Genomic DNA, 57,671 nt, shown 5'->3' with positions numbered 1-57,671 from the left:
TACCCTATGATAGCGCAGGAATCATTGACTTATACCAACACTCAGTTCGTTAAGAGTGCAGCAAAACTCAGCCAGTGCCCGACGGATATTGAGCGGGAAGTGGCCTTTGCCGGGCGTTCCAACGCCGGTAAATCCAGTGCGCTGAACCGTTTAACCGGGAATAAAAAACTGGCCCGTACCAGTAAAACCCCCGGCCGTACGCAACTGATTAACTATTTCCAGATCGGTGAGCGCCCGCTGGCGCTGGTCGATTTGCCCGGCTATGGCTTCGCCAAAGTGCCGCTGGCGGTGAAAAACGAGTGGCAGAAAGAGCTCGGTAACTACCTGCAGAAGCGTGATGCGCTGGTGGGGCTGGTGCTGTTGATGGACATCCGCCATCCGCTGAAAGAGTTTGATACCGCCATGATCGACTGGGCGATCAAAGCCAGCATGCCGGTGCATATTCTGTTGACCAAGGCCGATAAACTGAAGCGCGGCCCGGCGCAGAACACCATGCTGCAGGTGAAGAAAGCCATGAAGCCTCACGGTGATCTGGTCACGGTGCAGACGTTCTCATCACTCAGTGGTGACGGTATCGACGTGTTGAAAAAGCGCCTGAATGGCTGGCTGCTGCCGGCGCCTGTTGCCCCGGCTGAAGATGAAACTGGCGCGGATGACGCGCAGGAAACTGACCAGCCGGAATAAGCTGGTCAGACTTTTTCGCTGACGCTGGTACCTTTGTAATGACTCTCCTGCACCAGCTCAAAACGGCGGTGCTGAGGCAGGCGACGACTGGTACGCCGCTCGCGGCTGATGCTCAGGGCATTGGCCTGTGGGCGGAAAGCTTCGGCGCTGACTGAAGGCTGCTGCTGTACGGCCTCTTCCTTTTGCCCCTGTTGTGCAAATGCCTGCTCAGACATCTGCTCAAACTTCCCCATCAATTCCTGATAAGCACGACAGATTTTACCAAAATGCGCCTGCCCCTGTGGATTCAGATCCGGGTGAAACGCCATAGCCAGCCTTTTAAACGCTCTCTTTATTTCTTCTCTGCCGGCACCTGGGGCCAGGCCAAGAAGCTCATAATTGGTAAGAGACATATAAAAAGGGTCGGGTTTAGTGAATGTAACGCTATGTTACCAGCTTCCTACTAATTTCTTACGTCATTTTACGACGAAGGGCATGTTTGTCAGGCACAGATAAGTAATGTGCGGGAATGGCAGAAATTCCCCCGGTAACCATAGGGAATATTTTTGGGAAAATACTTCCTGATTAGTAAATACAAACAAAAATATCCGTGCAGGCCTGCAGCGCACAGCAGATTGACTATATTTAGAGATATTCCTCTGGTGTAACAGGTAACACCACGGGTTTAGCTAACAGCGAGTTTTTTCAGGATCTTCCTTTTCTTCGGTACTTCCCCAATGATCCGAAGTTAACCCGGTCGTTTGCCCCCAATGGCGACCGGGTCTTTTTTTGTCTGCAATCCGGGCAGATTCGGCTTCTGTAGCGCAGTGCAGCAGCCGTTATAACCTGTTGCTTCAGCCTCTGTGACGCATTGCTTTAGCCGTGATCAGGCTGATGGCGAAAAGACTGGTGGCGGCGACCACAATGCTCGGACCCGCCGGTGTATCCCAGTGAAACGATGCCCACAGACCTGCAATGACGGCTGTAATGCCGGTCAGACTGGCCAGAATCACCATCTGCTCGGGAGAGCGTGACACGCTGCGCGCTGCCGCCGGAGGAATGATCAGCAGGGCGCTGACCAGCAGAATGCCCACCACTTTCATTGCCAGTGCGACGATCAGTGCCAGCATCAGAATCAGCAGCAGGTTCAGACGCTTGACCGGATGACCTTCGATTTCTGCCAGTTCCGGACTGACGGTGACCGCCAGCAGGCCGCGCCATTGCCAGATCAGCAGGGCGCCGACAACCAGCACGGCAGCGATAATCCAGATGATGTCCTGCGTGCCGACCGCCAGCAGATCACCAAACAGATAACCCATCAGATCGACCCGCACGTCCTGCGCCAGACTCAGTGTCACCAGGCCAATCGCCAGTGTGCTGTGGGACACGATGCCGAGCAGGGTGTCGGATGACAGCCGCGCACTCTGTTCCAGTGGAATCAGCAGCAGTGCCAGCACCACAGAGCCAACCACCAGAGCCAGGGTCAGGTTGATGTCAGTGAGTACGCCAAAGGTAATGCCCAGCAGCGCACCGTGTGCGAGGGTGTCACCAAAAAAGGCCATGCGCCGCCAGATCACAAAGCTGCCCAGCGGGCCGCCAATCACCGCCAGCAGAACACCGGCCAGCAGCGGCATCAGCCACCAGATATCCATCATTGTTCATCTCCTGTACTGCGGTGATGGTCGTGATCGCAGTGGGCATGATCATGGTGGTGGGTGTAAGGCACGATGGCCGGTTGCGCACGGCCACCGAATAACTGCAGATACGCCGGGTCGACGGAGACATTATCCGGATGGCCTGAGCAGCAGACGTGACCATTCAGGCAGATCACTTCATCGGTCGCTGCCATCACCAGGTGCAGATCGTGGGAGACCATCAGCACGCCGCAGCCAAGCTCGTCGCGCAGTTGCGGAATCAGCTGATACAGCTCCATCTGGCCCTGCACATCGACCCCCTGCACCGGTTCATCGAGAACCAGCAATTGCGGTTTCATCAGCAGTGCACGCACCAGCAGCACCCGCTGCCATTCGCCGCCGGACAGGTCATGGACTGACAGAGGCGCCAGCGCCTTAATGTTCAGACGCTGCAGCCAATGCTCAATATCTTTGCTGGTGGCGTGACGGGCCAGACGAAGAAAGCCTTCGACGGTCAGCGGCATACGCTGATCGAGACTGAGCTTCTGTGGCATATAGCCGATGCGCAGATGTTTGCGGCGGATGACTTTGCCGCTGTCCGGCTGTTCCAGCCCCAGCATGACTTTGATCAGCGTGGATTTACCACAGCCGTTCGGGCCGATCAGGGTAATGATCTGACGTTCACGGATGGCCAGGCTGATATCACTGAGCACGGTTTTGTGCGCACGCTGCAGATTGAGCTGATCGGCTTCTATCAGGGGTGCTGATGCAGCTGTCACAGATCCGGAGTGTGGAGATTGTGGTGACGCGACGGCAGGGTTCACGTCACCAGGAGGTGTTGCGGTCATGATGCCTCTTTCTGGCAGATCGGGCACAGGCCCATCAGTTCAGTCATCTGTTGTTCGACTTTGATGCCCAGTTCTTCTTCCGCCTTGCTGGCCAGCGAGCCCATCAGCCTGCTGTCCAGCTCCTGGGCCCGGCCGCATTCACGGCAGACAAAGAAGCAGCTTGGGTGTGCTTCGCCCGGATGATTGCAGCCGATAAAAGCGTTAAGTGAGCTGATGCGGTGAATCAGCCCAAGATCAAGCAGGAAATCCAGCGCACGGTAAACCGTTGGCGGCGCCGAGTTAAAACCTTCTTCCGCCAGTTTCGGCAGCAGGTCATAGGCACCCACTGGTTTATGGTTGGCCCACACCATTTCGAGTACGCGCTGGCGTACCGGAGTCAGGCGCTGACCGCTTTCCTCACACAGACGTCTGGCCTTGTTGAGGGCACTGTCCACACAGGAATGGTGGTCGTGATGTTTGTATACATTCTGAGTCATCGGAAAACCTGTTGCCGGGCGGATGGCTGTTGCTGTTGCTGTTGCCTTTTTCCTTTTGTACCTGCTGTACAGGGTGTTGCTGAAGGCCCGGCTATTATGGGCGAGAGAACAGGCAGCAGGCAAAGAAACTTTAGGTTATAATATAACAATATTGTAACAATCAGGACGGGATAATTTTATGAAGTCCGTTTTTCGCGCTGCTGCACTGCTGATTCTGCTCTGTGCGGCCGCTGTTTCGCGCGCAGACGTCAAAGTGCTGGCCAGCCTGCATCCGCTGGCTCTGGTCGCCGCATCGGTGACGCCAGCAGAGGATCTGTCCGTGCTGGTGCCGGCCGGTATGACGCCCCATGATTTTTCTCTGAAGCCATCGGATATCCGCAGAATCCGAGAAGCGGGCATTATCTTCTGGGGCGGTGAACAGGCAGAACCTTACCTGGTCGAATTTGCCCGTCGCTGGCCGGATAAGCAGTGGATCGATATCTCGCAGTTTGCTCCTCAGGACGATCATGAAGCCGGGCATCCTGGTCATGACGAGCATGGCAACGGTCACAACGATGACCACGGTGATGAACATGAAAGTGATGAACACCAAGGCAATGAACACCACGACCCGCACTGGTGGCTGGCGCCGGATGTAATGATCCGTGCCCAGGCGGCGCTGGCAGAGGCGCTGAATCAGGATCCGGCGCCGTTCGCTGCCGCTGTAACCGCGCAGCTCGACAGCAGCCGCAGTCAGCTGGCGGCGGTAAAAGAACACGGCTTTTTTGTTTTCCACCGTGCTTATGATCACTGGGTGGAAGCCATGGACCTGAAACAGCTGGGTGCTTTCACCATCTCGCCGGAGCGCAAACCGGGTATGAAAACCCTGCAAGCAATGCGCGAACAACTGCAGAATGGCGACGTGCGCTGCGTGTTCAGTGAACCTGAGTTTTCGCCGGCGATCCTCGATTCGGCAGTGCGCGGGCTGGATATCCGCCGTGGTGAGCTCGATCCTATGGCGGCATCAGTCGCTATCACAAGCGATGGCTACGTGCGTTATCTGCAGCACCTGACCGAGCAATTCCGTCGCTGTCTTGCCGGCTGAGGGGTAACGGCAGAGCAGAGTTCACAATGGCCTGACCGGGGGGCTGGTACGTCCGTGCAGGCCCTCTGGTAACATCCTGTGTTTTACTGTCGTTAATTTGTAAGTTCGGACGTTCACACTTCGGTTACAACTACACTGAAAGTCATACATTGTGTTGTCGCCTCAGTGAGTGTGAATGTTTACTCTGACCCCAGAACAGACCGAAGAAATTACCCACGGGTTTACGGTGCCTTCGCGGCCGCAGGTTCTGCTGGAAATTCAGCGGTTAATCGATGATCCCGAATCCGACCTGTTTCAGCTGGGCAACCTGGTGGCTCAGGATATCGGTCTGTCGTCTGCCATTCTGAAAACCATCAATTCCCCGGTGTTCGGCATGAGCCGCACCATCAGTGATATCAAACAGGCAGTGATGCTGCTCGGCGCCAAAACGGTCAGTACGCTGGCCACGGCCATGATGCTGCGCAACAGCTTTAAAGCCACTGGCTCCATTTCTTTTGAACGCCTGTGGGATAATTCCACCATGGTGGCTGATACCATGGTGTTTATTGGCCGCAATATCAAAGATCAGATCCCACCGGAAAATCTCTATACAGCCGGTCTGTTTCACGACTGCGGCATTGCCGCGATGAGTCAGAAATATTCTGACTATCGGGAAACCCTGCAGCTGGCCAATCTCGATTATTCCTGCACCCCGACGGATTACGAAGATAAGCGTTACAACTGTAATCACACTCAGGTGGGCTATTTCATCGCTACCAGCTGGGCGCTGCCGCCGGACATCTGTCAGGTGGTGCTGTTGCATCACGATGAAGACTACCTGCGCACAAACATCAACGATGAAATTGCCCTGGTGTGGTCGACGCTGAAGATCGCCGACAACATGGTGAATAACATCCGCCGCGGTTATGACCTCACGGACTGGGAGCGCATCAAAGCACTGGCGTTTGAATCGCTGGGCATTACCGAACTGGATTATTTCGATCTGCTGGAAGACCGCTCCGAACAGCTGAACGTTGTTTGATCTCGCCCCCGACGCTGCTGACACTGTGACGGCGCTGGTTGAATTAGCCTTTGAACGCCCTAGAATAGCGCCATCTTTTTATTGTCTGGACACACTGTTATGACACTGGCTGTGGTTACGCTGGCGGCGGGTAAAGGCTCGCGCATGAAATCCGATCTCCCCAAGGTACTGCACAAACTGGCCGGTAAACCCATGCTGGCGCATGTGCTTAACAGTGCTGCCCAACTGGATGATGCCAGACAGCATGTGGTGATTGGTCATGGCGCCGACGCCGTAAAACAGCAGATCACAGAGTTTGATGTCAGCTGGGCGGTGCAGAGTGAACAGAAGGGTACAGGGCATGCGGTGGCTCAGGCTATGCCGGATGTCGATGCCGAAGCGACGGTACTGGTGCTGTACGGCGATGTGCCGCTGATCCGCAGCGAAACCCTGCAGAAATTACTCGATGAAAGCCACGCCGGTAATGCCCTGGCGCTGTTAACGGTAGAGCTGGACGATCCGACCGGCTATGGCCGTATCGTGCGCGATGACGCCGGAAACATTCAGGCCATCGTTGAACACAAAGACGCCAGCGCAGAGCAGCACAGAATCCGCGAAGTAAACACCGGCATTCTGGCGGTGTCCGCTGCCCATCTGAATACCTGGCTGCCAAAACTCTCCGCCAACAACGCCCAGGGCGAATACTACCTGACCGATATCATCGCCATGGCGGTGGAAAATGACGTCGCTGTGCGTGCTATTCATCCACTCGACGAATACGAAGTGCAGGGCGTCAACGACCGCCTGCAACTGGCAGCGCTGGAACGTGTATATCAGCGCCAGCTGGCCGATGAACTGCTCACCGCCGGAGTTTCGCTGGCCGATCCGGCACGCCTGGATATCCGCGGCACCCTGACCGCCGGTGCTGACGTCAGCATCGATATTGGCTGTGTGTTTGAAGGTGATGTGGTGCTGGCAGACGGCGTCAGCATTGGCCCTTACTGCGTGGTGAAAAACAGCCAGCTGGGTCAGGGTTGCGAAGTAGAAGCCTACTCCCATATTGATGGTGCGCAGCTGGCATCCGGCTGCAGCATCGGCCCATACGCCCGTCTGCGTCCGGGGGCCGACCTGAAGCAGTCGGCCAAAGTCGGTAACTTCTGCGAAGTGAAGAAAGCCGTGATCGGTGAAGGTTCAAAAGTGAACCATCTGACGTACATTGGCGATGCCGAAATCGGCAAAGACGTGAATGTCGGCGCCGGTACCATCACCTGCAATTACGACGGCGTGAACAAGTCGAAAACCGAAATCGGCGACGGCGCCTTTATCGGCTCCAACTCCTCGCTGGTGGCCCCGGTGAAAGTCGGTGCCGGAGCAACCATCGGTGCCGGTTCTGTGATCACCCGTGAAGTGGCAGACAACGAGCTGTCTGTGGCGCGCGGCAAACAGCGCAATATCAGTGGCTGGGCACGGCCTGTCAAAAACTGACGGACTGCGGGCTGGTGTGGCAAGCGTCAGCCCGACCTGAGTCATTCCCCACTTTCCGCCCGCACTGGTATGATGGGCGGCATCTGTCTTTGTACTTATCATCTTTCTTCCCCTGAGGAGCCTCATGTCTGCTGTGACCACTCTCCGTATTGCTACCCGTAAAAGCCCGCTCGCTCTGTGGCAGGCAGAACACGTCAAAGCCCGTCTTGAAGCCATGCATCCGGGGCTGGCGGTGGAGCTGGTTACATTCTCAACCCAGGGCGACAAAATCCTCGATACGCCGCTGGCGAAAATCGGCGGCAAAGGCCTGTTCGTAAAAGAACTGGAAACCGCCATGCTCGATGGTCGCGCTGATATCGCTGTGCACTCCATGAAAGACGTACCGATGGAATTTCCTGAAGGTCTGGAGCTGGGTGTGATCTGTGAACGTGAAAACCCGCGCGATGCTTTTGTATCCAACAACTACAAGGCCATCAGTGAGCTGCCGGCCGGTGCGGTTGTGGGGACTTCCAGCCTGCGCCGTGGCTGCCAGATTCAGAACAGCCGCCCGGACCTGGTGATCAAAAGTCTGCGTGGCAATGTGCAGACCCGTCTGAGCAAGCTGGATGCCGGTGAATACGATGCCATCATTCTGGCTTCTGCCGGTCTGCTGCGGATGGAAATGCAGGATCGTCTGACCGCGTTTATTGAACCGGAAGAATCCCTGCCAGCAGGCGGCCAGGGCGCATTGGGCATCGAATGGCGTGTCGGTGACAGCGCTGTGCATGAACTGATTAAACCGCTGCACGATGAACTGACTGCCAGCTGTGTACTGGCTGAGCGCGCGCTGAACCGTCGCCTGCAGGGTGGCTGTCAGGTGCCGATCGCCTGTTACGCCGAGCGCAGCGGTGATGAACTCTGGTTGCGTGGACTGGTGGGCAGTGAAGACGGCACACAGATTCTGCGTACCGAAACCCGTGGCAGCGCCACTGAACCGGATGCACTGGGTATCAGCGCCGCAGAAGACCTGTTAGCACAGGGGGCCGGTGCCATCCTCGAAGCCGTTTACGGTCACGAAGTTAAGTAATGACGACGGTTGTCGTAACCCGTCCGCAGGATCAGGCTGGCGGCATTATTGCCGCCCTTGAGACGCAGGGCGTCAGTGTGCGCCATCACCCGCTGATGCAGATTGTGCCGCTGGCGGATGACGACGAAGCTGCACGCTCCGGCCTGCGGCAGAAAATGCTCGATATTGATCAGTACAAAGCGGTGATTGCCATCAGCTTTAATGCGGCGACTTATGGTCTGCGCTGGCTGGATGATTACTGGCCGCAGCTGCCATTGGGCATCGACTGGTATGCGGTCGGGCCAACGACCGCGGATGTCTTGCAGCAGGCGGAAATAAACGTAAATATGCCTGCACAGCGTTTCGACAGCGAAGGCGTGCTGGCATTGCCCGGTTTGCAGGCGGAACAGATCCGTGGTGAACGGGTTCTTATCTGGCGTGGTGTCGGTGGCCGTGAAACCCTCGCCAGTGTGCTGCGCGAACGCGGTGCGGAAGTGGATTACGCCGAGCTTTATGAACGCCAGCCAGTAAACTGGAGCGACAGCGACTGGCACAACGCACTGGCGGATAAACCCCTGCTGATGCTCAGCAGTGGTCAGGCGCTGGACATCGCCGAATCACAGGTGCCGCAACTGGCACAGAAAGTCAGTGCTGTTATGCTGCCCAGTGAACGGGTTGCAGAGCAGGCACGGGCGCGCGGATACAACCCGGTACTGGTCGCCGCCAGTGCCCGCGACAATGATATGCTGCAGTGCCTGCAGCAATGGGCGCAGACGAAATAAAAACGTGTAAGCATGGTTATCAGATCAGCCGGTCGGTTTAAGGAAGCAGACAGTGACGAAAGATAAAAACGATCAGCAGGATACAGACAAGCTCAACAGCGATACCCCTGAGCAGACTCCGGAGTTAACGCCTGAGCCAACACCGGCAGCAGCGGAGAGTAAACCGTCCGCATCTGAAACAGACAACACGCCAGCGGATGAAACCGTTGATGCGGCAGAATCCGCGCAGCAAAAACCGGCTAAAGAGAAAGCCGCAAAAGACGCTCAGGTAAAAGAAAGCTCTGCTAAGCCAAAAACAACTGAGCCAAAAACAGCTGAACCGAAGACTGCTCGCAAAGGTCCGCATCCGCTGGCCTGGATCAATCTGATTCTGATGCTTGGTCTGCTGGCGCTGGGCGCTTTTGCCGGCTGGCTGGTGTGGCAACAGCAGCAGAGCACATCCGCTGAACTGGCGGTTCTGAAAGACCGCTTATTGCAGGCGCAGCAACAGGCCGGCAACCTGGCCGCTGCCGAAGGCGACCTGCTGTCAGAAACCCAGTCACTGAAAAACCTGACTACAACCCTTAAGCAACAGGTTGAACATAACACCGACCGTCTCGGCAAACTGCCGGGTGCTGAACGTCAGGACTGGCTGCTGGCGGAAGCGGAGTATCTGCTGCGCATGGCTAACCAGCGCCTGCTGCTGGAGAAAGATGTCGAAGGCAGTCTGAGCATGCTGCAGGCAGCGGATAACGTGCTGGTGGAGACCCGTAATCCGCAGCTGAATCCGGTGCGTAAAACCATTACCGAAGAAATTCAGAGTCTGCGTGCTTCGCCTGCGGTGGATGTGACCGGTGCGGTGCTGCGTCTGCAGACACTGCAGGAGGCGTTACCACAACTGCCGTGGCTGCCGGATCGTCTGCTGCCGGATGGCGATAAAGCGGAAACAGTGGCCGCAGCACCGCAACCGCTGGATCAGCCCTGGTATCTGACTCTGTGGCACACAGTGAAAGAATCGCTGAGCACGCTGGTGCGCTTCCGCGAACGCTCAGAGCCGATTGCCGCACCGCTGTCACCGGATCAGCAGTACTACCTGCAACAGAATATGCACCTGATGCTGGAGCAGGCTCAGGTAGCGCTGCTGCGTAAGCAGGATGATCTGTACAAACACAGCCTCAGCCGCGTTGCCGGCTGGCTGGATGAATACCTGCTGATCGATGATCAGCGTACCGTTGCCGCTAAACTGGCGCTGCAGGAGTTACAGGGCTGGCAGGTGAATCCACCGTTACCGGATATCACCGGCTCACTGATGCAGCTGCAGAAACTGGTGGAAAACCAGCGCCGTGGCAGCGTCCTGCCGCGACAGCCTGCGCCTGCCAATGAGGCAGCAGACGGAGGCAATCAATGAGAGTCTGGCTGCTGCTTCTGGTCGTTTTTCTCGCGGTCGGCCTGATTGCCGGTACGCTGATGAATATCGACACTGGCTACGTGCTGGTGAGCTGGCATAACTACACGCTGGAAATGACGCTGTGGGTGTACCTCGGAATGACAATGGGGCTGATGCTGCTGCTGTATGTGCTGCTGCGTATCAGCCTGCTGCTGGTGGGCAGTGACTGGCGCTTTAACGAATGGCGCCGGCAGCGCCGCAGCGTACGTGCTCAGCGTCAGACAACACGTGGTCTGTTAGCGCTGGCTCAGGGACGCTGGCGGCGGGCAGAACGTCTGCTGACCATAGGTGCAGAAGATTCTGAAACCGGTCTGATCAACTATCTGGCTGCTGCCCGTGCCGCATATGAACAGAACAAAATGGACGCTGCCGACGAGTGGCTGAAAGCCGCCAGTCAGAGCACCAAAGGGGCGGATCTCGCGGTTGGCCTGACTCAGGCGGAACTGCTCAACAGCCGCGGTCAGAAAGAACAGGCACTGGCGGTTCTGCTCAATCTGCGCAAGCAATATCCGCGTCACGCTTACCTGCTCAAACTGCTGGTGAAAACCTATCTGGATCTGGAAGACTGGGTAGCGCTGCACGAGATGTTGCCGCTGCTGAAAAAATCCAGCAAGCTCAAGCCGGAGCGTATCCGGGAGCTGGAAGAAAACGTTCAGCTGCAATTGCTCGACCGCGCTGTGCACGGTCATGGCCAGGCACCGGGTGAAGCCGCTGCTGAGCTGAAGCGCCTGTATCACGACTTCCCGCGCCAGGGCCGCTACTCATTTAAAGTGACCAAACGCTATATCGATCTGCTGAAAGAGCAGGGCGAAGAAGGGCTGGCGGAACAGGAGCTGCGCAACGCGCTGAAGTACGTCTGGCATGATGATCTGATCGTGCTGTACGGCAGTCTGCATGGCACGGATACCGGCCGTCAGCTGCTGTTCGCTGAGCAGCAGTTGCAGGAACGTCCGAACGATCCGTATCTGCTGCTGGTGCTGGGGCGCCTGTCCCGTCGTCAGGAGCATCTGGAAAAAGCCCGCGATTACCTGCAGACCGGCCTGCGCTTAAAAGGCCTGCCTGAACTGCATGCTGAAATGGGCAAAGTGCTGATGGCGGAAGATAACGAAAAAGCTGCCTGTGAACATTTCCGTCAGGCTCTGCGCGCGCACTGAATCCAGAGAGATTGCATTGCGCAGTGCAGAAAAAAGCGGCAGAACCCATTAATAAGTTCTGCCGCAAAGGGGGAAGGTCTGCTGCAGTGGGCCCGCAGCGCAATGTATTCACCTGTCTTCAGGTTTGTCTGACGTTTTATTCGAGCTGCAGTGGCTTACCAGCCGCTTTACGCACGGCCTGCCATTCAGCCTCCGTCAGTGCTGCTTCGTCACCGGGTAACTGCAGCAGAATATCGAAGAAGTCCTCACGCAATTCACTCACCAGCACATCATTACGTGGCCGGGTTTTTACCACGTAAACGCTCTGCACATTCTGATGATCGAAAGCGCGCCAGGTCTGCTGGTCTTTCAGGTGCACATAGCTGTGATTTTCCAGCGCGCTGATCAGCTTTTCCGTATCCAGTGAGCCAGAACGCTCCGCTGCGTCCTTAAACTGATAAACGATTGAGTAGGCGGAAGCCGCCGAGCTGGAAGGGTAGGTCTGATAACGGCCGACGAAATCCTCAACAAATTTTTTGCCGCCGGCAAAGTCGTACTGGTAAGGGACTTTCCAGGTCCAGGGAGCGGCACCAATTACGTTTTCAAGAATGCCTGCGCCGGCTGACTTTGCCATCCCCAGGGTCAGATTGGGGACGATGATGGTCATTTTATCTTTCAGATCCATGCTGTGCGCCAGCTTCAGCGCCATGGCCATATCATCGCCGAACTGCACCAGCATCAGCACATCTGCACCGGAATCGCGGGCCTGCTGCAGCGCGCTGCGGAAGTCCGCATCGCGTGGACGTGGATAGGTTGTGGTGACCCCCGGATGAGCGGCGGTGTCCTGAGTTCCGGTAAATTCACGCAGGGATTTTTCCGTCGACCAGCCCCAGCTGTAATCCGCTGTAATATAAAACAGCTTTTTACCCTGCAGGCTGTCATTCAGATAGGCGGCCAGTGCTTTCGCTGCCATATGTGCGTTGTAGGTTTCGCGGAACATATGACGATGACCTTCACTGCCGGTGGTCTCGTTGGCATAGGTCAGGGTGCCGAAATAAATCAGATTATGACGTGCCGCTTCTTTACCGGCCGCAATGGCAACGGCACTGGACGACCCGCCGAACAGCATCGACACGCCCTGTGCCGCTAATTCTTTTACGTTTTCTACAGACTTATCTGGTTTGGAAGCCGAGTTGGCAGTGAGTAATTCCAGCGGCCGTCCGAGAACACCACCGCTGGTATTAATTTCATCCACGGCCATCAGCGCACCGCGGGCCTGAGCCAGCCCCTGCTGTTTATAGCGCCCGGTGGATGGGTAATTGAGACCAAGTTTTACGGATTCGGCGGCCTGTACGGCGGCGGATAAAAAAAAGATGCCCGCCAGCAACAGATGGATCATTTTACCCGGATAGTACTTCTTCCCCGGCATGGTGGTGCCCTCTTGTTATTATTATGCGTTTCGCTTCTTCTCAGATAAGAAATAATAATGAAATTTCGTTATTAGTCTCGCCGACTAAAGTCTGCGGCAAAACGGGCCTTAGTGGTTCGTCAGTACAGGAAGGGTTTTGAATAACTGAAAATAAAGCAGGATTAAGCGCCGGAAAGCCAGTGCTTGAGGGGTTCAAACACTGGCCGGTGGAAGATAAAAGTGAAGAGCAGAAGCGGCAGACTGCAGCTTTGCTCAGTTGTGCTCAGTTGCGACAGAGTTCCGTAATCCGGCTGTTATTCCAAAACCAGAGGTTTGTCGTTAATCGTCCGCACCATCTGCCATTCATCCTGATTCATTTCGGTATTACTGACGTCCAGCAAAATATCGAAAAAATCCTCACGCATATCGCTCAGCATAATGTCATCGCGCTTGCGGCTGCGTACAACATAAACGGTCTGCTGATTCTGATGATCAAAATCGCGCCAGCTCTGTTCGTCTTTGAGTAATTTGTAACGATGATTTTCCAGTGCCGCAATTAAGCCTTCGGTTTCTGTCGAGCCGGAGCGTTTAACCGCATCAGTAAACTGATAAACAATGCTGTACGCCGATGCGGCAGAACTGGAGGGGTGCAGCTGATATTCCTGCACAAAGGCTTCGACAAAATCTTTACCGCGCTGGTAATTAAACTGGTACGGCACTTTCCATGTCCAGGGCGCCGCACCGATAACGCCTTCCATTAATCCGGGGCCAGCGGCCTGGGCCATGCCCAGCGTCAGGTTGGGTACGATGACCGTCATTTTCTTTTTCAGGTCCATGGCATAAATTTCATTCAGTGCCAGCACCATATCCTGCCCTAACTGATTGACCACCAGAACTTCAGCGCCGGATTCCACTGCTTTGCGCAGAGCCGCCTGAAAATCCCGGTGCATGGGATTTGGAAACGGTGTTCGTGCGGCCGGATGTGAAGTAATCCCCTGAGTGCCGGTAAAACTGCGCAACGCGCCTTCCATGGACCAGCCTTCGCTGGAGCCGGCGGTAAGATAAAAGAATTTTTTACCTTTTAAATAGGTGTTCATATATTCCGCCAGTGCACGTGCGGCCATATACGAGCTGTAAGGCTCACGGAACAGATAACGCTGACCTTCGAGGCCAGTAATTTCGTTGTCGTATCCCAGCGTGCCGAAATAAATACGTTTGTGTTGTGCTGCCCGTTCTGCGGCAGCAATGGTCGCCGAACTGGAGGCACCACCGAATAACATCACTGCACCCTGCGCGATCAGCTCATCAACATTGGCTGCCGCCCGCTCTGGTTTGGATGCAGTGTTAGCCCGCAATAATTCCAGTGGCTGGCCATTAACACCGCCCTGGCTGTTAATTTCTTTTACCGCCAACAGCGCGCCACGGATCTGTGCCAGCCCCTGTTCTTTGTAGCGTCCGCTGGACGGATAATTCAGACCAATTTTGATGCTTTGCTGCGGGCTTTCTGCCGCATAAACAGGCACAGGGGTGGTAACAAACAGCATAGAGCTGAGCAGGAAAACCGCTGCAGGAAAACGGCGCAATAATGATTGGCAACGAACAGGATGGGGCGACATAAGGATTCCTTTTCTGGCTGAGTATTGGCGTGAGGCCAGCTCTCTGACGGAGCTGATCCAGACAGGTAAGACAGGACACAAGGTTGTACCTGTGGACAGAAAGAGGAACTTGTATTCAGACGAACAGAAAATATGAAATTTTTCGGCTGGGGCAGGTCTGCTTTGCAGGCTGGCAAGTGCAGAAGACATTGCTTACAAAATGTCTTTGATTTTTTGCTGTGATTTTCACCACGGGTCAGCGGAAATAAAAAAGCCCTGCTATATAGCAGGGCTTTTTGGGCGCGGTAAATCTTACTGCGCAGATACCACAATCGAAAAAGTATCAGGCTTCTTCTTTGTGCAGATGAACATCCATTTGCGGGAATGGAATCTCAATACCTTCCGCATCAAAACGCAGTTTGATGGTTTCGGTCAGTTCCCATTTAACGGTCCAGTAATCTGCAGCGTTGGCCCATGGGCGCACAACAAAATTCACAGAAGAATCGGCCAGTTCTGATACGGCAATTTTCCATTCCGGATCTTTCAGTACCAGTGGGTGCGCGGCGACAATTTCATGCAGCAGAGCTTTGGCTTTCAGCAGGTCGCTGCCATAGCTGATGCCAACAATCATATCCACCCGGCGGGTCGGCTCAGCGGAATAGTTCACCATGGTGTTACCGAATACGTTGCCGTTTGGCACGGTAACCAGTTTGTTGTCCGGGGTTTTCAGGCGGGTGCTGAAAATAGTGATCTGATCAACGGAACCGGCCACACCGCCAACTTCGACATAATCACCCAGTTTGAACGGACGGAATAAAATGAGCATTACACCAGCGGCGAAATGCGACAGTGAATCTTTTAATGCCAGGCCAACGGCCAGACCGGCGGCACCGAGCAGAGCAACCAGTGAGGTGGTATCCACACCCAGTTGCGACAGCGCAAAAACAATCACCAACAGGGTCAGCGTGGTGCCCATTACGGTTTTTACAAAGGCAACCAGAATGGGATCCAGCTTGGCGCGGGTCAGACCTTTGGCGGCGGTGTTGGTAATCATGCCGGCAATCATGCGCCCGATGATAAAGATCAGCAGGGCGAGCGCAATCTGAGTCCCCCACGGCAGAACGTAATCCGTCCAGATCTGTTGTGGGTCAATGTTCCAGTTCATACAGAGATAGCTCCTTAATCAAAATGTTGGCTGCGCGTACTGTGTGCAGAAAATCACGGTCTTGGTGCGTAAGCAAAAACGTCCGAATGCATTTGGTCGATTGTCAGCCCTAAAGGTTCCAGCTGATCCAGCGTACCGTACACCATGTTCGGCGAACCACAGGCGAACATACGAACATGACTCAGATCTGTGAAATCTTCATGAATCACCTGATAGATCCAGCCGGCACGGCCTTCCCAGCCTTCGCTCTGCGTTTCGATAATCGGGTGATAACGCAGATTGCTGTACTGACGTGCCCATTCTATCGGAAGATCGGCCAGATAGAATCCATCTGCTTCACGGTTTGACCAGTAAATATGCAGTTCGCGTTCCGGCTCAACCGCCAGTATGCCTTCCACCAGACTTTTGATCTGGGAAAAACCGGTACCGGCAGCAACCAGCAGTAACGGTTCTTTGTTGGCGTCCAGGAAATCCGGGTGCACCAGACAATCACCGAATGGCAGGGTGATACCAACGGTGGATGCACTCTTCAGAAAGGCGATCACCTGATCTGAGGTTTCGCTGCCGGCGGCTATGTGCAGTTCAATGCGGCGCGCATCATCACCGGTCAGAGTGCCCGGTGCGCTGGCAATCGAGTAAGGCAGTTTCTTTTCGCCATCCTTTGTCTGCACGTTTAACAGCAGGTACTGCCCCGGCCAGAAGTCTGCTTTTTTCCCGGCCGGTGCCAGCAGCTCTACGCGGTAAACATTGCCCGGCAGGGCTTCAACCGCGCTGATCTGGCAGGCCAGAGAGACTTCTGGTTTGTGGTAAGGAGGGTGTACATCGGACATAAAAATCTCGGCATCGGTTTGAGGGTGAGCGACACAGCAAAGAATCTGATTATCCTGATTAAACAGATGCTCGCCCAGTGAATTACGGAAACGGAACTCACCATCTAAGTATTCGCCCCGACAGATTTCACAAACACCGTTATCACAGCCAATGGCGATGGCTACGCCCTGCTGTTCCGCTGCATCAGCGATGGTCTGATCGCTGCGGCAGCGGATAACGGTGCCGGAGGGCTGAAAGGTGACCAGATGAGTATCGGCGCTCAAAGCCCCAGCTCATCCCAGAGTTCGTCGATCCGCGCGGTTACCGCCGGATCTTTCACAATCGGCGTGCCCCATTCACGCTCGGTTTCCCCCGGCCATTTGTTGGTGGCGTCCATCCCCATCTTGGAACCCAGCCCGGATACCGGCGAAGCGAAATCCAGATAATCAATCGGGGTGTTCTCGATCAGCGTGGTATCGCGTGCCGGGTCCATACGCGTGGTAATCGCCCAGATCACGTCTTCCCAGTTACGGGTATTCACGTCGTCGTCGACCACGATAACAAACTTGGTGTACATAAACTGGCGTAAAAACGACCACACACCCATCATTACGCGCTTGGCGTGACCGGCATACTGCTTCTTCATGCTGACTACGGCCATGCGGTAGGAACAGCCTTCCGGCGGTAAATAGAAGTCGACGATTTCCGGAAACTGCTTCTGCAGAATCGGCACAAACACTTCGTTCAGCGCCACGCCCAATACCGCAGGTTCATCCGGTGGACGGCCCGTATAGGTGCTGTGATAAATCGGGTCTTTGCGGTGCGTAATACGCTCCACGGTAAATACCGGGAACTGATCCACTTCGTTGTAATAGCCGGTGTGGTCTCCGTAAGGGCCTTCATCCGCCATCTCACCGGGATGAATCACACCTTCCAGCACGATCTCGGCGGAGGCCGGAACCAGCAGATCATTGCCGATACTTTTTACCAGCTCGGTTTTGCTGTCACGCAGCAGACCGGCGAAGGCGTATTCGCTCAAGGTATCCGGCACCGGTGTAACCGCGCCTAAAATCGTTGCCGGGTCAGCGCCCAGAGCAACCGTTACCGGGAAAGGTTCGCCCGGGTGGGCCTTCTGCCACTCGAGAAAATCCAGTGCGCCACCACGATGGCTCAGCCAGCGCATAATTACTTTGTTTTTGCCGATTACCTGCTGGCGGTAAATTCCCAGATTATGACGGTCTTTGTGTGGCCCTTTGGTAATCACCAATGGCCAGGTAATCAGCGGGGCGGCATCACCGGGCCAGCATTTCATCACCGGGATTTTGCCCAGATCGACATTATCACCTTCGATAACCACTTCCTGACAATGGGCCTTACGGATTTCCTTCGGCCCCATGGTCATAACTTTCTTGAAGATTGGCAGCTTTTCCCAGGCGTCTTTCATGCCTTTGGGTGGCTCAGGTTCCTTCAGGAAGGCCAGCAGTTTACCGACTTCGCGCAGGGCATCAACGGACTCTTCACCCATGCCCAGAGCAACGCGCTCCGGTGTACCGAACAGGTTGGCCAGTACCGGCATATCGTAACCTTTCGGGTTTTCAAACAGCAGGGCCGGGCCTTTGGCTCGCAGCACACGGTCGGCTATTTCCGTCATCTCCAGATGCGGATCGATTTCCTGGGTGATGCGTTTCAGCTCACCCCGTTTTTCCAGGACTTTCAGGAAGTCGCGTAGGTCGGCGTATTTCATCGGCCACTCGGGTCTGAATATTTGTGCGTATGATACCTGAAAACTGAGATGGAGCCTTCAGAACACTGATATTTACAGACCTGAACTTCAGAATTTTAACCATTCTGTGAATATGGTTATGCTGACAATAAAGAGATTTGCCGTATGTATGAAATCCAGCTTACATGTGGTGCAGATAAGGGACAGTGTCGTATGAAAGTAAGTCCCGCAGCGGTTATCTTCTTCTTATGTGTTTTGACCGTCACCGGCTGTGCGACAACCAGCAATTCGCCAGTGACAGAAGATCAGGATGATTCCCTGCAGCAGCTGAAACAGCAGGAAAGCCTCTATCTGGATCTGCTGGCAAAAGCGTCAGACTCAAATGCCGGAATTAACGATATCAGTCGCTTCGTATTTCTGGCCGGTGACCTGCGACAGCAGAATTACGCATCGTTATCTGAAGCTCTGTTTCATGACTATATGAAAGTATTCGTTACCTCGCCGGACAAGGTTGTACAGCTGTGGAAAGCGGATTCTGAAGCGATAGCCACCGCGTGTTATTACCTGCAGGGTTTTTACTGGTTTGAGGATGGATCGGGTATTCATTTGCCTTACGCTCCGGCTGCCAGCTGGCCTGAGTTCGTTCAGCGCTACCGCAACAGCCTGCCAGAAGGGTTCGTTCAACAGTGTGAACCTGTCAGTAATACACCTTCCTGATATACTCCCGGCCTGATTTAACTGGCCGGGAATACCCCATGAACGCAAAATCGACTCTCAATGCCGCCGCCGTTGCCGGTTTCAGTGCGGTGGCACTGGGCGCGTTCGGAGCGCACGGACTGAAAGGTGTGCTGGATGACGCCATAATGACGGTGTACCACACCGCGGTGCTTTATCATCTGGTGCATTCTGCTGTGCTGCTGGCACTGGCTGTATGGCTGAAAGTGATGCCGGGAAACCGCTGGCTGAGCTGGTCTGCTAACCTGATGCTGGTGGGCATGATTCTGTTCTGTGGCAGTCTGTACGCCATGACGCTGACGGGGATTCGCCCGCTGGGCATTATCACTCCGTTCGGTGGCGTCAGCTGGCTGGCCGGCTGGGCATTACTGCTGGTAGCGGCCAGCAAACTGAAAACACAAGATTCTGAATAACAGGGCCGATACGTGGCAGACGAAAAAACAAATGGGCAATTGCCTGACAGCGAAGACGCACAGACTGAACAGCAGACCGATGCGTCCATGACTGACGACCTGACAACAGATGATCAGGCGCCGGAAGAAAGCAGCGACAAACCACAATATCGCCGTGGCATTAAAAGCTTTGTTATCCGCGCCGGGCGCTTAACCAAAGGTCAGCAGGGCGGACTTGAACGTCAGTGGCCGGTGATGGGTTTAACCCTGGAACAGGGGCCAATCAATCCGGTTGACGTCTTCGGACGTGATGGCCATGTGGTACTGGAAATCGGTTACGGCATGGGCACCTCGCTGGTGCAGATGGCCAAAGCTGCACCGGAGAAAGATTTTATTGGTGTCGAAGTGCACCTGCCTGGCGTTGGCTCGCTGCTGAATCTGGCAGAGGAAGCGGGTGTCACCAACCTGCGTACTTATAAAGACGATGCCATCGAAGTGCTGAAGCTGATTCCGGATAACAGCATCGATACCGTACAGCTGTTCTTCCCCGATCCCTGGCACAAGAAAAAGCACCACAAGCGCCGTATCGTGCAGAGCGAATTCGCCCAGACCCTGCGCCGTATTTTAAAACCCGGCGGCATTTTCCATATGGCCACCGACTGGGAAAACTATATGGAGCATATGCTGGAAGTGATGGATGCCGAAGAAGGCTATGAAAACATCGCCGGCAGAGGTAACTGCGTACCACGCCCGGAACATCGTCCGCTGACTAAGTTTGAAAACCGCGGAACGAATAAAGGTCACGGGGTGTGGGATATGATGTTTAAAAAGATAAGCTAACGCGGATCGCTACCTGCGTTGCCTCTGCTTTGTTAAATGCCAGTTCGAAATGCTCATGTATGGCTTATACACTCCGCTTTCTCACTGGCATTTGCCGCGCATAGCCTGCCTCGGCAACGCGATCATGATCCAAATTGCAGGTTTGGTGCGCATGGAGCACCAATTGGTTAGAACACCTGAACGGGCGGCCCGAAGGGCGAGCGAAGCGAGTATCTATGGCTTATACACTCCGCTTTCTCACTGGCATTTGCCGCGCATAGTCTGCCTCGGTAACGCGATTATGATCCAAATTACATGTATGGTGCGCATGGAGCACCAATTGGGTAGCAGGTAGAGTGCGCACTGCGCACCAAATCAATAAAATTCAGCAGAAAGAAACAGCGATTTGTAGGGTGGGCTCTGCCCACCACGCAAGGTGAAGAAGGCATCCATTACACTGCCAACGAGACCGGGCAGAATGAACAGAAGCACAGTTAACAGGTACAGAATTATGCAGAAGAAAGACAAAGAAAAAGTATTCGGCGGCGAGTGGACTGAAGACATGCTGCGCGAATTCCTGAGCGCCAACAGCTACGACGGCAGCGACGCCGATTACATCGCCGCGATCCGTGCTTACCGCCACATGGTGCCGGAAACGTTCGCCGATTACGTCGAACTGTTCAAAAAAGAAGGTCACGACCTGAACGCTAAAAACGCTGATGGCGTTACCCTGCTGCAGACCATTGCTTCGCACAGCAAAGGTGTTGAATACGCAGAAGCACTGAAGAGTGCCGGCGCAGCCTGAGGCGCGTTCTGACTGATGTTGACGGCAGCGGGTGCTCCGCTGCCGCCATTACCTCCCGCCATGCACTGCACCGTCGTGCTCTGTTGAAATCATGCCCAATGGTCACAGTTGTTTAAACTTCCCGACCAGAGTTGACTGCTATAAGCTGACGCCATTGTTGAAAAACTGTCATTGATGGCGGCTAACATAGGCCAATACGCTGGCCTGACGGCATGGGTATCGTCCTGTGCTGCGCACTGCCATCCAGATGACGCCCTGACACCGAAGGATACCCGCAATGATCATCACGCCTAAAATCCGTGGATTTATCTGTACCACCACGCATCCGACCGGCTGCGAAGCCAATGTTAAAGAACAGATTGAGATCACCCAAAAGCAGGGTGAAGTTGCCAACGGCCCGAAAAAGGTTCTGGTGATTGGTTCTTCCAGTGGTTATGGCCTGGCATCCCGCATCACTGCGGCGTTCGGCTCTGGTGCGGCGACCATCGGCGTGTTCTTCGAAAAACCAGCCACTGAAAAGAAAGCCGGTACTGCGGGCTGGCACAACTCAGCTGCTTTTGATCAGCTGGCCCATGAAGCCGGTCTGTACGCGAAAAGCCTGAACGGCGATGCCTTCAGTCACGAAGCCAAAGCCAAAACCATCGAACTGATCAAAGACGATCTCGGTCAGGTGGATATGGTGGTTTACTCGCTGGCCTCTCCGGTCCGTAAACTGCCGGACACTGGCGAAGTGGTGCGTTCCGCACTGAAGCCAATCGGTGAGGTGTATAAAGCCACCGCCGTGGACACCAACAAAGACGTGCTGTTTGAAGCCGAAGTCGAGCCTGCAACCGAGCAGGAAATCGCTGACACTGTTACTGTAATGGGCGGTCAGGACTGGGAACTGTGGATGTCTGCTCTGGCCGAAGCCGGTGTGCTGGCCGAAGGCTGCAAAACCGTTGCTTACTCTTACATCGGTACTGAAATTACCTGGCCTATCTACTGGAACGGTGCATTAGGCGAAGCGAAAAAAGACCTCGACCGTGCTGCACATGCAATTGATGCCCAGATGAAAGCACTCAATGGCAGCGCTAACGTCGCTGTGCTGAAGAGCGTTGTGACCCAGGCCAGTTCAGCCATCCCTGTGATGCCGCTGTACATCGCCATGGCGTTCAAGAAAATGCGCGAGCTGGGTATTCATGAAGGCTGTATCGAACAGATCAACCGTATGTTCCGTGAGCGTCTGTACCGTGAAGACGGTCAGGCTGCAGAAGTGGACGGCGAAAACCGTCTGCGTCTGGATGACTGGGAACTGCGTGAAGACGTACAGGAACACTGTAAAGCTCTGTGGCCAACCCTGACCAACGACAACCTGCGCGAACTGACCGACTATCAGGAATACAAAGATGAATTCCTGAAACTGTTTGGCTTCGGCGTTGCCGGTGTGGATTACGATGCCGATGTGAATCCGGTTGTGCCGTTTGATGTAATCGATATCTGAGGCTTCTGTAACAGAAGGCTCCGGGCAGGGACTGCCCAAACAAAAAAGCCCCGCTCTGAACCGATGTTTCAGGCGGGGCTTCTTTATGTCTGCTTCTTTTTATTCTTTTTACATCTGGTTAAGGGCGGCGGCACTTGTGATCTTATGTCCGGTGTCGTCCGGATATCTTTTGCATACCTGTGCCGTTAAAAAACATCGCTTAAAACACATCGATCGCCGCTGTATGCCCCTGCTGTTGCCGACAGGAGTTAATGCGGGAGTTACTGAATAGCACTAAGTAACTGAATAAATTACGGCTGCTCCAGACCTGAGGCGTGCAGCATAAGAATGACATCGGCGAGCGCTGGTTTTACCACAAACCCCAGGCAGGCCTGATCGCGGCAGGCGCTGTAAATAATGCGCTGTGGTGTGCCACTGGCGGGCAGTTGATCAATGCGCAGGCTGCTGAGGTCGTAGCTGATTCCGGCTTCTGTGCGTGATGCCAGAAAACGTTCCTGCAGATCGCTGCTCAGCTCACTGGTCAGTTCGTCCTGTGGATGCTCGCTGAGCAACAGCAGCGGATAGTTGTGTAAATCGAAACTGGTCGGCAAAGACTCAAGCGTATGGGTAACAGCTGAGCCTGCCAGCCAGCGACCGTCGCTGTTTTTAACCGCCAGCTCGCCGGAATTAAATACCGTGGGCGCGTTAAAGCCGGTGTCGGCTAGCGCCAGCCGAAACTGTGGCGCAAACGCCAGTTGCGCCGGTACAGACACCGCGTTCTTCTCAACGGATGCGCTGGCTGTAGTGGCGGATGGTTCCGTGGTGGATGGTTCCGAACAGGCGGTCAGTACGGTAGCACCCGCGAGCGAAACCAGGGCGGTGCGCAACAGAGACTTCAGCGGCTGCAGCATTGAGGAATTAAACGGCGGGATGACCCGGTAACAAGGGCGGTGGATATTTCCGTTGCGCATAACATACATCCTTATATGCAGAGACTGGTGCAAAAGAACAGCGAGCCTACGTAACCCCGGGGCTGGTGTAAATCCGTTGCGTGCTGTTCAGGGTAAAAAACCTGCACGCGCACAAAGCCGGCAGATAAAATGCGCCGCTGGTGAACCTCCCGGCAGAAAAAGAAGCTTGCCGCAAACGCCACACAAGCGGGTAAACTGAATGTCTGAACAATTGTCAGGTCAACTGGATCAGATTCACTATGCTGGTTGCAGCGATATTGGGACCTGTTCTGCTCATACCGGCCTGCTCCTTTAATCGTTCCATAATTTCACGGTTAATGACTTCCTGCTCTTCCGGCGGTAATGTACGGAATTCCTCTTCGGTTAAATCCATTTCCTGCAGCATGGATTCACGGATTTTTTCTGCATCGCTTTTATTCATATACGCCTGAAATTTTTCCGAAGCAGTTTCCCCCGTGACTGCCTGTTCAGTAGCCACTGGGTTTTGCGACTGCTTATCAGCAGCAGTGTCTGATTGCATCGTCTGTTGGCGGACATCGGTGGCAGCGGCAACCGCCGGCACCTGATTCAGCGCCTGGCGTTCTGTGGTCAACAGAGCAGCGAAGTTACCACCGGGTTCGCCATCGGTACCGGACGTGGTGTTGGTTGTGCGCTTCTCCGTCGCAGGCAGGCGCGCCAGACTGCTTTCATGTGGCAGTGGGGTATTGGCTGGATTAAACATTGGTATTCTCCCTGTTCAGTAGCCCTGAAGAATGGCAATTGTTCAGGTAAACGCAGGAAAAGTGCCAGCTGTGCATAGCGGCCGGAAGGTCAGATATAAGTACCAAATAAGCGGACAATAATGTCCGCCTGTTTTGCCGCTTCGCTCACTGGCGGCATAAAACTGCCGCTCTGACTATTTTCTGTGTTTCAGCCTTGCCAATTCATGCGTCCTATCGCGCGGTATACGCCCAGATGCTTTTCACCCTGTTGCTGCTGCAGGCGCATCTGTTTCAGCTCTTCAATTGCGGCGCGTAAATCAGAGAGTTTATTTTTCTCAGTTTTATTCTGCGCGCCAATTTCGTCACTGAGATTAAACGAACGGGGTTTAACTTCCTCCGGCATTTGGCGCATAACAAATTCAGGCTTGTTATCGCGTTGCTGTAATAGTGCGGTGTTCTGCATCACATTAATGACCCAGTCGCGCAGCTTTGTGCGCTGTGAATTGTCTGGCTGGCTGTTTGTTGAAGGCGATTGGCTTTGCAGGTTCTGCTGCCTGCCTTCCTGGTTATGAGTGACCTGATTCCAGAGCGTCTGGTCTGCGGAGGCTGTTGGCAGCTGCTGTTGCGCACGCAGCCGTGCCAGAACTTCGGCTGTTTCCTCCTCGGTGGCGCGCATAATAGCTGCGTCGGAGGTCGGGTCATCTTCGCGCTTGAGGCTGGCGTGAGTCTCAGCATTGCGGCTGTTTAACAAGGTGTTATCAAACTGGAAAAAGCTGAGCGCCGATTCAATCCGGATGCCTTCAGCGCCGTCATTATTTTCCGTTGGAATAACGGCGCTGAAATCTGTGCCGGTAAAATCTCTGGCGCTGTCATAAAAAGGATCGCTAAGCTGCGGGAATTTTTGCAGATGCACTTCCTGCAGTAACAGCGTATTACCACTTTCGCTGAGCGCGACACCACTGCCTTTAATCACACCCTGAACATCGCCATCGTCATTCAGAATTTCATACTCAGAACCAACCGAGCCGAGGTACAGGGCGCCCAGTCCTGCTTCTGTCGCCGACTGAACGTATGAGCCGTCTTCGTTAAACTGCATCACACCGAGCTGGCTGAAAATGGCATCGTTTTCGTCAATCCAGCCGTTGCCATCGTCATCGTACTGCGCCAGCTCGTCGAAACCGTAGCCGCTTTGCGGGCCGAACATTTCACTGCCGTCGTCAATTTCGCCATTGCCGTTTCTATCAAATACCAGATAACCACTGCCGGCGGCGGTCTGCGCGACCTGGTCATTGTGTCCATCAGCATCAAGATCAAAACTGAAATACTGATTGGTTAACTCCACTGCGCCGCCGTTAAGATTAATCATCAGCGGGTCGATCAGGTTGAGCTGGCCGCGGAAGCTGTTGGTCTGCTCCACCTGCGTGTTGCGGCTGAACTCCAGCGCCATCATAAAATCGATCTGGCGGCCGTCTTCGGTGGTGACCTGACCAAGGGCTTCGAAATTTAATGCTGAGCTTTCTTCCAGTTTGAAAATGCTCTGCACTTCGACTTCAATTCCCAGCCCCATGCTGCTTCCTCTGGGGTTAACGGCGAACACGCTGAGGCGCGTTTGGTCGGTGAGTTCCAGCAGGCGCTCGCTGATCAACTGTGAAGCGTAATTCTGCACAGTACCGTTATTGTCAGTCACCTGACTGCTGTGCGTGACCTGTTGTTGTTCATGAATGCGGCGGCTTAATGACAGCTGAATGCCGGCTTCGGCAGACGATGCCCCGTTGCCACCGGACTGACCGGAGGTCACGCGTACGGACTGACCGGTGAAAAAGGCTGACAACAGAGTATCCTGTTGACGGCCGCTGAGCTGAACCTGAGATTGAGTAATTTTCATGGCATTATCCCTATGGCATGGCATGCTCAGTTACATCGGCGCCAATGCTACATCCATTAAGATGATTGTTTTATTAATGAAAGAGTGTTCATAGATAAAAGATCTATAACATTTCCCGGAGAATGCTGTGTCCAACACAACTCATACATCAGACGTCGCTGACGACCTGCGCACCTACTTCCCGCCCATCGAACCCTACGCTTCCGGCATGCTGGATGTGGGTGATGGCCATCAGATTTATTGGGAACGTGTTGGTACTCCCGGCGCCAAGCCGGCGGTGTTTTTACACGGTGGCCCGGGTGGTGGTTGTAACGAATCGCACCGGCGCGTATTTGATCCGGCAAAATACGATGTGCTGTTGTTCGATCAGCGCGGTTGCGGGCGCTCCACACCTCATGCCTGCTTAGAGGCCAATACCACCTGGCATCTGGTGGATGATATCGAGCGCCTGCGTGAGATGTGCGGCATTGAAAAATGGCTGGTGTTTGGCGGCAGCTGGGGTTCGACGCTGTCACTGGCGTATGCGGAAACCCATCCTGAACGGGTCACCGAACTGGTACTGCGCGGTATTTATACTCTGACCCAGGCGGAGCTTAACTGGTACTACCAGTTCGGTGTGTCGGAAATGCATCCGGAAAAATGGGAACGTTTTATTGCCCCTATTCCGGAGAATGAGCGCTGCCATATGATGGCCGCTTACCATAAGCGTTTAACCGGTGATAACGAAGCTGAGAAGCTGGCCTGCGCCAAAGCCTGGAGCCAGTGGGAAGGCGGCACAGTGACACTGCTGCCGGATGAAGCCATGGTCGATGACTTTGGCGGCGATCAGTTCGCGCTGGCCTTTGCCCGTATCGAAAATCACTTCTTTATGAACGCCGGCTGGATGGACGAAGGTCAGCTGCAGCGTGATGCGCACAAATTAAAAGGGATTCCCGGGGTGATTGTGCATGGCCGTTTTGATATGCCGTGCCCGCTGAAATACGCGTGGAATCTGGCCAAAGCCTGGCCGGATACCGAATTACATATTATTGAAGCCGCCGGACACGCCATGTCTGAGCCTGGCATTCTGGATCAGCTGATCCGGGCAACAGATAAATTTGCGGAGTAACTCATGGCCGATCAGAACGACCCAAAATTACTGAAGCAGGCGCTGCGTGAGTTTCACGCTTTTGTGGCGTCTTTCGACAGCGTGATGCTGGCAACCATCAATGATGAAGGCGATACCCCAGTGCCGGAAGCCAGCTATGCACCTGTGCTGGTACGTGATGGCAAATACTATATTTTCGTCTCTGAACTGGCGTTGCACACACGCAACCTGCTGCGTAATAAAAGCGCCAGCCTGTTGTTTATCGAAGACGAAAGTAACAGCAACAACATCTTTGCCCGCCAGCGCGCCAGCGTACAGATCACGGCTGCTGAGGTGGCGCGGGAAACGGCTGAATGGACAGAAACGCTCAATCAGATGGAAATCAAATTCCCCAAGATGATGCCTTTGCTGCGCACACTCAACGACTTTCACCTGATGGAATTAACAGCCCACAGCGGCAGCTATACCGCAGGCTTTGGTAAAGCGTACGAGCTGAGCGGTGACGGTCTGCAGGATATCCGTCATATCAGCCGGCGCTGACCCGGCTGCAGCCTTTACTTCCCCGGGTTCTGTACAGAGGCGAATGGTCGCAGCGGGTGCCGGTCGTTCCGGCCTTCTGCTAGTATCTGTGCGGCTATAATCTGCGCTGCTGAACAGATGCCGCACAGGTGTACGACCGGTGGTCATACACAGTAACTACCTAGCAAAACAGCCCAGACCGATATTCAGCTAACCCAACCGACACCTGAGCCGGAGGCCGAAGTTTTGACCGAGAACGCGTCAGTGCGTGAGCAGGATGCTACGCCGCAGTTTGCCAAAGCCACGGAACTGCTGAAATATTTTGGCCGTCACGCCCGTACTGAGAACAGTATTTCCACTCTGCTCGGGCTGGTACAGGTGGCAATGACCATTGCCCTGGCCTTTCTGGTTGCCCGTTATCTGAATAGCGCGGTATATCTGGATGACCATATTCTGCCTGCCAGCGATGAATGGCTGGCGCTGGCGGTCGTGCTGGTGGTGCGTGAAATCGCTGCCTGGGTACAGGGACGGATCGGTAACCGCGGCAGTACTAAAATTCGCGCTGCCTTGCGTGAATACGCTCTGCAACGGTGCTTTGGGCTGAATATCCGATTATTCCCGCAGTTTAATCCGGCGGAAGTCAGCAACCTGCTGACCACAGAAATCGACAAGCAACGCGGTTATTTTGCCGATTTTATTCCGCAGAAAAATCTCGCCGTTCTGATGCCGCTGGCGATCATTATTGCCTCGGCTTTTTATAGCTGGCTGGTGCCGCTGATTTTTATTTTTACTGCGCCACTGGTACCGATTTTTATGATTCTGGTGGGCTTTAAAGCCGCCGATGCCAGCCGCGCAAATATTGAACAGCTGAACCGTCTTGGCGACTTACTGGCTGACCGGCTGAAAAACCTGCAGGCGCTGCAGCTGGCAGGCACCACAGAGCAGGAAGGTGACCGCCTGTTTGAGCAGTCGGAAAGCTACCGTGCCTCCACTATGAGCGTGCTGCGTTTATCGTTTTTATCCGGCACTTTGCTGGAGTTTTTCAGCGCCATCAGTGTGGCCATTATTGCTGTCTATCTGGGGCTGTTCTTTCTCGATAAATACAGCTTCGGCAGTTATGCCGAAGGTTATGCATTATTCCATGGTGTTTTCCTGCTGATGCTGGCGCCGGAGTTTTATAAACCGCTGCGTAAAATGGGGGCGCTGTATCACGATCGCTCCGATGCGGTGAGCGTGGCTGAGCATTTAATGAAACTGGATGCCTGCTATCAGCAGCACTTACAACACAACCCACAACAAGCTACTGCTGATATTCCTGGTTTGCAGCAACTGAGTGTGGATAACCTGCAGAGTGGTGACGCGCAGCATGCAGTGCATGCGCCAGTGAGTTTTACGCTGAATGCGGGGGAGCGCCTGTTGCTGAACGGCCCTTCGGGGTCGGGCAAAACCACCTTGCTGGATACCCTGGCTGGCCTGCGTTTGCCCGCTCATGGCGAAATTTGCATCAATGGTACCGCCCAGACTGTGTTTCAGTGCAGCGGCTGGTTTGCCCAGATCGGCTATATGTCGCAGAAGCCGGAACTGCTGTTTGCCAGTATCCGCGATAATCTGACGCTGGGGCAATCATTCACTGACGAGCAACTGTACGCGGCGTTAAAAGAAGCTCAGATAGACGAGCTGGTGAAATCTCTGCCACGTAGTCTGGACTACATGATCAGTGACAGCGGCGGCTATTTATCCGGCGGTCAGGCTCAGCGTATCGCGCTGGCGCGGGTGTTCCTGCACAAGCCGGCATTGTTACTGCTGGATGAACCGACAGCCAACCTGGATGAAGATACGGCAGCGGCTTTTATCGAACGTCTCAACCATTACGCGCAGCAGGGTGGCATGCTGATCATGGCCAGCCATCGTTTGGCTGAGCAGAATTTCTTCGATGGTGAAATCACGCTGAGCCGGCACAGCGCAGAATCCAGTGAGGGGGAGCAATAATATGAATCCTCTTAAACAACATTATTTTAAGCTGTTATCGCAACAGAAAAAAATGGCCCTGCTGGGGATTTTTCTGGCGGTGTTAACAGCCTTTTCCGGTATCGCTCTGCTGGCGGTATCCGGCTGGTTTATCAGTGCGGCGGCGTTGGCCGGAGCGTTAAGTTCGCTGGCAGCACTGGAATTTAATTTCTTTACGCCCGGTGCCATGGTGCGTGGCTTTTCCATATCGCGCACCTTAGGTCGCTATGGCGAACGCATTACCAGCCATGAAGCGACGTTCCGCATTATTTCCCATCTGCGGGCCGATTTATTCCGTTTTATCGCCCGTCGTCCATGGCAGGAAACTCAGCTCAACCGGCATGAATCCTCCAGCCGGTTAATGCAGGATATCCAATATATTGAGTCGATTTATCTGTCGGCGATATTGCCGGCTGCGGTTTCGCTGGCGGTGGTGCTGGGCTACCTGCTGACACTGGCACTGGTGTTGCCTCAGACGCTGGTTTGGGCCATTGTGCCGCTGTTGCTGGCGGCAGTGGTGATGCCGGTGCTGTACAGCCGTCAGGTTCTGCAGACTCAGGATAACGTCCATCAGCTGCGCACAGAGCAGTGGCGTGAATCCAGCTCGCTGTTAAGCAATATGCGCACGCTGGCGCTGCATGGTCGTCTGCAAAGCAGCGGCGAACAGCTGACCGCGATTGCCCGGGCCGGGGACGAACAGGAAAATGCCTCGGTGGATAAACAGCAGGGCATTTTGTTAATCGCTCAGCTGTGTCTGATTGCCATGACACTGCTGGTGTTCTGGCAGGGCTTTGTTGCTTACGGTGCGGGTGAGCTGGCCGGGGCCAACGTGTTTATGCTGCTGCTGTTGTCGCTGGGGGTTGGCGAAGTGCTGATTAATGCCAGCCCGGTGATGGCCTCTTACCGTTTGGGCATGCAGGCGCTGGTGCGTTTACAGGAGATAAATCCACAGGCCGGTGAACAGTCCGCTGAGGCGGATAAGCAGGACAGCTGTCAGTTTATTCAGGCAGAGCAGCCGCAATTGGTTGTGGATAATTTAACTTACCGCTACCCGACTCAGCCGCAGCCGGTGTTCGCTGATTTCAGTTATCGCTTTGGCTCAAAGCAGGAAGGCAATGAACATCAGAGTGGCTGGCACTGGATCTGTGGTGCCAGTGGTCGCGGCAAAAGTACGTTGATTGCTTTGCTGTCGGGTCAGTTGCAGGCCAATTCCGGTGTTATTCAGGTGGGTTTTATTCCGGTGGGTTTTATTCCGGAGAGTGCTGATCAGTCTGCAAATCGCGCTTCGGATAGCATATCGGATAGCACAGCAGGGCAGCCTTTGGCCCTGATGCCACAGCGTATTGATATTATTAAAGCGCCGCTGCGCGATAACCTTTGTCTGAATCACAGTCACAGCGACGCTGCCTTAATGGCGGCGCTGGCGCTGGTGGAACTGGATCAGTGGGCAGAGAATCTGCCTCAGGGGCTGGATACCTGGCTCGGTGATGGCGAATGGCAGCCGTCCGGTGGTGAATGCAAACGGCTGGGGCTGGCGCGCATTATTCTGATGAATCCGCAGATTATTCTGTTGGATGAACCGGCTGCAGGCATGGACGCGGCCCTGGCGCGGCGTATTTTTGCCCGCCTGGCAGAGCACTGGCAGCATAAGCTGGTGGTTGCCAATACTCACGATCGTGGTTTGATTCTGGATGGGCAGCAGGTGCTGGAACTGGACCGGATCTGATTCACTGCAGTTCACTTCATTGCAGTGCATCCAGTGCATTCCAATTCTTAGTCGGACAGTGGGAGCTGATATGAACATTGGTGAAGCAGCGAAACAGGCGGGGGTAACCGCCAAAATGATCCGCCACTATGAAGCCACTGGCCTGCTGCCGGAAGCGGCGCGAACGGATTCCGGCTACCGCCAATATGGCGAGCAGGATATTGCCCGGCTGGGTTTTATCCGCCGTTGCCGGATGCTGGGCTTTTCCATTGATGAAATCCGCAACCTGCTCAACCTGTGGGATGATCCACAGCGCAGTGCGCGCGAAGTAAAAACGTTGGCACAGCAGCATCTGCAGGAAGTGGAAAATAAAATTGCCGAACTCCGGTCGATGCAGCAGACACTGCAATCCATGATCAGCGCCTGCAGCGGCGATGACTGCCCGCAGTGCTCCATCCTTGATCATCTGTCGACGCCGGAGCCAGGTATCTACGGCAAGGATAAGGGCTGTTCAACCTGCTGATACACTGCTTTTCCTTTCCCTTGTTGACCTTCCTCTTTTTGCCCTTCCTCTTTTTGCCCTTCCTCTTGTTGACCTTCCCATGGTGGTAAGCTTTATCCTTAATCCATTAACAAAGAATGGATAAGGAGGTTTGCCATGAGCTCTGACAATACTGTGCATCTGCAAATGCCGGTAACTGATATGCACTGTGCATCCTGTGTTGGCCGGGTCGAAAAAGCGCTTAACAAGGTCGCCGGGGTGCAGCAGGTGAGTGTCAATCTGGCCAGCGAAAAAGCCGATATCACCACAGATTCCGGCATTGAGGCCAGCGTGTTGCAGCAGGCGGTTGTGGACGCCGGTTATGGCGTGCCAACCGAAAAATTCGAACTGCGCGTCACCGGTATGCATTGCGCATCCTGTGTTAACCACACGGAGAAAGCACTGAAAAAACTGCCGGGAGTGGTCAGCGTGAGCGTCAACCTGGCGGCAGAGAAAGCCTTTATCGAAGCGTTGAGCGGCAATGTGGATAACGCTCAGTTAATCGCTGCCGTGGAAGACGCCGGCTATGAGGCGACGCCGTTAAGCGAAGACAAGGAGGATGACAGCGAACGCCGGGGAAAGAACAGCGCCAGCTGAAAAAGGATTTTTGGCTGGCAGTCATACTGACGCTCCCGGTATTTGTCTTGTCTATGGGCTCGCACATGGGTCTGCATAACTGGATTCAGAATACCCTGGGGGAAACCGTTAACGGCCTGATTCAGTTTGTGCTGACATCCGTTGTGCTGATGTTTCCGGGGCGGCGTTTTTTTGCCATCGGTATTCCCGCATTGCTGCGCCGTGCACCGGAAATGAATTCGCTGGTGGCGCTGGGCAGTCTGGCTGCCTGGGGATATTCCACTGTAGTGGTCTTTGCCGGAAATCTGTTACCGGAAAACAGCCGCCATCTGTATTTTGAAGCGGCTGCGGTGATCGTCACACTGATTCTGCTTGGCCGTTATCTTGAAGCCAGAGCCAAAGGGCGCACCGGCGCTGCGGTACAGCATCTGATCGGACTGCAGGTAAAAACCGCCCGGCGTTTAACCTTAGATGGAAGCACAGAGGACATTAATGTCGATCAGTTGCGCCGTGGCGACCGCTTAATCATCCGCCCGGGTGAACGTATTGCGGCAGATGGCATTGTGACCGAAGGCGAATCCTCAGTGGATGAGTCTATGCTGACTGGCGAGCCTGTGCCGGTGGTTAAATCCACTGGTATGGACGTGACCGGCGGCACAGTAAACGGCCATGGCGTATTAACCACAGAAGTCACTCATACCGGAAAAGAAACCCGTCTGGCACAGATTATTCAGATGGTCGAACAGGCGCAGGCGGCCAAGCTGCCGATCCAGTCGGCTGTGGATAAAGTGACCGGAATTTTTGTCCCGGCGGTGATGGCGGCGGCAATACTGACCTTTATTGTCTGGCTGGTATCCGGGCCTGATCAGGGCATCAGCTTCGCGTTAATTAACGCCGTTGCGGTACTGATTATTGCCTGTCCCTGCGCCATGGGGCTGGCAACGCCAACCTCGATCATGGTCGGCACCGGACGCGGTGCGGAGCTGGGTATTTTATTTCATAAAGGTCAGGCACTGCAGACTCTGAACAACAGCAAAGTCATCGCCTTTGATAAAACCGGTACGCTGACGCTGGGTAAACCTGTTGTTACCGATATCCTGCCCCAGGGAAATTATTCACAGGATAATCTGCTGCGCTGGGCCGCAGCGGCTGAACGTCAGTCGGAACACCCGTTGGCGGGCGCCATTGTGCAGGCTGCAGACGATAAAAAACTGCCTCTGTGCAGCGCCTCGGATGTGCAGGTAAAAGCCGGTATCGGCCTGCAGGCAAATGTCGAAGGGCATCAGATAGCCATTGGGGGTGATGCCTTACTGAGCAGTCTGGATATCGATACATCTGCTGTTCAGCAAGTGTCTGATGCACTGGCGGCAGAAGGAAAGACCCGCCTGTTTGTTGTTATCGACCATCAGCTGGCGGCCATTATTGCCGTGGCTGATCCCGTGCGTGACAGCGCCGCACAAGCAATCCGTACCTTGCGCCAGCAGGGCATTAAAACCGCGATGATTACCGGTGATAACCAGCGCACTGCCGATGCGATTGCGCGTCAGCTGGGTATTGATGAGGTTGTTGCTGGCGTATTACCGGACGGCAAGGTGAATGCGCTGCAGGCGTTACGCGAACGCTATGGAGCAGTGGCATTTGTTGGTGATGGTCTGAATGACGCCCCGGCACTGGCTGACGCCGATGTGGGGATTGCCGTTGGTTCAGGTACTGACGTGGCCATAGAAGCCGCTGACGTGGTGTTGATGAATGCCGACCTGAGTTCAGTTCCACGCGCCCAGGCTCTGAGTCATGCCGTATTACGTAATATTCAGCAGAACCTGTTCTGGGCATTTGGCTATAACGTACTTTTGATTCCACTGGCCGCCGGTGTGCTTTATCCCTTCTTTGGCATCCTGCTGTCGCCCATGATCGCTGCTGCTGCTATGGCGATGTCCAGCGTGTTTGTTTTGGGTAATGCATTGCGCCTGCGCCGGGCCTGAACATAAAGCCAATGACTGATGAAAGAGTGACTGATAACAGAATAACTAAAAAAGTTACTGAATCAGCTCATTGGCTTTGACTGAAATGATTTCTATATAAATAACTACGCGGAATTATCATTTGTGTATTGCCGCGTATGGCAATGCTACTTTGGGCCTGATATTCAAAAATTTAATTTTTTCTGAATTTTTTATGGAGTCGAAAATAGCAACATTCTGACACTCCTTGTCAGCGACGTTACTTAATTTGTCAGCGTTAATTATAGATGTCGTATTTACTGAATATTTTTTAACGTCTGCAGAATTAAATCTCACTGATGTCATATTCATTTTGTTAAATTCCCTGCTTACAAATAAAAACAACCTGATACCAGGTTTTACATTTGCTGGGGGATTTATGGCGAGAAAATTATCACTAATTTTAGGTGCGTCCGTGTTGAGCGGCTGCTATGTCGATGGCGGTGACAGAACCTATTTGACTGACCTTGAAAGCGCGACAGAAATTCAGCGTCAGGCTTATATGTCAGGTGCACCCGGATCGATGTCAGCGGCTATGGTAGGGTGTGTGGCCTTACCAGAAGACTTTTCCGGACAGATCTCAGTTTTTGGTGAAGGTACTTACGAAGATGAAGCAACCGGGCAGACTGAATTTTTAGTTGTGCCACCTGAATCGTCAGAAAAGACTGGCAGTATAGAACTGGCTTTACCTATTGGTGGCTACGAATGGACGTGTTATGTCGATATTTCCAGAAACTATACGTCGGATACTGATGGGGTATTTACCTATAGCATTATTCCGGATCGGGATAATCTGATGGTGTTTACCGCATTTGGCAACAGTGAACCTCCATCACCTGGACCAGAAGCCTTCTATTATTTATATAGTCTGGCAAGTCACCAGTTAATCGCGGATGAATCTGACGCCGGCCACTGGGAACTGGTCAGTCAGGGTCTTAATTCAGATAATTATCTGCATTTAGCCACTGAAAACGGATTGTACCTGCTACAGAGCAAACAAAGTGCATCGGGTGAATCGGCAGAATTTTATCGGTTGGATGAAAACGGTGTAACCACGCTGGCGAATGCACCTGTAGTGGATGCCATATTCTTTATCAATAATATGTTTGTCAGCGTTAGTACAGAATACTCGCCTGAGATGCACACGGATATCCGTTACTCAGCCGATCTGACCGTCTGGAGTGATGCCGTCAGTGTGGCTGGCCAGATCCGGAAAATTCACTTTGACACTGCCCGTAATGTTTATGTCGCTTATGGTTATGATGATGAATCCGGTGACGCACTGGGCTATGTTTCCGCCGATCTGTTGAACTGGGAAAGTGAAGAGCTGATTCATCCTGCTATGAACCCGGATGACTACCCCCTGTATTTTTTCGCCAATGATGCTGCTGTGGCATACGCCAGCACGAATAATTTCCCACTGATCTATCGTGCCTCCTCAACTGCATCCTGGCAGGCGGTGAGCGATCTTCCTGAAATTTCAGGTGGTTTTAATGTTATCGCCAGTGCGATGGGAGAGGATGGACAACTCCGGCTGTTAGTCACAGGTCTTGACCTCGGGTCTTCCCCGGCCTTTTTTATTGGCACCAGCGACGATGGGGCTGACTGGACCTGGAATCAGATCCCTCTGCCAGCAGAGGAGATTTATCTGAATAACATGGTGCTCAGCACTGATAAAACCGTTGTCTGGAATTCCGCTAGCGAATCAACCATCATCTGGACGGAAGACAACGGACTGAACTGGAACAGCGTAAATACGGATGTAATTGAAGAGCAGCTGATTCCGTATCCGGACGATATTGATATTGCCGTACAGGGCATGATGTATCGGGATGGGGTTTATTTGTTGAGTATTGGTTCATCAATGTATGGCATGATGAATTTTCTGCAGGGTATGGTGGTTGCCACAACCGATTTTGAATCTTTCAATGTCGTATCTGTTTATCGTCGTGACAGCCTGTATGCGCAGCAGGCAGATGGTGTTTATCTGTTTGTGCAGCAGGACCGTGTGAACGGAAATACCACGGATATTTATCGTTACGTTCCTCAGGTTGTGGAAACAGAAACACCTGCAGAAGATAATTCGGAAAATGAAGAAGAATCTCCTGTCAATCAGGACCCGGTTAATGACCCCGTTAATAATCCAGATGTTGAACCGGCTGAAAAGGTGCTCAATGGTTCTTCTAAGTCCGGCGGCAGTCTGTTCTGGCTGAGTCTGATACTGTTGCCATTGGCTGGGCTGCGTCGTAAGAGCGCATGAACGCTGAAGCGTCAGAACCACAGAATCAGGAATTCCGAAGAGCAGCTAAAGCTGCTCTTTTTATATGCATCAACACTTGTTCATTCGTATCGGCCCAGACCTTTCTTATACTTTGATTTCTGTTTACTGAATCATTCATGTCTGCTTAAAACAGATTGCTGACATGTATTTCTTTATGGGCATATACTGATTGTTGTTATTCTGATGTTAATTGATTTTTATTATACATATTTAAGTTGTACTGATGTTTTGTATGTGACAACAAAAGTAATTGTCTGACGCATCGTTTCACCCATGATTTCTCTATTGTAAGTTATGTCAATAAGTTGCCAGTAAACTTCAATTAAGTCGTTTTAAGTATTTTTACCGCTGGTAAAATCCCCGCGTTTTAATTTTTGCCGCCCATCGAGGCGGTTTATAGCATTGGGGAAATACATGAGTCTGAATTTACTGCTTATGACCAGCCTGGCGACCTTTTCAGGCTATAAATTTTATGACGGGCAGCGAACCGTTATACAGAATCCAGAGGGACAGGCCTCTGTTGTAAGAACAATGGAGTCCGGAGATCAAGCTAATGAACTGATGTTGTCAGGATGTATCGCTCTGCCATCTGGCTTCTCAGGAGAACTCTCGGTCTCTTTCAGTGGAACATCTCACGATTTGTATGAAGATACTGATATTGAATTCATATCAGTTGCCGAAAGTTTCGATAGTGCTGAACTAACAACAGCTTTACCATTGACAGGATATGAGTGGCATTGCTACGAAGATTCCGAAAGACATTATGCTGCAACAAACAGAAGCTCTGTTGAATTTGCGTTTACTCCTGAATCAGATGATCAGTTGATATTCACCAGTCTTGGATTTAAAGATGCTGACTTAGACGATTCTTTTAAGCCATTTAGCTATCTTGAAAATCTACAGAGTCACCAGCTGATAGCACCGGGTATTGATGCAGCGCATTGGGATACTGAGGAGTTGGATACTGCTTTGGGTAGGCAAGGCATCAATACCAATGAAGCGGTCTACTATCTTGTCGACAGCGGCCATGACGGTGAAGGTAATATTATTAAACTTGATGAAAATGGTTTTAATATCATAGGTAATACACCTGTTACAGGTGATTTTTACTATCTCAATGATCGATTTTTTATTCTGACATATGATTCTTATTACTATACCGAGAATCCTGAATCCTGGATTGGCCCTATTCAAAGACCGATCACTAGTAATATCTATGACAGCTTTAAGTATGATGAGTTGCGGAATAAGTATTTAATGCTTGGGCATGGAAATCGGGGATATGAGTCGGAAGATCTGGTTAATTGGCAGGAAATGGAAGATATACCGCAGAATGTATATCCCCGATTTATTGAATATTTTACCCTTGATAATGGAGTATCACTCTCCTGTGGTATTCAGCAAGGTGGCATAATATCCGTCCGAAGTTCAGCAGAAGCAAACTGGAATCCACTCACAGATTTACCAGAATCCATTCTTAACACCGGAGGTAATTATGCCGGAGTCTCTGCATTTCAGGATAAAGATGATTCGGTAGAAGTAATAATATCGGGGAATGACAATAGCGGGAATAATTCATATTGGTACGGAACTACATCTACTGGATCTGATTGGCGTTGGAGTTTGACACCTGTCCAGTTTGACTACTCGTTGAGTTCAATTGAAAAAAATCAAAACTATGTAGTACTTTGGGGAAATTATCCTGGAGCTGACATCGTATATTCAGACGATGATGGAATGAGTTGGCAGTCAAAGAACACAAATGATCTTCTTGCTGATTTTATTGGTAGTGATATCTCTCAGTATGCTTACTTAACTGATGTCGTTTCAGTGGGCGATATGTTCTATCTGAATATCCGGTTGTATGACATCTCAGGCGTTTCTTACCCAGATCTGGTAATTTCGACCAGTGATTTTTCATCATTTTCCTTGATCGCAGCAGAAAAAAATGGGGTTCTTGTCAGTATTCAGGATAAGTATTTGTATTGGTATAAGGAATCGTCACTATATGATTTATTTGAGACCACAAAAGCTTATCAATATTATACGCCACCTCAGACTGATTCATTGGAAGAGCAACCGGCAGAAGATCAGAACCCCGACAGTGATGACAGTCAGCAACCTGATGAGCAGGCTTCCGGCCACTCGTCTCACTCCGGCGGCAGTCTGTTCTGGCTGAGTCTGGTTTTACTGCCACTGGCGGGTGTACGTAAAAAAGCAGCCTGATAATAATGCCACCCTCATCAGGGTGGCTTTATGAATGACTCTGATAAGGCCTGTATAACAGAAAAGCTATAAGCCAGACCAAGGCTAAGTACAGGCTGAAAGCCGTTAGTTAAAGGACAGAGTGATCTGTCCTTTTTATTGCCTGTCGTCTGTTACCTGGACGTGTTCGGGATTGCCGGGGATTCGGGTTTCTTCGGTCGTCATTGGGCTTTTAAATCACCAGGCGGATTCTGATTCCGTATATCAATTCTCAGTGTGTCAGACGGCATTCTGTTCCACGACTTTCTGTGCAGTGCTACTCTCCCGTTAAATGGGTGCGATGTTTATGCAACTACGATTATGTGGGCGGGAAGCAGATAATGAAAAATCTTATTCTGGTCGTGATAGTGATTGCCGTGGTCTGGTGGCTGCAATCATCGCCGTCGGTTGATGATGTGCGGGATACTGGCGGCCAGCTGAGTATTGGTGAATATCGCATTACACCCTTACAGGAGCAGTTTGAAATATCTGCCCGGGTGCTTGGCCGTAAGGATTATACGTTTGGCCGCGAAGCCGATCTGTCGCCAATGGATCTGGCTTTAGGCTGGGGGCCGATGGCAGACCCAGAGGTAATAGCAGCTTTCGACATCAGCCAATCCGGGCGCTGGTATCGCTGGCGGGCACAGCAGTTACCGATTCCGCTGCGCAGCGTGCAAACGCACAGCGCCAATATGCACATGGTTCCGGCCAATCAGTTGATAGCCGATCGTCTGAATGATATCCGTGAGGGCGATTTGATTGAGTTGAGCGGTCAGCTGATCCGCGCTGATGCGCCGGATGGGTGGCGCTGGATCAGTTCACTGACCCGTAACGATACCGGTGATGGCTCCTGTGAGCTGGTGCTGGTCGAGGATGTGCGTGTGGTCAGTGATCAGTAGTGGCTTCTCTCCGCCACCACTGATCAATAAATGCGGGCCCCTGACTCTGGCGGGAAACGAAAAAAGCGCAGCGGAGGAAGCCTCTGCTGCGCTTTCTGTATCAGCCCTGGATAAAGGGTTAATCAGGCGTTAATCAGTTGAAATCCGGGCTGCCCATCACTTCCGCCAGCTGTCCTGGCTGTGGCATGCCGCCAACAAAACCAATGCTGTCGTCTGCTTTCGGATAGTAAATGGACGGTGTGCCCCCGACGTTAAGGGCACTCATCAGATCTTCATTTTTACTGACCTGTTGTCTGGCTTTATCCGTCACTGTGCTGATATCCAGCGGTGTAGGCTTGCCGCTGTTGGTGCTGTTCATATGATCGGCCAGAGCTTTAGCCGGATCTTTCGCGGCCAGGATTGCAGCGGACTCATCCGGACTTTTGGCAGAAATAACGCCCACCAGAACATGGCGGATCTGCACCTGACCGGAGTCTACCCAGGAGCGGGTTGCCTGCCAGAAGCGGTGGCAATAAGGGCACTCAGGGTCATCGAACATATAGACAATATGTTTGGCTTTGTCGCTGCCGTCGGCGACCCAGGCGCTTTCACTTTCCAGCAGTGACCAGGCTTTTTTGTTCTGCGGGCCCATGATCAGCTTTTCCACAGGCTCAGCACTGAGGTTTTCGCCGTCTTTATCGACCATAGTGCCGATGATGGCGTGTTCACCGTCAGCGGTGACATACAGAATTAACGGCCGGCCATTGGCGCTGGCCGCGTAGCCAGTAAGACCGCCGGGGGCAGAGAAGGAGTCGATGACTTTGAGGCCCTGTGCCTGCAGAGCCTGTACCGGCGCCGGTAGTTTATCGTCTGCCATAACACTGACAGATGTGATGGCCGACATGATGGCAACGGAGGCCACCGCCAGCTTTTGCCATTCAGTTTTGACTAACGTTTTCATAAATATCCATAAGGTTGCATGTGTTTGGGTGCCGGTCGCTTTATGGCAAGAGCCTGCCTGTATGGTTCCGTCGTAACGGCGGCTTTGGCCGTTTTTTGTATCCTGGTCAGGAACTTTACCGCCATTCAGAAATACGCATCAGGCGTTTCAATCTTTTGCAGGATACTAAGCCTGCGGATAGTCCGTTCAAATACCGGTTTATAACAGGCTGAGCTGTATAGCGTTATAAGCCCGGAAGGAACGATGAAATTCAGACTGCTGGCGGCGGTTGTCGCAACACTGGCTGCTGGTCAATCTTACGCTGCCCATACCTATTATCAGGATGAGGATGGCCTTGCTACCATCGATCGCGACTGGCGTGCCGGTGCAGATGGAGACGATCAGTTATCTGTCTGTATAGCTTTGCCTGACGTATGGGAAGGCGATCTGCAGGTGAGTGTGGCCGGCAGTGCAGGCGGTGAGTCCTTTTCGGCAGCATTAAGTGATGATGCAGAAAACGCTACAACGTTGAATACTTCGTGGGGCTATGACGGTTTCAGCTGGCAGTGTTTTGCTGACGTCGTGCGCACTTTTGATGACGAAGACAGCGCTGAGATAAGCCTGACCTTCGCACCGGGTAGCGCTGATATGACAGTGCTCACCGCTACGGGTGTCTCTGCGGTTTACGGCATTGATTCGCCCGACAGTATGCAAACGCAGCGCCTGTTAGTGAACGCTGAATACACCGATCACTGGATGCCGGTGGGAGAAGGCTCTGGATGGGATTATGTCAGCAGGGCTTATGAGGCAAACGGTGCTTTGTTCTACGTGAGCCCTGTCAATCCATTGATAAAAATTGATGAAGATGGTGTGCAGGTCTTATCCGGATCTCCGCACGCATCTTCTATCGATTATCTTAATGGTCATTATGTTCTCGCTTTAGATGGCTATTACGCTGACGAGGATGATGAGACCTTTTTCATACAATCCTCCACGGATCTGCAGAACTGGCAGGACAGTGGCCAAATAGAGTTGCTTGATGGACTTTATTACAACGAAGCTCTGAATCAGTACCTGGCCTCCGCTGGCGGTTTCGACGCAAAAGAGTTGTACGTTTCTTCCGATTTACAAAGCTGGACCTATAACGGCGAGAGACCGGAAAATGATCCAACGCCTTATAGCACCTTTTTCTTTTTTAATAACGGTGACACTCTGTATCTGGTCGACGGCGAAGCATACGACACTGAATTCTATTTCCGCTCCGCCGGGGAAAGCAGCTGGACTGAACTTTCACCTTTCCCGGAAGGCACACCTGATGATGGCGATGTGGCCGGTTTCTACGTCCTGGATTATGTTCAGGATGAAGATGGCAGTGTCAGTGTCATCGGCTACTACGGATACGGCGGTGAATATGACTACGATTGGGATGAGGTGATGTACGGCCACACTGACAATGGTACAGACTGGACATGGCATAGTGTTGGTGACTGGACTGATCCGTATGAGGACGTGGGTGATGTGTATTTTGCCGAAGATATGCTCATTATTGCCGACGATTACACGGACGATATTTACTACTCTTTCGATCAGGGCGAAACACTGCAACAGCTGAATATTGATTCTCTCTCCGGTAATCTTATAAACATACCTGAAGGCGTATCCGCGGATATTGAGGGCGTGTGGATTTCAGATGGACGTTTTTATGTGGCGCTGACTTTATCTATACGAGATCCAGAGGCGTATTACAGATATTCGGTCATTGCTAAAATTCTGGTTTCAACCTCTGACTTTTCAGATACAAGAATTGAAATGATGGCTGATCAGGACTTCTATCTGCGGACAACCAGTAATGGCAAACAATATCTTCAGCTGGATGGATTCTGGAGCAACAGTGGCGATATTTTTTACCTTTATGGTACACCTTCCCCTGAAGAAGAAATCACGGATGATATTCCACAGGAGGACGGTAACGATAATAACGATGATTCTCAGAATGGCTCGCCGGCGGACAGCGGTTCTTCCGGTGGTTCATCAGGCGGTGCTCTGTGGATGCTCAGCCTTATTATGTTGCCTCTTGTTCTTTGTCGCCGATCAGAAAAAGCAAACGTCAAAAACGCCGCCTTATTGATTACGCGGTAATAGAAAAGCAGACCATAAGGTCTGCTTTTCTATTTAATCTGATTTCTCTTATATGACATTTACTGACGGATTCATTCTCTGTTCTTACTGCTTTCAATCTTTTGCAGGATATTATTAATGGCGATGCTCCTGTCAAATACCCGGTTTATAAAAACTGCACTCAACAGGTGTAAAAACCGGGAGAGATCATGAAGCTTAAAATAATTTTACTGGCCACTGCGGGGCTGCTGACTGCCTGTCAGCATAAAAATGCTGATATCAGTATTTATCATGATGAAAATGGTGAAGTCACCGTTACCCGTACGATGACCGCGTCGTCAGGAGCTGCCGGTCTGGACTATCAAATAGTGAGCTGTATTGCCTTGCCTGAAGACTGGAGCGGAGAGATAGCTGTCAGTGGAGCGGCAACATCCGAGGGAACGGCATACTCGGTAACCGGAGTGGAAGACAGCGCCCGTACTGAACTGATGAACCGTATCCGTACACTGCCCGGTTTCGACTGGAATTGTTTCTCCGATGAAATGCGCACTTATGATGAAGATGACAGCGGCACAGTGACCTATGTGTTTGCTCCAGACAGAGAAAACATGACAGTTCTGACAACACTGGGTGTAGCTGACGCTGATGGGGATGACGACAACTACCAGAATCAGATCGTCAGTCATCAGCTTCTGGCGACAGAAACGATCGCAGCACATTGGCAATTGCGTACAGAAGGTATGGATCTGTACCTTAGTTCAATGATCGCTGCCGGCGATTCTTATTTTATTTTTGAATCTGACTACAGCCCATACGGTGAAACAATTACCACCACCCGTATAAATAAAGATGGCAGTTCATTAATCGAAACTCTGCCTTATACCGATGGCATTTACTTCCTCAACAATACCTATATCAGCATGGGGTTCGGGTACAGCGAAGGTCAACCGGGCAGTTTTTTACAATATTCAACCGATCTGGAAAACTGGACAGAAGCGGGGTGGTTACCCTCCGTACAACAGCTGATGTATAACCCGGCCACTGCGCTTTATGTTGCAAATGTTGAGACCGCTTCCGGTCCTACCGCGATTTACACCTCTCCGGATCTGGTTACATGGACCTCTCAGGTGAGCGCCCAACCTTATAACAGCCGCTATTACTTTATGGCCAATGGCAATATGGTTGCTTTTGCCAACTCAGGGTCGCACAGGCTGTTTCTTGCTGCACCTGGTGACGACAGCTGGAGTGAAATCTCTTACGGCGAAAACATAACGCTGCGGGACAGCTATCAGACGACTGACGGAAGAGTGCATATGATCAGCAGCGGGACCAGTGACAGCGGGGTCCGCGGCGTATTTTATGGCTACACGGATGACGGTGAAAACTGGATCTGGAAAAATACCGGAGACTGGGATAATCCAAGCGAGCTTTCTCATCTTGCGATCAATGAGCAGGCGATATTGGCCTGGTCGTACAGGAGCCTGCTGCTTTCTCTGGACGGCGGTGAAACCTGGGTGCTGACCGACGCAGATGATATTGCTCCGGCTATTGATACTATCGATATAGCGGATATGGATGTTTCTCTGGGAAGTGTAAAAGCATACGGGGATCAGTTCCTGTTCAGCACAGAAGTCTCAGCTTCTGGTGAAACCGTTGCTGGCCTGGTGCTCGCCACCTCCGATTTCAGTGACTATCAGGTCATGGCTTCACATCAGGGGGCAGAGGTTTTAACGGATATACCGGATGAGCTGTTTTTGTTCTTATCATCATACGAGTCCTCAGATGTCTATGTTTACTGGCAGCCTGACGTCGTGCCGGAGGAACCTGTCCCAGAAGAACCCGGTACAGAAGATCCAACAGAGGAAGCACCAGAGCAAAACCCGGGAGAGAATGACGATGCGGATAACGCCTCAGGTGGCAGTTCTTCCGGCGGTAGCCTGTGGTTACTGAACCTGCTGTTGTTGCCGCTTGTTGTGCGCCGTCTGAAAATAGTCTCCGGCGAATCAAAAGCAGCGGCCTGATTGATTGCATGGCGACAAAAAAGCAGACCTCAGAGTCTGCTTTTTTCTCTGCAGCCAGGTGTGTTCAGGCTGCGCTGAAGGCCTGCAGGTGATTCAGAATATGCAGGCAATGGGCAGCTTCATACTGCGCCATGGACAGATCGCCAAAGGCGAAGAGTGGTCGTGGCTGCTGGCGGAAGGCGAGGAAATTCCGGGCGCTTTGTTGCAGCAGAGCGAAGCCATCTTCGTTGCTTATCTCAGCAGGCAGCTCCGGCGCACCGGGAATGGCTTCATTTAACGGGTGGCGCATCTGACCAGCGGCACCAAACAAATGAAAGGCAACATTACCGGCAGTGGCACGGAACAGTTCCGACTTCATCTGTGGATAACCTGTCATTGAGTAATCAATACTCTGAGCCATGTGGGCAAATACCTGACCCACGGACCATTCACCGGCATTGCTCAGTTGTGCCACGGGCATAGCGCCAATCTTTGCCACAAGTGCCGCAAGATCATGACTGCGGCTTTGTGCAATCTGGCGCACGCTGACAATACCGACACCACCAACAATCCCACCACCAATCCCACTAACAACGGCCAGCTTCGCGGCACCGGTGAGAGAGGTTTTGAGTAAGCGCCGGCGGGTGATCATTACTCCGCATCCTCAAGCTGTTCGGTCAATTCCATCCATTCCATTTCGATGTCTTCCAGTGCGGATTTAACCTTGCCCTGTTGCAACAGCAGGTCGTTCAGTTCGTTTTTGCGGTCGGCATCATAGAGACCGGCATCGGATAACTTTTCTTCGATACCACTCAGCTGTGACTGCAGCTTTTCCATTTCTTTTTCTGCAGCCTGCTGTTTTTTACGCAGGGGAGCCAGACGCTGACGGCGTTCGGCTTCCAGACGTTTCTGTTCTTTACGGTCGATTACCGGCTTGTCTTCTTTTGCGCTTGCGGTGCTGCCGGCAGGTGCAGCGGATTCTGTATCGCGCTGATTAAGATATTGATGGTAATCGTCGAGATCACCGTCAAACTCCTGCACGCGGCTGTTATCAACCAGCCAGTATTCATCCACCGTGGCTTTCAGCAGGTGACGGTCGTGGCTGACCACCAGAATGGCGCCGGGGAAATTCTGCAAGGCGAGGGTCAGCGCTTCGCGCATCTCGATGTCGAGATGGTTGGTCGGTTCGTCGAGAATCAGCAGGTTAGGTTTCATCCAGGCAACGCAGGCCAGTGCCAGACGGGCTTTTTCGCCACCGGAAAATGGCTCGATGACTTCCAGAGCCCGATCGCCATGGAAGCCAAAGCCGCCGAGGAAATTACGGATCTCCTGCTCAGACGCTTTCGGTTTCAGACGCTGCAGAATCAACAGACCAGTGGCTTTTACATCCAGCGATTCCAGCTGGTGCTGAGCATAATAACCAATACGCAGGTGTTCGCCTTCGGAGCGTTCACCGCTGACCATACTGATTTCATTGCACAGGGTTTTCAGCAGAGTGGATTTACCGGCGCCGTTAGGGCCAAGCAGACCAACGCGGTGGCCGGGCACGATACTGAGCTTAACGTCGGGCAGAATGGTTTTATCGTCATAACCTAACGCGGCGTGATCAATGGCCAGCAGCGGCGTGGACATTTTTTCATAACAGGGGAATTCAAAGCGGAACGGCGAATCCACATGGGCCGGAGCGATCAGTTCCATGCGCTGCAGTTCTTTTAAACGGCTCTGGGCCTGCTTGGCTTTACTGGCTTTGGCTTTAAAGCGGGTTACGAATTTTTCGATTTCAGCAACGCGCTCCTGCTGTTTCTCGTAGACGCTCTGCTGTTGTGCCAGCTTTTCTGCACGGATACGTTCATAAGCGCTGTAGTTGCCCGGATACTGCGTCAGGCTCTGGTTGTGCAGATGGACGATATGATCAGCAACGCCGTCGATAAAATCGCGGTCATGGGAAATAAACAGCAGGGTGCCGGGGTAATTTTTCAGATACTGTTCCAGCCACATGGTGGCTTCCAGATCCAGGTGGTTGGTAGGTTCGTCGAGCAGCATCAGATCGGATGGCATCATCAGTGCCTGGGCCAGGTTCAGGCGGATACGCCAGCCACCGGAGAAGCTTTTTACCGGACGTTTCAGTTCATCTTTGCTGAAGCCCAGGCCGTGCAATAACTGCTCGGCTTTCACCGGCACCTGATAGCCCTGATGCTGGTCCATTTTATCCAGCCAGTCAGCCAGCTCATTATCGCTTTGTGCGTTGGCGATACCGGCTTCAATCTGACGGTAGACACTGTCACCGTCCATCGCGTAATCAACAGCGCTGCGCTCACTGGCTTCCACTTCCTGCTTCATGTGCGCAATGCGCCATTTGGACGGAATATACAGGTCACCACCATCGACACCGAGTTCGCCGTTCAGCAGGGCAAACAGGCTGGACTTACCGGCGCCGTTGGGGCCGATCAGTGCCAGCTTCTGGCCATCATGAATGCGCAGGCTGGCGTCTTTCAGCAGCATTTGCGTTCCGCGCTGCATGGAAACCTGATTAAATTCGATCATTGCTTAAATACTGGCTCAGTTACAGAAAGTGGAGATGTCTATGGCCGCGCAGTTTGCCACAGAAAACGGTGATAACCCACTATGGCACCATGCAATCGACCTGTATGGCAGGCCGGGGGTGAAGGAATGTGTGTTGCAGCTGCAGAATGACTTTGGTGTCGATGTGGTGATGCTGCTGGCGGACCAGTGGTTGTCTGCACAGGGTGCCAGCTGGCCTGCTGAGTCTGACCTCATTGATTATCTCAGCTGGCGTGAACAGATGGTGGTGCCGCTCAGGAGCGTGCGCCAGCAACTGACGAAAGATTCGGAGCCTTTGCGCTCACAACTGTTGAAAGCGGAACTGAGCGCTGAGCAGGAAGCCATTCGCCGCCTGTATCTGGTGTTGGCCGAAGAGCGCAGGGATGCATCCTCTGCTGCTGTTGATTCGGTTCTGGAACTGTCTGCGTTGTTTTTCAGCGATAAGCGCATGAGCGGTACTGCTGATATTTCTGCGGCACAAAAAAAAGAGGCCATCAGGCCTCTTTTTCAACGCTTTGCGGCGCTTACATCAGACTGATCAGTCGAACAGGCTGGACGTTGTGCCGGCTGCTGGTTGATCGTCGTCTTTCTTTTCTTCTTTCTCTTCTGTGCTGGCTGGTGCGGCTGGCTCAGAAGCAGGTGTTACCGGAGTTACTTCCTCAGCAACCGGAGTCGGAACCACGGCTGGCTCTGGCGCAGTCACTGGAGCTGCTTCAGGCTGAGTGACGATGGTTTCTTCTTTCACTACTTCCGGTGCAACGACTGGCTCCGCTGGCTTTTCTGCAACTGGCGCAGGTGCTGGCGCTGCAGGTTTTTTCGCCAGTGCTTTTTTAGCGGCTGGTGCTTTCTTCACTGCTGGCGCTTTTTTGGCGGCCGGAGCTTTTTTTGCAGCAGGCGCTTTTTCAGCAACAGCTTTCTTCGCTGCCGGTGCTTTTTTAGCAGCGGGAGTCTTCTTAGCAGGTGCTTTTTTAGCGGCAGGAGCTTTCTTCGCTGCTGGTGCTTTTGCTACCGGCGCCTCAGCTGCTGCTTTTGGCGCGGCGGCTTTTTTCGCTTTGGCTTTCTTTTTCGCGGTTGCTGCTTTGGCTTTTTTCGCCTGTTCTTTTTCGAACGCAGTTACCGCTTTGGCCAGAGCTTCACGGGCTTTCTGTTCTGTGCTCAGTACAGTCAGAGCGGCTTTGGCTTCGGCCAGAGTTTCAGTTGCTGCAGCTGCATCTGCCTTCGCGGCTTCAACACGTGCACGGGCAGTTTCCAGTGCTTTTACTGCAGCGGCGGTTTTCTTCGCTTTTACACGTTCCTGAGATTTCTTACGGGCTTCGTTGGCCTTGGCAAGCTTAACGGCTGCTTTTTCTTTATCAGAGGCTGCTTTGGCTGCTGCTTTCTCTGCTACGGTCAGTTCTTTCAGACGCGCAGCTTCCAGTTTCACCTGCAGCTTGGCAATTTCCTGCTCGAGCATCTGAGTCGCGCTGACAACGGCTTTGGCTGGCGCTTTACGGGCTACTGCTTTTTTGGCAGGTGCCTTTTTCGCTACGGTTTTCTTCGCAACGGTCTTTTTGGCAACTGTTTTTTTAGCTACCGGTTTTTTAGCGGCCGCAGTACGGGTTTTTGCCGGAGCTTTTGCAGCTTTGGCAGTCACCTTGGTCTTGCGGGCTACGGTTTTCTTGGCAGGAGCTTTTTTGCGGGCGGCCATACTCAGATCCTCGTTAGGGTTTGGATTCAGGCATTATACGAATTGAAGTGGCTTCATCCACGGATTTTAGATGAAATTTTCAGAGTGTGTTTATAGTAAATCGTTCTTTTCTGAGTACAAGCTTATCAGGTCAATTATCCCGATATGTCCTTTGGTGATTTTTAATTACTGCGACGAAAGCGACATTCGCCGGGTGATTGCGTGGGGAGGGCTCAGTTGTCTGGCTGGCCGGAGGCTGTATTCTGCAGGCTGGTTATATGGTCGATCTGATCATTCAGCCAGTTGGTGAGCTTGTGCCATTCTCTCATATCCTTAGCGTCACGTTCACGCTGTTCGAAATCCACCAGGCCAAGACCGTGTTCACTGGCGCGGATATAAAACTGTGTATCGCGGAAAGAAGCGATGAATGGAATCTGCAGGCTGGTCAGGAATTTTTCCAGTTTGCCGTAAATCAGTGTGTTTTTACGTACGCGGTTTGCGACTACGGCAATGGGTTTGGGGTTGATACGGAATGCGCGGGACAGCATCACATCGCGGATAAAACCCGTAGCAGCACGAATATCAATAGCGGATGGAACAACGGGAATGATGATGACATCGGATTGCTGAATCAGGTCTGACAGCTCATTGCCGGATAAGCCTGCGGGTGTATCAATGACAACCCTGGAGGTGCCCATGGGAACGCGCAGACTCCAGGTGCGGGTTGTGGCTTTGGGTGCATGGCGCTGGAACGCGGCGACACCGGTAATCTGCGGCAGATGATCGTCACGGGCCTGCAGCCAGTCCATGGACGAGCCCTGCGGATCATAATCAATCAGCGCGGTGATCTTGCCATGGCGGGTATAGTGACTGGCGATGTTGGTCGCCATCGTTGTTTTACCGCAACCACCTTTGGCATTTGCTATCATTATCCGTATCGGTGCTGTTCTGTTAACAACACGTACAGATGTTGATGCTGGTTGTGATGTTTCGGTATCAGTCACTGATATGGTCCTGTAGATCTTTCCCTGTCAGGGCGCTTTTATTAATTATTAACGCCTTTTTAGCATAGGTGATATTTGACCGCCGTGGAACCAATCACAAGGAAGAAATAAAAATGAAGTATCGCCTGGCTCTGAAGCTGTTACCGCTGTTTGTTGTGCTCGCCATCATGGTTGCAACGCCTTATGTAATGAAAGGTGGATTCAGTATGGATTCCGTTCCGGAAATTATACCGGACGTTCTTTCGACAACGCAGACCCGTCAGACCTATTACAAGTGGCAGGATGCCAGCGGTCAGTGGCATATGGGCGATGAAGTTCCGGAAGGTGTGAATGCCGTGCCGGTTGAAATTGATACCGCCGCCAATATTCTCAAATCCGTTGGCCTGCCTGAGCCAGCAGAACAGAGCAAACCTGAGGTTGCAGCAGAAGAACCGGCGCCTATCCCTGGTGTTCCGATGACGGTGAATCCGGCCGATATTCCGAAATTACTGCAGGATACGGATAAGCTGAAAGCTATGATGGAACAACGTAACAAGCAGATCGATCAGGGCTACTGAGCGCTGATTTTTACTCAGCGCAGAAAATAAATCAGACCATTGGTGCCTGCTGCCCGCCATTCTGAAGAGGCAAAAGCCACATCCTCAATCAGGACATTACTGCTGACCCAGGCGTCTCTGGCTTTCGCTTTCCATTCATGGATTGCTTTGCCAGTGCTGACATTCCACAGGGTGATCTGACCGGCGGAATTGCCGGTCAGCAACTGTCCGTCATTGGCGGAGAATTTCGCTGCGCTGAAATGACCACGACTGCCAGGAATTTCGATCAGTAAGGTACCGGACGCTGTATCCCAGATTTTTCCGTTTTCGTTCAGGGCTGAAGTAAACAGCAGACGACCGTCATCTGATAACTGAGCTGTCTTCACCTGATTACCATGTCGGAAGGTTTGCAGCAGTTCGCCATTCTGCAGATTCCACAGACGGGCATTCAGGTCATCACTGCCGGTGGCAGCGAGCATACCGTCATAAGAAACACTGACGTCGTAGACGATACCGTCGTGGGCCAGACGCTGACGTATGCCGCCGTTCTTTATATCGAATAAGGTGGCGGTGAAGTCGCGCATGCCGAGTAAGGCGAGACCGCCATCACTGGTCAGTTCGATGTCTTCGATATCACCGGGAGCATTCCAGAACCAGATGGCTTCGCCACTGTCACGCTGCCACAGAACAATGGTGCGGTTGTCGGTGGTGGCAACAAAGCGGCCATCGGCAGAGAAAGCACCGTGGGTGAGATTGCTGAAGCCTTCGGCGCTGTGATTCCAGTCGTACAGACGTTCAAGGGGAGACATGGTCCACAGGCTGCCGCCATGATGGATGCTGCCAACCAGCAGGCTGTTGCCATCGTTGGAGAAAGTTGCTGAATATACCCCCTGAGTTGCTACCTCATGGGTCTCAGCGGGTTCTTTTCCGCTGCTGCAGGCGATCAGGCCCGTTACGCTGGCAAGGGCCAGTAACAGCAGTCGGCTGAGTCCTGTGGTCATGAATAGAATATTTCCTGCACCTGAAATTCTTAATTAAGTGTAGCTGTAATTATGATTGGCGGGCAGGAATACGTGTAAAGAAACGCCCTGCTCAGAATCGCAGGGCGTTGTGATGGGGATCTTCAGACTGCTTCAGCAGGTTGCTGATGAATGTTGTGCAGTTTGGCGATCAACTGATCTTCCAGTTCAAAGCGCTCTTCCAGCAGCTCACCGATACCGGACAGGTCTTCAGGGAGTTTGGCCAGCATATCGAAGGTGCAGTGCTCGTCGTAGGTGTCGTTGAAATCCACACAGCGGGAAGTCAGTTCATCCAGTTTCGGCACAATGCTGTTGGCCAGTTCAATGCCGTTGTCGTCACCGTATTCACGGGCTTCGGCAATCAGCTGATCGTAGACTTCAAAATGGCCGTGGGAGCAGTAGTCCATCAGGCTTTCGCAGAAACGGCTGAGGGTATCGGCCAGTGGGGATTCGGCGCTCAGGGGTTTGCCGGAACTGAGGTTGCAGTACTGTACGATCAGGGCCTGACGGGAGCCGAGCCAGCAGTCGATCAGTCGGTGTACGCCACCCCAGCGTTCCTGGGCTGTTTTGCAGGTTGTCAGCATAGTGTTCTCCTCCGCCGCCAGTGGGGAGAAACTTCCCTTCTGGCTGATATTCTTTTAGTTGGTTAAGAACACTTTAGCCCGGTCAAAATCGGCGAGGCAAGCAGCTTTTTTGCCTTTTTTTTCTTGAAAATGCCGGGCTTTATGCTTCTGCAGTCCTGTCAGGCGTTGTTTTTACGGCTGCTGCGGAACAGGGCGAAGACCGCCGCCAGGGTGTAAACCGCGAAGGCTACGCGGGTCCACCAGGGCATACTTTTACCCATCATGGTCCAGGATACCTCGGCGCAGTTACCGTCGCCGTGCAGCATAACCTTCAGCAGATCGGCCAGCGGCATGGTGTCGAGCATATAGTCGAAGCTTGGTCCGCAGGCCGGTACGTCTTCCGGTGGCAGGCCCTGCAGCCACAGTTGGTGGTCAGCGGCCCAGATGCCAAATATGCCCCAGGCGATGGTAAACAGCAGTGCGGCTTTCAGTGGCGTGCCGGTTTTGCGGGTAAAGAACGCCAGCAGGAAGCCAACGCCGATCATCAGCGTAATCAGACGCTGCAGCATGCACAGTGGGCATGGATCGAGAAACATCACGTATTCGAAGTAGTAGGCCATGCCCAGCAGTCCGGCACAGGACAGTGCGGCTGCGAGATAACCATGATGCAGGGACAGAGAACCGAAAAAGGACTTCATGGGAGGGTTTCCATTACAGCTGAGTCTGAGGTCTGGGTTAATGCTCCGGAGTCTAACACCGAACGCTATCTGGTCTAAGCTTAATAAGCCTGTGGATCAGACTGTGTCGTTGTCTGTATGTCTGCTCCACGCTGGCCGCAGAATCAGAGTGTTAAGGAGGGGCTATGTTCCGCAGTTTGGTAAAAATTTCAGCCGCAGTAATGGTGCTGTTGCTGGCTCTTACGGTGAAGGCTGAAGACGAGGTTCCGGTGCCGTCCGCGGTGGAGTACGTAAAGATTGAACCCGCAATCGTGGTGAATTACGGCAGCAGCGGGCGGATGAAATATCTGCGTACCGAGGTGGCGCTGAAAGTGAGTGGTGGCGAAGCCGCGTCGGAGGTTAATCATCACAAACCTTACATCCGCAATAAGCTGGTGTTGTTGCTCAGCGCTCAGGATACCGAAACCATGAACAGTTCTGCCGGGCGCGAGTCGCTGCGTAAAGTCGCGCTGGATGAAACCCGGGCGTTGATGGTGCAGCTGGAAGGTATGCCGTATATCGACGATCTGTATTTCAGCAGCTTTGTCGTTCAGAACTGACCGGCGTGATTGACGGTCGTTATTGATGAGACGCGCTCTCTGGCCTGAGTACGATCAGCAGCTCTGACCGGCTATTAAAATCACAGGCATAAAAAACGCAGGCATAGCCTGCGTTTTTTTATTGATGCTGTGTGCTTCAGCGTGCCAGATACTGCTGCAGATATTCGTCAAAGCTGATGTTGTCAGCGTCTTCGATATCTTTCTGTTGCTGCAGGGAGTCGCTGGCCATTTTCTGCCATTCCGCCAGCACTGTGCTGCTGAGGTTTTCTGACAGCGTCTTTCTGTGCTGCTCCGCCAGGTTCAGCGTCATGATGGCAAACTCTTCACCTGTGTCGCGCAGGTGGCGCACGATGCGCGCAGATGGCGTCAGTTCAGGATCGGCCAGTTTCAGTTGCTGCTGATTCAGGGCGTCGGTGTGGAATACGGTGCCGCTGGCTTCGTCCATGGCTTTGGCCAGCGGACGCATCAGTTCAATCAGATCCAGACCCCACTGCTGCAGGGTTTCTTCTTTATCGCCGCGCTCCAGCATCAGCCCCGGACGACGGCCTTCCATAACGGCTTTGTGCAGGTTGCGTTTGTTACGCAGGTATTCTTCATCTTCAATGCCGTCGCTCGGTTCCAGCAAACACCAGGTGAGGAACAGATCCATAAAGTGCATCTGCGGCACGTCGATGCCTTCCGGCAGGAAAGGGTTCACATCGGTACAGCGTACTTCGATGTATTCAACACCGTACTGCGCCAGAGCCTGCAGTGGTTTTTCACCGTTACGGGCAACGCGTTTCGGACGGATGTCACTGTAATATTCGTTTTCAATCTGCAGCAGGTTGGTGTTCAGCTGCATGTACTCGCCTTTGTCATTACGTACGCCGATTTCGTCGTAGGCCGGAATCACCTGATGCATGGCATCGCCCAGGGTCTCGACGTAGGAGCTCACTGAGTTATGGCAGATGCGCAGACCATCCTGAGCATTGTTCTGGTAACCCAAATCACTCATGCGCAGCGAGGTGGCGTAAGGCGCGTACAGCGTGTGGTTGTTGATGCGGTCGAGTTTGTGCTCGCGGCCGGCGAGGAAGGTCTCGCACACTGCCGGGGAGGCGCCGAACAGATACATCAGTAACCAGGAATAGCGGCGGAAATTACGGATCTGCGCAAAATAGCGGGCAGAAATGTAGTTCTGCATCTGGCGCGGATTTTCGCTGTCGATTTCCATGCCATCGGCTTTGGCCAGCACCGGCCAGATGTCATCCGGCATGGAGAAATTATAATGAATGCCGGAAATGGTCTGCATGATGCGGCCATAGCGGTGCCACAGGCCATGACGGTAAACATGCTTCAGGCGGCCAACGTTAGAGCTGCCGTAGTCGGCGATCGGCACACTCATCTCACCGTTAACGATACACGGCATAGACGCCGGCCAGATCAGTTCACCATCCAGCTGCTTGTAGGCAAAGCGGTGGGCAATATTCAGATAGGCCTGGGCTTCGTGGGCGCTGGCAAAAACCGGGGTAATAAATTCCAGCAGGGCTTCCGAGTAGTCGGTGGTGATGGATGGGTGCGTCAGGGTTGAGCCCAGACCTTTCGGGTGTGGCTTCTGACTGATCATCCCTTTTGACGTGCAGCGCAGACCTTCTTTTTCGATACCCCGTTGAATACGGTTCAGCAGCCGGGTGTTGTCAGGCTGAGTGAACAGGGCCAGAGCATTCTGGTAACTGATTTGGGAAAGTGTGGTCAAGGCTGCCTCGGAGCGTGTCTCTTGGTCGCAACCTTCAGGTTGCTGCGAATTATTGGGTTGCGACGAATTATAGGAGGAAATACAGCAGGAACGATACCACCGGAGAATAACGCCTGCAGTACGGAGTGTTCGCCAGACAAGGCAAACAAGGTCGCTGGCAGGCAACTCTGGCAGTGCGGGTGAGCTCAGGCCGCGTCAGTCCTTAATCAGCGCTTTTGTGCACACTGCATCAGCTGTCGTTTTTTCGCAGTAATAAAGTGTATTGGCGTCAAAATCCGCCATCACGCCAGAGTCTTTTACGTACAGCCAGGCCTGTTTTTCGTTGGAAACCGGCACGACATTCGACGCACAGCCAGTCAGCAACGTTACAGAAATTGCCAGAGAAATGACCAGAGATAAGGGAATAACCCGCACAATGAATCCTTACAGATGATGAATGTGCGGGGATACTGGCACCTGATGATTGATATATCAATTGTCAGGTGGCCAGTATCTGCAGGCAGCCGCTAAGAAAAGTAGTTACTTTTTCGCTTTAGCGAATGCAGCTGCCAGTGCGCCAGCCATCGCGCCCTGAGGCTGTGAGCCTTTGTCGCCAAAGCTGGTGCGGGCTTTACCACCACCGCGGTTGTTGCGGTTATTTTTCTCGCCCGGTGTTTTTTCCGCGGCGCGTTCGTTGGCGTCATCGCTCATGCGCATGGACAGGCCGATACGTTTACGCGCCACATCCACTTCCATCACTTTGACTTTAACGATGTCGCCGGCTTTCACCACGTCACGAGGGTCTTTCACGAAAGTGTCAGACAGCGCAGAGATGTGCACTAAGCCATCCTGATGCACGCCGATATCGACGAAGGCACCGAAGGCTGCCACGTTGGTGATTACGCCTTCTAACACCATGTTTGGTTTCAGGTCGCTGATTTCTTCCACACCGTCTTTAAATTCAGCAAATTTAAATTCCGGACGTGGATCGCGGCCAGGCTTCTGCAGTTCGCTGACGATGTCTTTTACCGTGATTTCACCTGTGTGCTCATCGCTGAATTTCGCCGCATTCACAGACTTCAGCAGCGCAGAATCACCGATCAGGCTTGCGACATCGCGGGAGAATTCGTGGGCAATTTTTTCCACTACGGTATAGGACTCCGGGTGCACCGCAGACGCATCCAGCGGGTTGCGGCCGTTCATAATGCGCAGGAAGCCGGCGGCCTGTTCAAAGGTTTTATCACCTAAGCGCGGTACTTTTTTCAGATCGTCGCGGCTGTTGAAGGCACCGTTGGCATCACGGAAGGCGACGATGTTGCTGGCCAGGGTTGGGTTCAGACCGGAAACACGGGTCAGCAGCGGCGCAGAAGCAGTGTTCAGATCAACACCCACGGAGTTCACACAGTCTTCCACCACGGCATCCAGCGTGCGTGCTAACTGGGTCTGGTTCACGTCGTGCTGGTACTGGCCGACACCGATGGATTTCGGTTCGATTTTCACCAGCTCGGCCAGTGGGTCCTGCAGACGGCGGGCGATGGATACCGCACCACGAATCGTCACGTCGAGATCCGGGAATTCTTTTGCTGCCAGTTCAGAGGCGGAATAAACCGATGCACCGGCCTCATTCACCATCACTTTCTGCACGTTTTTCAGCGCCGGCTGGGCTTTGATCATATCGCCGACGAATTTGTCGGTTTCACGGGAGCCGGTACCGTTACCGATGGAGATCAGCTCAACATTGTGTTTGGCGATCAGTGCCATCAGTACGGCGGCGGATTCCGCCAGTTTGTTCTGTGGCGGGGTCGGATAGATGGTGGCGTAGTCGACCACTTTGCCGGTGTTATCCACCACGGCAACCTTCACCCCGGTACGCAGGCCCGGGTCGAGGCCGATGGTGGCTTTACGGCCCGCGGGCGCAGCCAGAAGCAGGTCTTTCAGGTTATCGGCGAACACTTTGATCGCGGATTCTTCTGCCTGTTCACGCACGTCGCCCATCAGCTCGGTTTCCAGGTGCGTCAGCAGTTTGATGCGCCAGGTCCACTTCACCACTTCCGCCAGCCAGCGGTCGGCGGCGCGGCCTTTGTTTTCGATACCCACGTGCTCGGCGATCATCGCCTCACATGGGCTGGCCGCCAGTTTGTCTTCCGGGTCACCGGTCACCAGCGAGAAGCTCAGAATGCCTTCGTTACGGCCGCGCAGAATCGCCAGCGCGCGGTGGCTTGGGACACTTTTCAGCGCTTCATCGTGTTCAAAGTAATCGGCGAACTTCGCCCCCGGGCCTTCCTGACCAGGGACCACGCGCACAGACAGTGTGGCTTCCTGCTTCATAAAGCCGCGCAGTTTGGCCAGCAGGTTGGCGTCTTCAGCGAAGCGCTCCATCAGGATGTACTTGGC

Annotated in this window: 51 protein-coding genes; 28 read left to right on the top strand and 23 right to left on the bottom strand. The window is 53.0% G+C overall.

Translation table 11 applies throughout. The features are described from left to right. The first annotated feature begins 6 nt into the window (after positions 1 to 6). Complete coding sequence (gene yihA, locus B2Z72_RS00480; RefSeq protein ID WP_296985420.1) at positions 7 to 684, top strand: ribosome biogenesis GTP-binding protein YihA/YsxC; 678 nt, start codon at positions 7 to 9, stop codon at positions 682 to 684. A 5-nt stretch (positions 685 to 689) separates the two neighbouring features. On the opposite strand, the gene B2Z72_RS00475 is transcribed toward yihA, so the two are convergent. From B2Z72_RS00475 to B2Z72_RS00460, 4 genes are all read right to left on the bottom strand, one after another. Then, positions 690 to 1,076, bottom strand: a complete 387-nt coding sequence (locus tag B2Z72_RS00475) for a J domain-containing protein (protein ID WP_296985417.1) — start codon at positions 1,074 to 1,076, stop codon at positions 690 to 692. Between the two features lie 441 nt (positions 1,077 to 1,517). Continuing rightward, positions 1,518 to 2,318, bottom strand: coding sequence for a zinc ABC transporter permease subunit ZnuB (gene znuB, locus B2Z72_RS00470; RefSeq protein ID WP_296985415.1), 801 nt, complete (start codon positions 2,316 to 2,318; stop codon positions 1,518 to 1,520). Further along, on the bottom strand, positions 2,315 to 3,076 hold the full coding sequence (znuC, locus tag B2Z72_RS00465; protein ID WP_296985413.1) for a zinc ABC transporter ATP-binding protein ZnuC: 762 nt from the start codon (positions 3,074 to 3,076) through the stop codon (positions 2,315 to 2,317). Before znuC ends, znuB begins: the two co-directional genes overlap by 4 nt. Before the next feature lie 65 nt (positions 3,077 to 3,141). Next, positions 3,142 to 3,621 carry a Fur family transcriptional regulator gene (locus tag B2Z72_RS00460; protein WP_296985412.1) on the bottom strand — a complete coding sequence of 160 codons (480 nt, stop codon included), beginning with the start codon at positions 3,619 to 3,621 and terminating at the stop codon, positions 3,142 to 3,144. A gap of 178 nt (positions 3,622 to 3,799) precedes the next feature. Between B2Z72_RS00460 and B2Z72_RS00455 the strand changes: the two genes are divergently transcribed. From B2Z72_RS00455 to B2Z72_RS00425, 7 genes are all read left to right on the top strand, one after another. Then, positions 3,800 to 4,705, top strand: a complete 906-nt coding sequence (locus B2Z72_RS00455) for a zinc ABC transporter substrate-binding protein (protein WP_296985410.1) — start codon at positions 3,800 to 3,802, stop codon at positions 4,703 to 4,705. A gap of 175 nt (positions 4,706 to 4,880) precedes the next feature. Then, positions 4,881 to 5,726: an HDOD domain-containing protein gene (locus tag B2Z72_RS00450; protein WP_296985408.1), complete on the top strand. Its 846-nt coding sequence runs from the start codon at positions 4,881 to 4,883 to the stop codon at positions 5,724 to 5,726. A 99-nt stretch (positions 5,727 to 5,825) separates the two neighbouring features. Further along, a complete protein-coding gene (gene glmU / locus B2Z72_RS00445) occupies positions 5,826 to 7,190 on the top strand; it encodes a bifunctional UDP-N-acetylglucosamine diphosphorylase/glucosamine-1-phosphate N-acetyltransferase GlmU (RefSeq protein WP_296985406.1) in 1,365 nt (454 codons plus the stop codon). Positions 7,191 to 7,314: 124 nt separating this feature from the next. Then, positions 7,315 to 8,256: a hydroxymethylbilane synthase gene (gene hemC / locus B2Z72_RS00440; RefSeq protein ID WP_296985404.1), complete on the top strand. Its 942-nt coding sequence runs from the start codon at positions 7,315 to 7,317 to the stop codon at positions 8,254 to 8,256. Next, complete coding sequence (locus B2Z72_RS00435; protein ID WP_296985402.1) at positions 8,256 to 9,017, top strand: uroporphyrinogen-III synthase; 762 nt, start codon at positions 8,256 to 8,258, stop codon at positions 9,015 to 9,017. The genes hemC and B2Z72_RS00435 overlap by 1 nt, the downstream gene beginning before the upstream one ends. 52 nt (positions 9,018 to 9,069) lie before the next feature. Further along, positions 9,070 to 10,404: a uroporphyrinogen-III C-methyltransferase gene (locus B2Z72_RS00430; protein ID WP_296985399.1), complete on the top strand. Its 1,335-nt coding sequence runs from the start codon at positions 9,070 to 9,072 to the stop codon at positions 10,402 to 10,404. Further along, positions 10,401 to 11,597, top strand: coding sequence for a heme biosynthesis HemY N-terminal domain-containing protein (locus B2Z72_RS00425; RefSeq protein WP_296985397.1), 1,197 nt, complete (start codon positions 10,401 to 10,403; stop codon positions 11,595 to 11,597). Before B2Z72_RS00430 ends, B2Z72_RS00425 begins: the two co-directional genes overlap by 4 nt. A gap of 136 nt (positions 11,598 to 11,733) precedes the next feature. Here B2Z72_RS00425 and B2Z72_RS00420 read toward each other — a convergent pair whose 3' ends face one another. The 5 genes from B2Z72_RS00420 to ubiD all read right to left on the bottom strand — a co-directional run bounded on the left by B2Z72_RS00420 (position 11,734) and on the right by ubiD (position 18,298). Beyond that, positions 11,734 to 13,005 (bottom strand): ABC transporter substrate-binding protein, encoded by a 1,272-nt coding sequence (locus tag B2Z72_RS00420; RefSeq protein ID WP_296985394.1) that lies wholly within the window; start codon positions 13,003 to 13,005, stop codon positions 11,734 to 11,736. 293 nt (positions 13,006 to 13,298) lie between these two features. Continuing rightward, positions 13,299 to 14,600, bottom strand: a complete 1,302-nt coding sequence (locus B2Z72_RS00415) for an ABC transporter substrate-binding protein (protein WP_296985392.1) — start codon at positions 14,598 to 14,600, stop codon at positions 13,299 to 13,301. 322 nt (positions 14,601 to 14,922) lie between these two features. Continuing rightward, positions 14,923 to 15,744: a mechanosensitive ion channel family protein gene (locus B2Z72_RS00410; RefSeq protein WP_296985389.1), complete on the bottom strand. Its 822-nt coding sequence runs from the start codon at positions 15,742 to 15,744 to the stop codon at positions 14,923 to 14,925. A 53-nt stretch (positions 15,745 to 15,797) separates the two neighbouring features. After that, positions 15,798 to 16,838: a 2Fe-2S iron-sulfur cluster-binding protein gene (locus B2Z72_RS00405; RefSeq protein ID WP_296985387.1), complete on the bottom strand. Its 1,041-nt coding sequence runs from the start codon at positions 16,836 to 16,838 to the stop codon at positions 15,798 to 15,800. Then, complete coding sequence (gene ubiD, locus B2Z72_RS00400; protein ID WP_296985385.1) at positions 16,835 to 18,298, bottom strand: 4-hydroxy-3-polyprenylbenzoate decarboxylase; 1,464 nt, start codon at positions 18,296 to 18,298, stop codon at positions 16,835 to 16,837. Before ubiD ends, B2Z72_RS00405 begins: the two co-directional genes overlap by 4 nt. 192 nt (positions 18,299 to 18,490) lie before the next feature. Here ubiD and B2Z72_RS00395 point away from each other — a divergent pair, with 192 nt between their 5' ends. The 5 genes from B2Z72_RS00395 (at position 18,491) to fabV (ending at position 22,508) form a co-directional block, all read left to right on the top strand. Beyond that, positions 18,491 to 18,994 (top strand): hypothetical protein, encoded by a 504-nt coding sequence (locus B2Z72_RS00395; protein WP_296985383.1) that lies wholly within the window; start codon positions 18,491 to 18,493, stop codon positions 18,992 to 18,994. Between the two features lie 38 nt (positions 18,995 to 19,032). Continuing rightward, on the top strand, positions 19,033 to 19,425 hold the full coding sequence (locus B2Z72_RS00390; protein WP_296985382.1) for a DUF423 domain-containing protein: 393 nt from the start codon (positions 19,033 to 19,035) through the stop codon (positions 19,423 to 19,425). 87 nt (positions 19,426 to 19,512) lie between these two features. Then, entirely contained in the window at positions 19,513 to 20,244 is a 732-nt protein-coding gene (gene trmB / locus B2Z72_RS00385) for a tRNA (guanosine(46)-N7)-methyltransferase TrmB (protein ID WP_296985463.1), read from the top strand. A gap of 490 nt (positions 20,245 to 20,734) precedes the next feature. Beyond that, a complete protein-coding gene (locus B2Z72_RS00380; RefSeq protein ID WP_296985381.1) occupies positions 20,735 to 21,028 on the top strand; it encodes a PA4642 family protein in 294 nt (97 codons plus the stop codon). Positions 21,029 to 21,305: 277 nt separating this feature from the next. Beyond that, complete coding sequence (gene fabV, locus B2Z72_RS00375; RefSeq protein WP_296985380.1) at positions 21,306 to 22,508, top strand: enoyl-ACP reductase FabV; 1,203 nt, start codon at positions 21,306 to 21,308, stop codon at positions 22,506 to 22,508. Positions 22,509 to 22,798: 290 nt separating this feature from the next. Here the strand turns inward: fabV and B2Z72_RS00370 are convergent, their stop codons facing one another. From B2Z72_RS00370 to B2Z72_RS00360, 3 genes are all read right to left on the bottom strand, one after another. Then, positions 22,799 to 23,458, bottom strand: coding sequence for a hypothetical protein (locus B2Z72_RS00370; protein ID WP_296985379.1), 660 nt, complete (start codon positions 23,456 to 23,458; stop codon positions 22,799 to 22,801). A gap of 214 nt (positions 23,459 to 23,672) precedes the next feature. Next, entirely contained in the window at positions 23,673 to 24,179 is a 507-nt protein-coding gene (locus B2Z72_RS00365; RefSeq protein WP_296985376.1) for a hypothetical protein, read from the bottom strand. A 188-nt stretch (positions 24,180 to 24,367) separates the two neighbouring features. Then, positions 24,368 to 26,044 carry a hypothetical protein gene (locus B2Z72_RS00360; protein WP_296985374.1) on the bottom strand — a complete coding sequence of 559 codons (1,677 nt, stop codon included), beginning with the start codon at positions 26,042 to 26,044 and terminating at the stop codon, positions 24,368 to 24,370. A 127-nt stretch (positions 26,045 to 26,171) separates the two neighbouring features. Here B2Z72_RS00360 and pip point away from each other — a divergent pair, with 127 nt between their 5' ends. The 10 genes from pip (at position 26,172) to B2Z72_RS00310 (ending at position 39,903) form a co-directional block, all read left to right on the top strand. Beyond that, positions 26,172 to 27,152: a prolyl aminopeptidase gene (gene pip, locus B2Z72_RS00355; RefSeq protein WP_296985372.1), complete on the top strand. Its 981-nt coding sequence runs from the start codon at positions 26,172 to 26,174 to the stop codon at positions 27,150 to 27,152. 3 nt (positions 27,153 to 27,155) lie between these two features. After that, on the top strand, positions 27,156 to 27,671 hold the full coding sequence (locus B2Z72_RS00350) for a HugZ family protein (RefSeq protein WP_296985369.1): 516 nt from the start codon (positions 27,156 to 27,158) through the stop codon (positions 27,669 to 27,671). A gap of 225 nt (positions 27,672 to 27,896) precedes the next feature. Then, entirely contained in the window at positions 27,897 to 29,639 is a 1,743-nt protein-coding gene (gene cydD / locus B2Z72_RS00345; RefSeq protein ID WP_296985368.1) for a thiol reductant ABC exporter subunit CydD, read from the top strand. Between the two features lies 1 nt (position 29,640). Further along, positions 29,641 to 31,383: an amino acid ABC transporter ATP-binding/permease protein gene (locus B2Z72_RS00340; RefSeq protein ID WP_296985365.1), complete on the top strand. Its 1,743-nt coding sequence runs from the start codon at positions 29,641 to 29,643 to the stop codon at positions 31,381 to 31,383. Between the two features lie 70 nt (positions 31,384 to 31,453). Next, the gene (gene cueR, locus B2Z72_RS00335) at positions 31,454 to 31,885 is read left to right on the top strand and encodes a Cu(I)-responsive transcriptional regulator (RefSeq protein WP_296985363.1); all 432 of its coding nucleotides are present in this window, start codon (positions 31,454 to 31,456) and stop codon (positions 31,883 to 31,885) included. A 135-nt stretch (positions 31,886 to 32,020) separates the two neighbouring features. Continuing rightward, positions 32,021 to 32,500: a heavy-metal-associated domain-containing protein gene (locus tag B2Z72_RS00330; protein WP_296985362.1), complete on the top strand. Its 480-nt coding sequence runs from the start codon at positions 32,021 to 32,023 to the stop codon at positions 32,498 to 32,500. Positions 32,501 to 32,553: 53 nt separating this feature from the next. Then, positions 32,554 to 34,461 (top strand): copper-translocating P-type ATPase, encoded by a 1,908-nt coding sequence (locus B2Z72_RS00325; protein WP_296985361.1) that lies wholly within the window; start codon positions 32,554 to 32,556, stop codon positions 34,459 to 34,461. Positions 34,462 to 34,687: 226 nt separating this feature from the next. Continuing rightward, positions 34,688 to 36,739 (top strand): GlyGly-CTERM sorting domain-containing protein, encoded by a 2,052-nt coding sequence (locus B2Z72_RS00320; protein WP_296985360.1) that lies wholly within the window; start codon positions 34,688 to 34,690, stop codon positions 36,737 to 36,739. Positions 36,740 to 37,174: 435 nt separating this feature from the next. Next, complete coding sequence (locus B2Z72_RS00315) at positions 37,175 to 38,986, top strand: GlyGly-CTERM sorting domain-containing protein (RefSeq protein WP_296985359.1); 1,812 nt, start codon at positions 37,175 to 37,177, stop codon at positions 38,984 to 38,986. A 359-nt stretch (positions 38,987 to 39,345) separates the two neighbouring features. After that, positions 39,346 to 39,903 carry a hypothetical protein gene (locus B2Z72_RS00310; RefSeq protein WP_296985358.1) on the top strand — a complete coding sequence of 186 codons (558 nt, stop codon included), beginning with the start codon at positions 39,346 to 39,348 and terminating at the stop codon, positions 39,901 to 39,903. Positions 39,904 to 40,036: 133 nt separating this feature from the next. Here B2Z72_RS00310 and dsbG read toward each other — a convergent pair whose 3' ends face one another. After that, the gene (dsbG, locus tag B2Z72_RS00305) at positions 40,037 to 40,843 is read right to left on the bottom strand and encodes a thiol:disulfide interchange protein DsbG (RefSeq protein ID WP_296985355.1); all 807 of its coding nucleotides are present in this window, start codon (positions 40,841 to 40,843) and stop codon (positions 40,037 to 40,039) included. A gap of 243 nt (positions 40,844 to 41,086) precedes the next feature. Between dsbG and B2Z72_RS00300 the strand changes: the two genes are divergently transcribed. Both B2Z72_RS00300 and B2Z72_RS00295 read left to right on the top strand, forming a co-directional pair. Continuing rightward, positions 41,087 to 42,961, top strand: coding sequence for a hypothetical protein (locus tag B2Z72_RS00300; RefSeq protein ID WP_296985354.1), 1,875 nt, complete (start codon positions 41,087 to 41,089; stop codon positions 42,959 to 42,961). Positions 42,962 to 43,149: 188 nt separating this feature from the next. After that, a complete protein-coding gene (locus B2Z72_RS00295; protein ID WP_296985353.1) occupies positions 43,150 to 44,961 on the top strand; it encodes a hypothetical protein in 1,812 nt (603 codons plus the stop codon). A 64-nt stretch (positions 44,962 to 45,025) separates the two neighbouring features. On the opposite strand, the gene B2Z72_RS00290 is transcribed toward B2Z72_RS00295, so the two are convergent. Further along, entirely contained in the window at positions 45,026 to 45,592 is a 567-nt protein-coding gene (locus tag B2Z72_RS00290; RefSeq protein WP_296985351.1) for a DUF1569 domain-containing protein, read from the bottom strand. Further along, positions 45,592 to 47,484: an ATP-binding cassette domain-containing protein gene (locus B2Z72_RS00285; RefSeq protein ID WP_296985349.1), complete on the bottom strand. Its 1,893-nt coding sequence runs from the start codon at positions 47,482 to 47,484 to the stop codon at positions 45,592 to 45,594. Before B2Z72_RS00285 ends, B2Z72_RS00290 begins: the two co-directional genes overlap by 1 nt. Before the next feature lie 40 nt (positions 47,485 to 47,524). Here B2Z72_RS00285 and B2Z72_RS00280 point away from each other — a divergent pair, with 40 nt between their 5' ends. Next, on the top strand, positions 47,525 to 48,040 hold the full coding sequence (locus B2Z72_RS00280; protein WP_296985347.1) for a TIGR02444 family protein: 516 nt from the start codon (positions 47,525 to 47,527) through the stop codon (positions 48,038 to 48,040). Here the strand turns inward: B2Z72_RS00280 and B2Z72_RS00275 are convergent, their stop codons facing one another. Continuing rightward, positions 48,041 to 49,189 carry a hypothetical protein gene (locus B2Z72_RS00275; RefSeq protein ID WP_296985345.1) on the bottom strand — a complete coding sequence of 383 codons (1,149 nt, stop codon included), beginning with the start codon at positions 49,187 to 49,189 and terminating at the stop codon, positions 48,041 to 48,043. Positions 49,190 to 49,401: 212 nt separating this feature from the next. Next, positions 49,402 to 50,097: a ParA family protein gene (locus tag B2Z72_RS00270; protein ID WP_296985343.1), complete on the bottom strand. Its 696-nt coding sequence runs from the start codon at positions 50,095 to 50,097 to the stop codon at positions 49,402 to 49,404. 188 nt (positions 50,098 to 50,285) lie between these two features. Here B2Z72_RS00270 and B2Z72_RS00265 point away from each other — a divergent pair, with 188 nt between their 5' ends. After that, on the top strand, positions 50,286 to 50,729 hold the full coding sequence (locus B2Z72_RS00265; RefSeq protein ID WP_296985341.1) for a DUF4124 domain-containing protein: 444 nt from the start codon (positions 50,286 to 50,288) through the stop codon (positions 50,727 to 50,729). 14 nt (positions 50,730 to 50,743) lie between these two features. On the opposite strand, the gene B2Z72_RS00260 is transcribed toward B2Z72_RS00265, so the two are convergent. The 3 genes from B2Z72_RS00260 to B2Z72_RS00250 form a co-directional block, all read right to left on the bottom strand. Continuing rightward, positions 50,744 to 51,709 carry a WD40 repeat domain-containing protein gene (locus B2Z72_RS00260; protein WP_296985339.1) on the bottom strand — a complete coding sequence of 322 codons (966 nt, stop codon included), beginning with the start codon at positions 51,707 to 51,709 and terminating at the stop codon, positions 50,744 to 50,746. 122 nt (positions 51,710 to 51,831) lie between these two features. Then, positions 51,832 to 52,311: a sigma D regulator gene (gene rsd, locus B2Z72_RS00255; RefSeq protein ID WP_296985337.1), complete on the bottom strand. Its 480-nt coding sequence runs from the start codon at positions 52,309 to 52,311 to the stop codon at positions 51,832 to 51,834. A gap of 158 nt (positions 52,312 to 52,469) precedes the next feature. Beyond that, positions 52,470 to 52,988 carry a disulfide bond formation protein B gene (locus tag B2Z72_RS00250; protein WP_296985335.1) on the bottom strand — a complete coding sequence of 173 codons (519 nt, stop codon included), beginning with the start codon at positions 52,986 to 52,988 and terminating at the stop codon, positions 52,470 to 52,472. A gap of 164 nt (positions 52,989 to 53,152) precedes the next feature. Here B2Z72_RS00250 and B2Z72_RS00245 point away from each other — a divergent pair, with 164 nt between their 5' ends. Further along, entirely contained in the window at positions 53,153 to 53,566 is a 414-nt protein-coding gene (locus B2Z72_RS00245; protein WP_296985333.1) for a flagellar basal body-associated FliL family protein, read from the top strand. A gap of 136 nt (positions 53,567 to 53,702) precedes the next feature. On the opposite strand, the gene gshA is transcribed toward B2Z72_RS00245, so the two are convergent. From gshA to B2Z72_RS00230, 3 genes are all read right to left on the bottom strand, one after another. Continuing rightward, positions 53,703 to 55,298 (bottom strand): glutamate--cysteine ligase, encoded by a 1,596-nt coding sequence (gshA, locus tag B2Z72_RS00240; protein WP_296985331.1) that lies wholly within the window; start codon positions 55,296 to 55,298, stop codon positions 53,703 to 53,705. Positions 55,299 to 55,493: 195 nt separating this feature from the next. Continuing rightward, positions 55,494 to 55,712 (bottom strand): hypothetical protein, encoded by a 219-nt coding sequence (locus B2Z72_RS00235; RefSeq protein WP_296985329.1) that lies wholly within the window; start codon positions 55,710 to 55,712, stop codon positions 55,494 to 55,496. A gap of 105 nt (positions 55,713 to 55,817) precedes the next feature. After that, positions 55,818 to 57,671: Tex family protein (locus B2Z72_RS00230; protein WP_297003958.1), on the bottom strand; the 1,854-nt coding region annotated here is incomplete at its 5' end.

The sequence above is a fragment of the Thalassolituus sp. UBA6592 genome, from assembly GCF_002433655.1.
Lineage (GTDB): Bacteria > Pseudomonadota > Gammaproteobacteria > Pseudomonadales > Oceanobacteraceae > Venatoribacter.
The sequence above is the reverse complement of the archived record's forward strand: the minus strand, read 5'-3'. Positions and strand labels throughout refer to the sequence as shown.

Bases quoted from the DNA above. Each gene is read 5' to 3' on its own strand.
- yihA (WP_296985420.1), top strand. From the start codon at position 7: ATGATAGCGCAGGAATCATTGACTTATACCAACACTCAGTTCGTTAAG.
- B2Z72_RS00475 (WP_296985417.1), bottom strand. From the start codon at position 1,076: ATGTCTCTTACCAATTATGAGCTTCTTGGCCTGGCCCCAGGTGCCGGC.
- znuB (WP_296985415.1), bottom strand. From the start codon at position 2,318: ATGATGGATATCTGGTGGCTGATGCCGCTGCTGGCCGGTGTTCTGCTG.
- B2Z72_RS00460 (WP_296985412.1), bottom strand. From the start codon at position 3,621: ATGACTCAGAATGTATACAAACATCACGACCACCATTCCTGTGTGGAC.
- B2Z72_RS00455 (WP_296985410.1), top strand. From the start codon at position 3,800: ATGAAGTCCGTTTTTCGCGCTGCTGCACTGCTGATTCTGCTCTGTGCG.
- B2Z72_RS00450 (WP_296985408.1), top strand. From the start codon at position 4,881: ATGTTTACTCTGACCCCAGAACAGACCGAAGAAATTACCCACGGGTTT.
- glmU (WP_296985406.1), top strand. From the start codon at position 5,826: ATGACACTGGCTGTGGTTACGCTGGCGGCGGGTAAAGGCTCGCGCATG.
- hemC (WP_296985404.1), top strand. From the start codon at position 7,315: ATGTCTGCTGTGACCACTCTCCGTATTGCTACCCGTAAAAGCCCGCTC.
- B2Z72_RS00435 (WP_296985402.1), top strand. From the start codon at position 8,256: ATGACGACGGTTGTCGTAACCCGTCCGCAGGATCAGGCTGGCGGCATT.
- B2Z72_RS00425 (WP_296985397.1), top strand. From the start codon at position 10,401: ATGAGAGTCTGGCTGCTGCTTCTGGTCGTTTTTCTCGCGGTCGGCCTG.
- B2Z72_RS00420 (WP_296985394.1), bottom strand. From the start codon at position 13,005: ATGCCGGGGAAGAAGTACTATCCGGGTAAAATGATCCATCTGTTGCTG.
- B2Z72_RS00415 (WP_296985392.1), bottom strand. From the start codon at position 14,600: ATGTCGCCCCATCCTGTTCGTTGCCAATCATTATTGCGCCGTTTTCCT.
- B2Z72_RS00410 (WP_296985389.1), bottom strand. From the start codon at position 15,744: ATGAACTGGAACATTGACCCACAACAGATCTGGACGGATTACGTTCTG.
- ubiD (WP_296985385.1), bottom strand. From the start codon at position 18,298: ATGAAATACGCCGACCTACGCGACTTCCTGAAAGTCCTGGAAAAACGG.
- B2Z72_RS00395 (WP_296985383.1), top strand. From the start codon at position 18,491: ATGAAAGTAAGTCCCGCAGCGGTTATCTTCTTCTTATGTGTTTTGACC.
- B2Z72_RS00390 (WP_296985382.1), top strand. From the start codon at position 19,033: ATGAACGCAAAATCGACTCTCAATGCCGCCGCCGTTGCCGGTTTCAGT.
- trmB (WP_296985463.1), top strand. From the start codon at position 19,513: ATGACTGACGACCTGACAACAGATGATCAGGCGCCGGAAGAAAGCAGC.
- B2Z72_RS00380 (WP_296985381.1), top strand. From the start codon at position 20,735: ATGCAGAAGAAAGACAAAGAAAAAGTATTCGGCGGCGAGTGGACTGAA.
- fabV (WP_296985380.1), top strand. From the start codon at position 21,306: ATGATCATCACGCCTAAAATCCGTGGATTTATCTGTACCACCACGCAT.
- B2Z72_RS00370 (WP_296985379.1), bottom strand. From the start codon at position 23,458: ATGCGCAACGGAAATATCCACCGCCCTTGTTACCGGGTCATCCCGCCG.
- B2Z72_RS00365 (WP_296985376.1), bottom strand. From the start codon at position 24,179: ATGTTTAATCCAGCCAATACCCCACTGCCACATGAAAGCAGTCTGGCG.
- B2Z72_RS00360 (WP_296985374.1), bottom strand. From the start codon at position 26,044: ATGAAAATTACTCAATCTCAGGTTCAGCTCAGCGGCCGTCAACAGGAT.
- B2Z72_RS00350 (WP_296985369.1), top strand. From the start codon at position 27,156: ATGGCCGATCAGAACGACCCAAAATTACTGAAGCAGGCGCTGCGTGAG.
- B2Z72_RS00340 (WP_296985365.1), top strand. From the start codon at position 29,641: ATGAATCCTCTTAAACAACATTATTTTAAGCTGTTATCGCAACAGAAA.
- cueR (WP_296985363.1), top strand. From the start codon at position 31,454: ATGAACATTGGTGAAGCAGCGAAACAGGCGGGGGTAACCGCCAAAATG.
- B2Z72_RS00330 (WP_296985362.1), top strand. From the start codon at position 32,021: ATGAGCTCTGACAATACTGTGCATCTGCAAATGCCGGTAACTGATATG.
- B2Z72_RS00325 (WP_296985361.1), top strand. From the start codon at position 32,554: ATGGGCTCGCACATGGGTCTGCATAACTGGATTCAGAATACCCTGGGG.
- B2Z72_RS00315 (WP_296985359.1), top strand. From the start codon at position 37,175: ATGAGTCTGAATTTACTGCTTATGACCAGCCTGGCGACCTTTTCAGGC.
- B2Z72_RS00310 (WP_296985358.1), top strand. From the start codon at position 39,346: ATGAAAAATCTTATTCTGGTCGTGATAGTGATTGCCGTGGTCTGGTGG.
- dsbG (WP_296985355.1), bottom strand. From the start codon at position 40,843: ATGAAAACGTTAGTCAAAACTGAATGGCAAAAGCTGGCGGTGGCCTCC.
- B2Z72_RS00300 (WP_296985354.1), top strand. From the start codon at position 41,087: ATGAAATTCAGACTGCTGGCGGCGGTTGTCGCAACACTGGCTGCTGGT.
- B2Z72_RS00295 (WP_296985353.1), top strand. From the start codon at position 43,150: ATGAAGCTTAAAATAATTTTACTGGCCACTGCGGGGCTGCTGACTGCC.
- B2Z72_RS00290 (WP_296985351.1), bottom strand. From the start codon at position 45,592: ATGATCACCCGCCGGCGCTTACTCAAAACCTCTCTCACCGGTGCCGCG.
- B2Z72_RS00285 (WP_296985349.1), bottom strand. From the start codon at position 47,484: ATGATCGAATTTAATCAGGTTTCCATGCAGCGCGGAACGCAAATGCTG.
- B2Z72_RS00280 (WP_296985347.1), top strand. From the start codon at position 47,525: ATGGCCGCGCAGTTTGCCACAGAAAACGGTGATAACCCACTATGGCAC.
- B2Z72_RS00275 (WP_296985345.1), bottom strand. From the start codon at position 49,189: ATGGCCGCCCGCAAAAAAGCTCCTGCCAAGAAAACCGTAGCCCGCAAG.
- B2Z72_RS00270 (WP_296985343.1), bottom strand. From the start codon at position 50,097: ATGATAGCAAATGCCAAAGGTGGTTGCGGTAAAACAACGATGGCGACC.
- B2Z72_RS00265 (WP_296985341.1), top strand. From the start codon at position 50,286: ATGAAGTATCGCCTGGCTCTGAAGCTGTTACCGCTGTTTGTTGTGCTC.
- B2Z72_RS00260 (WP_296985339.1), bottom strand. From the start codon at position 51,709: ATGACCACAGGACTCAGCCGACTGCTGTTACTGGCCCTTGCCAGCGTA.
- rsd (WP_296985337.1), bottom strand. From the start codon at position 52,311: ATGCTGACAACCTGCAAAACAGCCCAGGAACGCTGGGGTGGCGTACAC.
- B2Z72_RS00250 (WP_296985335.1), bottom strand. From the start codon at position 52,988: ATGAAGTCCTTTTTCGGTTCTCTGTCCCTGCATCATGGTTATCTCGCA.
- B2Z72_RS00245 (WP_296985333.1), top strand. From the start codon at position 53,153: ATGTTCCGCAGTTTGGTAAAAATTTCAGCCGCAGTAATGGTGCTGTTG.